Origin of the sequence: Kitasatospora sp. NPDC002040 (assembly GCF_040296785.1) — a bacterium.
Classification (GTDB): domain Bacteria; phylum Actinomycetota; class Actinomycetes; order Streptomycetales; family Streptomycetaceae; genus Kitasatospora.
On sequence record NZ_JBEOXV010000010.1, the window covers coordinates 165,516 to 221,267 of the forward strand.

51 protein-coding genes (1 of these 51 cut by a window edge) are annotated in these 55,752 nt (G+C 74.1%); 27 read left to right on the forward strand and 24 right to left on the reverse strand.

From position 1 onward, the window contains the following. A protein-coding gene (paaE, locus tag ABT118_RS22240) for a 1,2-phenylacetyl-CoA epoxidase subunit PaaE (RefSeq protein WP_350671607.1) crosses the window boundary here: on the forward strand, positions 1 to 733 show its 3' portion. It extends 341 nt beyond the left edge of the window; the window shows 733 of its 1,074 coding nt (coding positions 342-1,074); its start codon lies beyond the left edge, outside the window; the stop codon is at positions 731 to 733. A gap of 18 nt (positions 734 to 751) precedes the next feature. On the opposite strand, the gene ABT118_RS22245 is transcribed toward paaE, so the two are convergent. After that, on the reverse strand, positions 752 to 1,801 hold the full coding sequence (locus ABT118_RS22245; RefSeq protein WP_350671609.1) for an NAD(P)-binding domain-containing protein: 1,050 nt from the start codon (positions 1,799 to 1,801) through the stop codon (positions 752 to 754). A 70-nt stretch (positions 1,802 to 1,871) separates the two neighbouring features. Next, positions 1,872 to 2,243 (reverse strand): YbjQ family protein, encoded by a 372-nt coding sequence (locus ABT118_RS22250; RefSeq protein WP_350671611.1) that lies wholly within the window; start codon positions 2,241 to 2,243, stop codon positions 1,872 to 1,874. Positions 2,244 to 2,315: 72 nt separating this feature from the next. Between ABT118_RS22250 and ABT118_RS22255 the strand changes: the two genes are divergently transcribed. Beyond that, on the forward strand, positions 2,316 to 3,257 hold the full coding sequence (locus tag ABT118_RS22255) for a hypothetical protein (RefSeq protein ID WP_350671612.1): 942 nt from the start codon (positions 2,316 to 2,318) through the stop codon (positions 3,255 to 3,257). 157 nt (positions 3,258 to 3,414) lie between these two features. Then, positions 3,415 to 4,128, forward strand: coding sequence for an aminoacyl-tRNA hydrolase (locus tag ABT118_RS22260; protein ID WP_350671615.1), 714 nt, complete (start codon positions 3,415 to 3,417; stop codon positions 4,126 to 4,128). Between the two features lie 5 nt (positions 4,129 to 4,133). Here the strand turns inward: ABT118_RS22260 and ABT118_RS22265 are convergent, their stop codons facing one another. Both ABT118_RS22265 and ABT118_RS22270 read right to left on the reverse strand, forming a co-directional pair. Next, on the reverse strand, positions 4,134 to 5,252 hold the full coding sequence (locus ABT118_RS22265) for a fatty acid desaturase family protein (protein WP_350671616.1): 1,119 nt from the start codon (positions 5,250 to 5,252) through the stop codon (positions 4,134 to 4,136). A 7-nt stretch (positions 5,253 to 5,259) separates the two neighbouring features. Then, a complete protein-coding gene (locus tag ABT118_RS22270) occupies positions 5,260 to 6,315 on the reverse strand; it encodes a ferredoxin reductase (RefSeq protein WP_350671618.1) in 1,056 nt (351 codons plus the stop codon). An 86-nt stretch (positions 6,316 to 6,401) separates the two neighbouring features. On the opposite strand from ABT118_RS22270, the gene ABT118_RS22275 reads away from it, so the two are divergent. Beyond that, the gene (locus tag ABT118_RS22275) at positions 6,402 to 7,562 is read left to right on the forward strand and encodes a PucR family transcriptional regulator (RefSeq protein WP_350671620.1); all 1,161 of its coding nucleotides are present in this window, start codon (positions 6,402 to 6,404) and stop codon (positions 7,560 to 7,562) included. 6 nt (positions 7,563 to 7,568) lie between these two features. On the opposite strand, the gene ABT118_RS22280 is transcribed toward ABT118_RS22275, so the two are convergent. After that, on the reverse strand, positions 7,569 to 8,312 hold the full coding sequence (locus tag ABT118_RS22280; RefSeq protein ID WP_350671622.1) for a hypothetical protein: 744 nt from the start codon (positions 8,310 to 8,312) through the stop codon (positions 7,569 to 7,571). Then, on the reverse strand, positions 8,309 to 9,217 hold the full coding sequence (locus ABT118_RS22285) for an ABC transporter ATP-binding protein (RefSeq protein WP_350671625.1): 909 nt from the start codon (positions 9,215 to 9,217) through the stop codon (positions 8,309 to 8,311). Before ABT118_RS22285 ends, ABT118_RS22280 begins: the two co-directional genes overlap by 4 nt. A gap of 143 nt (positions 9,218 to 9,360) precedes the next feature. On the opposite strand from ABT118_RS22285, the gene ABT118_RS22290 reads away from it, so the two are divergent. Genes ABT118_RS22290 through ABT118_RS22300 form a run of 3 tightly spaced genes read left to right on the forward strand, consistent with a single transcriptional unit; the run spans position 9,361 to position 12,305 of the window. Continuing rightward, entirely contained in the window at positions 9,361 to 10,569 is a 1,209-nt protein-coding gene (locus ABT118_RS22290; protein ID WP_350671627.1) for a sensor histidine kinase, read from the forward strand. Beyond that, on the forward strand, positions 10,566 to 11,210 hold the full coding sequence (locus ABT118_RS22295) for a response regulator (RefSeq protein WP_350671630.1): 645 nt from the start codon (positions 10,566 to 10,568) through the stop codon (positions 11,208 to 11,210). Before ABT118_RS22290 ends, ABT118_RS22295 begins: the two co-directional genes overlap by 4 nt. Positions 11,211 to 11,261: 51 nt before the next feature. Next, positions 11,262 to 12,305 (forward strand): hypothetical protein, encoded by a 1,044-nt coding sequence (locus ABT118_RS22300; RefSeq protein WP_350671633.1) that lies wholly within the window; start codon positions 11,262 to 11,264, stop codon positions 12,303 to 12,305. A 7-nt stretch (positions 12,306 to 12,312) separates the two neighbouring features. On the opposite strand, the gene ABT118_RS22305 is transcribed toward ABT118_RS22300, so the two are convergent. The 3 genes from ABT118_RS22305 to modA all read right to left on the reverse strand — a co-directional run bounded on the left by ABT118_RS22305 (position 12,313) and on the right by modA (position 15,057). Further along, positions 12,313 to 13,392: an ABC transporter ATP-binding protein gene (locus tag ABT118_RS22305; protein ID WP_350671635.1), complete on the reverse strand. Its 1,080-nt coding sequence runs from the start codon at positions 13,390 to 13,392 to the stop codon at positions 12,313 to 12,315. A 67-nt stretch (positions 13,393 to 13,459) separates the two neighbouring features. Continuing rightward, positions 13,460 to 14,260, reverse strand: a complete 801-nt coding sequence (locus ABT118_RS22310; protein WP_350671638.1) for an ABC transporter permease — start codon at positions 14,258 to 14,260, stop codon at positions 13,460 to 13,462. Beyond that, positions 14,257 to 15,057 (reverse strand): molybdate ABC transporter substrate-binding protein, encoded by an 801-nt coding sequence (modA, locus tag ABT118_RS22315; protein WP_350671641.1) that lies wholly within the window; start codon positions 15,055 to 15,057, stop codon positions 14,257 to 14,259. The genes ABT118_RS22310 and modA overlap by 4 nt, the downstream gene beginning before the upstream one ends. A gap of 195 nt (positions 15,058 to 15,252) precedes the next feature. On the opposite strand from modA, the gene ABT118_RS22320 reads away from it, so the two are divergent. The 8 genes from ABT118_RS22320 (at position 15,253) to ABT118_RS22355 (ending at position 23,534) form a co-directional block, all read left to right on the forward strand. Next, a complete protein-coding gene (locus ABT118_RS22320) occupies positions 15,253 to 16,626 on the forward strand; it encodes a cytochrome P450 (RefSeq protein ID WP_350671643.1) in 1,374 nt (457 codons plus the stop codon). A gap of 287 nt (positions 16,627 to 16,913) precedes the next feature. Next, positions 16,914 to 17,696 (forward strand): MHYT domain-containing protein, encoded by a 783-nt coding sequence (locus ABT118_RS22325; protein WP_350671645.1) that lies wholly within the window; start codon positions 16,914 to 16,916, stop codon positions 17,694 to 17,696. Positions 17,697 to 17,747: 51 nt separating this feature from the next. After that, a complete protein-coding gene (locus tag ABT118_RS22330; protein ID WP_350671647.1) occupies positions 17,748 to 20,111 on the forward strand; it encodes a sensor histidine kinase in 2,364 nt (787 codons plus the stop codon). Further along, complete coding sequence (locus ABT118_RS22335; RefSeq protein ID WP_350671649.1) at positions 20,108 to 20,518, forward strand: roadblock/LC7 domain-containing protein; 411 nt, start codon at positions 20,108 to 20,110, stop codon at positions 20,516 to 20,518. Before ABT118_RS22330 ends, ABT118_RS22335 begins: the two co-directional genes overlap by 4 nt. 29 nt (positions 20,519 to 20,547) lie before the next feature. Beyond that, complete coding sequence (locus tag ABT118_RS22340; RefSeq protein ID WP_502884636.1) at positions 20,548 to 20,952, forward strand: DUF742 domain-containing protein; 405 nt, start codon at positions 20,548 to 20,550, stop codon at positions 20,950 to 20,952. After that, positions 20,933 to 21,556, forward strand: coding sequence for a GTP-binding protein (locus ABT118_RS22345; RefSeq protein WP_350671651.1), 624 nt, complete (start codon positions 20,933 to 20,935; stop codon positions 21,554 to 21,556). Before ABT118_RS22340 ends, ABT118_RS22345 begins: the two co-directional genes overlap by 20 nt. 60 nt (positions 21,557 to 21,616) lie before the next feature. After that, the gene (locus tag ABT118_RS22350; RefSeq protein ID WP_350671652.1) at positions 21,617 to 22,576 is read left to right on the forward strand and encodes a hypothetical protein; all 960 of its coding nucleotides are present in this window, start codon (positions 21,617 to 21,619) and stop codon (positions 22,574 to 22,576) included. A 37-nt stretch (positions 22,577 to 22,613) separates the two neighbouring features. Further along, a complete protein-coding gene (locus ABT118_RS22355; protein ID WP_350671656.1) occupies positions 22,614 to 23,534 on the forward strand; it encodes a DUF3592 domain-containing protein in 921 nt (306 codons plus the stop codon). A 61-nt stretch (positions 23,535 to 23,595) separates the two neighbouring features. Here ABT118_RS22355 and ABT118_RS22360 read toward each other — a convergent pair whose 3' ends face one another. Beyond that, positions 23,596 to 24,960 (reverse strand): cation:dicarboxylate symporter family transporter, encoded by a 1,365-nt coding sequence (locus tag ABT118_RS22360; RefSeq protein WP_350671658.1) that lies wholly within the window; start codon positions 24,958 to 24,960, stop codon positions 23,596 to 23,598. A gap of 152 nt (positions 24,961 to 25,112) precedes the next feature. Here ABT118_RS22360 and ABT118_RS22365 point away from each other — a divergent pair, with 152 nt between their 5' ends. After that, positions 25,113 to 26,726: a sensor histidine kinase gene (locus ABT118_RS22365; protein ID WP_350671661.1), complete on the forward strand. Its 1,614-nt coding sequence runs from the start codon at positions 25,113 to 25,115 to the stop codon at positions 26,724 to 26,726. Continuing rightward, positions 26,723 to 27,439, forward strand: coding sequence for a response regulator (locus ABT118_RS22370; RefSeq protein ID WP_350671663.1), 717 nt, complete (start codon positions 26,723 to 26,725; stop codon positions 27,437 to 27,439). The genes ABT118_RS22365 and ABT118_RS22370 overlap by 4 nt, the downstream gene beginning before the upstream one ends. Positions 27,440 to 27,566: 127 nt before the next feature. Here ABT118_RS22370 and ABT118_RS22375 read toward each other — a convergent pair whose 3' ends face one another. Next, positions 27,567 to 28,166, reverse strand: coding sequence for a class I SAM-dependent methyltransferase (locus ABT118_RS22375; protein ID WP_350671665.1), 600 nt, complete (start codon positions 28,164 to 28,166; stop codon positions 27,567 to 27,569). A gap of 291 nt (positions 28,167 to 28,457) precedes the next feature. On the opposite strand from ABT118_RS22375, the gene ABT118_RS22380 reads away from it, so the two are divergent. From ABT118_RS22380 to ABT118_RS22405, 6 genes are all read left to right on the forward strand, one after another. Then, a complete protein-coding gene (locus tag ABT118_RS22380) occupies positions 28,458 to 29,585 on the forward strand; it encodes a glycosyltransferase (RefSeq protein WP_350671667.1) in 1,128 nt (375 codons plus the stop codon). 169 nt (positions 29,586 to 29,754) lie between these two features. Then, on the forward strand, positions 29,755 to 31,113 hold the full coding sequence (locus tag ABT118_RS22385) for a diaminobutyrate--2-oxoglutarate transaminase family protein (RefSeq protein ID WP_350671669.1): 1,359 nt from the start codon (positions 29,755 to 29,757) through the stop codon (positions 31,111 to 31,113). Beyond that, complete coding sequence (locus ABT118_RS22390) at positions 31,110 to 32,564, forward strand: pyridoxal phosphate-dependent decarboxylase family protein (RefSeq protein ID WP_350671670.1); 1,455 nt, start codon at positions 31,110 to 31,112, stop codon at positions 32,562 to 32,564. The genes ABT118_RS22385 and ABT118_RS22390 overlap by 4 nt, the downstream gene beginning before the upstream one ends. A gap of 50 nt (positions 32,565 to 32,614) precedes the next feature. Further along, complete coding sequence (locus ABT118_RS22395; RefSeq protein ID WP_350671672.1) at positions 32,615 to 33,073, forward strand: peptidylprolyl isomerase; 459 nt, start codon at positions 32,615 to 32,617, stop codon at positions 33,071 to 33,073. Between the two features lie 403 nt (positions 33,074 to 33,476). Next, a complete protein-coding gene (locus ABT118_RS22400; protein ID WP_350671674.1) occupies positions 33,477 to 34,199 on the forward strand; it encodes a tRNA-dependent cyclodipeptide synthase in 723 nt (240 codons plus the stop codon). 31 nt (positions 34,200 to 34,230) lie between these two features. Beyond that, positions 34,231 to 35,433, forward strand: a complete 1,203-nt coding sequence (locus ABT118_RS22405) for a cytochrome P450 (RefSeq protein WP_350671677.1) — start codon at positions 34,231 to 34,233, stop codon at positions 35,431 to 35,433. A 44-nt stretch (positions 35,434 to 35,477) separates the two neighbouring features. Here ABT118_RS22405 and ABT118_RS22410 read toward each other — a convergent pair whose 3' ends face one another. The 10 genes from ABT118_RS22410 to ABT118_RS22455 form a co-directional block, all read right to left on the reverse strand. Continuing rightward, positions 35,478 to 36,275 carry an inositol monophosphatase family protein gene (locus ABT118_RS22410; protein ID WP_350671728.1) on the reverse strand — a complete coding sequence of 266 codons (798 nt, stop codon included), beginning with the start codon at positions 36,273 to 36,275 and terminating at the stop codon, positions 35,478 to 35,480. A gap of 81 nt (positions 36,276 to 36,356) precedes the next feature. Next, the gene (locus ABT118_RS22415) at positions 36,357 to 37,529 is read right to left on the reverse strand and encodes a type III PLP-dependent enzyme (RefSeq protein ID WP_350671680.1); all 1,173 of its coding nucleotides are present in this window, start codon (positions 37,527 to 37,529) and stop codon (positions 36,357 to 36,359) included. Next, on the reverse strand, positions 37,529 to 39,241 hold the full coding sequence (locus ABT118_RS22420; RefSeq protein WP_350671682.1) for an IucA/IucC family protein: 1,713 nt from the start codon (positions 39,239 to 39,241) through the stop codon (positions 37,529 to 37,531). Before ABT118_RS22420 ends, ABT118_RS22415 begins: the two co-directional genes overlap by 1 nt. Beyond that, complete coding sequence (locus ABT118_RS22425) at positions 39,241 to 40,446, reverse strand: MFS transporter (protein ID WP_350671683.1); 1,206 nt, start codon at positions 40,444 to 40,446, stop codon at positions 39,241 to 39,243. The genes ABT118_RS22420 and ABT118_RS22425 overlap by 1 nt, the downstream gene beginning before the upstream one ends. Further along, positions 40,446 to 42,134, reverse strand: a complete 1,689-nt coding sequence (locus ABT118_RS22430) for an IucA/IucC family protein (RefSeq protein ID WP_350671688.1) — start codon at positions 42,132 to 42,134, stop codon at positions 40,446 to 40,448. Before ABT118_RS22430 ends, ABT118_RS22425 begins: the two co-directional genes overlap by 1 nt. Next, positions 42,131 to 43,327, reverse strand: coding sequence for an ATP-grasp domain-containing protein (locus ABT118_RS22435; RefSeq protein WP_350671690.1), 1,197 nt, complete (start codon positions 43,325 to 43,327; stop codon positions 42,131 to 42,133). Before ABT118_RS22435 ends, ABT118_RS22430 begins: the two co-directional genes overlap by 4 nt. Positions 43,328 to 43,400: 73 nt before the next feature. After that, positions 43,401 to 44,402, reverse strand: a complete 1,002-nt coding sequence (locus ABT118_RS22440) for an ABC transporter substrate-binding protein (RefSeq protein ID WP_350671692.1) — start codon at positions 44,400 to 44,402, stop codon at positions 43,401 to 43,403. 88 nt (positions 44,403 to 44,490) lie between these two features. Then, positions 44,491 to 45,342: an ABC transporter ATP-binding protein gene (locus ABT118_RS22445; protein WP_502884637.1), complete on the reverse strand. Its 852-nt coding sequence runs from the start codon at positions 45,340 to 45,342 to the stop codon at positions 44,491 to 44,493. Positions 45,343 to 45,353: 11 nt separating this feature from the next. Further along, complete coding sequence (locus ABT118_RS22450; protein ID WP_350671694.1) at positions 45,354 to 46,409, reverse strand: FecCD family ABC transporter permease; 1,056 nt, start codon at positions 46,407 to 46,409, stop codon at positions 45,354 to 45,356. Beyond that, complete coding sequence (locus ABT118_RS22455; RefSeq protein ID WP_350671735.1) at positions 46,406 to 47,371, reverse strand: FecCD family ABC transporter permease; 966 nt, start codon at positions 47,369 to 47,371, stop codon at positions 46,406 to 46,408. The genes ABT118_RS22450 and ABT118_RS22455 overlap by 4 nt, the downstream gene beginning before the upstream one ends. 192 nt (positions 47,372 to 47,563) lie before the next feature. Here ABT118_RS22455 and ABT118_RS22460 point away from each other — a divergent pair, with 192 nt between their 5' ends. After that, positions 47,564 to 48,322, forward strand: a complete 759-nt coding sequence (locus ABT118_RS22460) for a (2Fe-2S)-binding protein (RefSeq protein WP_350671696.1) — start codon at positions 47,564 to 47,566, stop codon at positions 48,320 to 48,322. A gap of 53 nt (positions 48,323 to 48,375) precedes the next feature. Here ABT118_RS22460 and gad read toward each other — a convergent pair whose 3' ends face one another. The 3 genes from gad to ABT118_RS22475 all read right to left on the reverse strand — a co-directional run bounded on the left by gad (position 48,376) and on the right by ABT118_RS22475 (position 52,190). Beyond that, positions 48,376 to 49,803 carry a glutamate decarboxylase gene (gad, locus tag ABT118_RS22465; protein ID WP_350671698.1) on the reverse strand — a complete coding sequence of 476 codons (1,428 nt, stop codon included), beginning with the start codon at positions 49,801 to 49,803 and terminating at the stop codon, positions 48,376 to 48,378. A 134-nt stretch (positions 49,804 to 49,937) separates the two neighbouring features. Next, entirely contained in the window at positions 49,938 to 51,143 is a 1,206-nt protein-coding gene (locus tag ABT118_RS22470; RefSeq protein ID WP_350671701.1) for an MFS transporter, read from the reverse strand. Between the two features lie 300 nt (positions 51,144 to 51,443). After that, positions 51,444 to 52,190 (reverse strand): MerR family transcriptional regulator, encoded by a 747-nt coding sequence (locus ABT118_RS22475; protein WP_350671704.1) that lies wholly within the window; start codon positions 52,188 to 52,190, stop codon positions 51,444 to 51,446. Between the two features lie 157 nt (positions 52,191 to 52,347). Here ABT118_RS22475 and ABT118_RS22480 point away from each other — a divergent pair, with 157 nt between their 5' ends. Genes ABT118_RS22480 through ABT118_RS22490 form a run of 3 tightly spaced genes read left to right on the forward strand, consistent with a single transcriptional unit; the run spans position 52,348 to position 55,687 of the window. After that, positions 52,348 to 53,883 carry a flavin-containing monooxygenase gene (locus ABT118_RS22480; protein WP_350671707.1) on the forward strand — a complete coding sequence of 512 codons (1,536 nt, stop codon included), beginning with the start codon at positions 52,348 to 52,350 and terminating at the stop codon, positions 53,881 to 53,883. After that, complete coding sequence (locus tag ABT118_RS22485; RefSeq protein WP_350671710.1) at positions 53,880 to 54,806, forward strand: alpha/beta fold hydrolase; 927 nt, start codon at positions 53,880 to 53,882, stop codon at positions 54,804 to 54,806. Before ABT118_RS22480 ends, ABT118_RS22485 begins: the two co-directional genes overlap by 4 nt. Further along, the gene (locus ABT118_RS22490) at positions 54,803 to 55,687 is read left to right on the forward strand and encodes an SDR family oxidoreductase (RefSeq protein WP_350671712.1); all 885 of its coding nucleotides are present in this window, start codon (positions 54,803 to 54,805) and stop codon (positions 55,685 to 55,687) included. The genes ABT118_RS22485 and ABT118_RS22490 overlap by 4 nt, the downstream gene beginning before the upstream one ends. Positions 55,688 to 55,752 lie beyond the last annotated feature (65 nt).

Consider the following 55,752-nt stretch of genomic DNA (forward strand, 5'->3'; position numbering starts at 1 on the left):
GGCGGTGCCCGGCACGCATGTGCTGCTGGCGGCCGGGTCCGGGGTGACGCCGATGCTGTCGATCGCCGCCTCGGTGCTGGCCGACGGGCAGTCGGAGGTGGTGCTGGTGTACGGGAACCGGCGCAGCGACACGGTGATGTTCGCCGACGAGCTGGCGGACCTGAAGGACACCCACCTGGAGCGGTTCCAACTGCTGCACGTGCTCTCCCGGGAGACCAGGGACGCCGAGCTGCTGAGCGGCCGGCTGGACGCGGACCGGGTCCGGGCGCTGTTCGGCGCCCTGGTGGACGCGGCCGAGGTGGACCACTGGTGGCTCTGCGGCCCGTACGGGATGGTGCTCGGCGCCAAGGAGCTGCTGACCGAGCTGGGGGTGCCGGCCGAGCGGGTGCACCAGGAGCTGTTCCACGCCGACGACGAGCCGGTGGCCGACCGGGCCCCCGAGCAGCCGGACGGCGACCGCTCGGAGGTGACGGTGGTGCTGGACGGCCGCTCCGGCACCCTGGCGCTGCCGCGCGACCGGTCGATCCTGGACGGCGCCCAGCGCTCCCGGCCCGACCTGCCGTTCGCCTGCAAGGGCGGCGTCTGCGGCACCTGCCGGGCGCTGGTCACCGAGGGCGAGGTGGAGATGCGGCGCAACTTCGCGCTGGAGGAGAAGGAGCTCGCGGCGGGCTACGTACTGACCTGCCAGGCCCGCCCGGTCTCGGACACGGTCACCGTCGACTACGACCGCTGACCCGCCGTCCGCCTGCCGTCAGCCCGTCAGGGCGGGCGCCGGGGTGGCGCGCCCGAGCAGCCTGACGATCTCGTTGGCGGCGGCCCGGCCGGCCCGGTTGGCGCCGATGGTGGAGGCGGACGGGCCGTAGCCGACCAGGTGGATGCGCGGGTCGTCGACGGCCCGGGTGCCGTCGATCCGGATTCCGCCGCCGGCGCTGCGCAGGTTAAGCGGGGCCAGATGGCCGACCTCGGGGCGGAAGCCGGTGGCCCAGACGATCGCGTCGACCGCCAACTCCTGGTCGCCCCAGGCGACTCCGTGCTCGGTCAGCCGGTCGAACATCGGGCGGCGGTGCAGCGCGCCGAGCTGCTCGGCGCGGCGGTAGGCGACCGAGGGGCCGAGGCCGGTGACGCTCACCACGCTGCGCACCGGCAGCCCCTGCCGGACCCGCTCCTCGACCAGCGCGACCGCCGCCCGCCCGGACTCCTCGGTGAACGGGCCGTCCCGGTAGACGGGTTCACGCCGGGTCACCCAGACCGTCTCGGCCACCGCCGCGACCTCGGAGAGCACCTGGACCGCCGAGGCGCCGCCGCCGACCACCAGCACCCGCTGCCCGGCGAACTCCTCCGGGCCCCGGTAGTCGGCGTAGTGCAGCTGACGGCCGGTGAAGTGCCCGGGGTAGTACGGCAGGAACGGCCTGGTCCAGGTGCCGGTGGCGTTGACCAGCGCCCGGGCGGTCCAGTCGCCCGCGTCGGTGGCGATCAGCAGCCGCCGGTCGGGAAGGGAACTGACGGACCGTACCCGGACCGGGCGGATCACCGGCAGCGCGTGCTTGGCCTCGTACGCGGCGAAGTAGCCGGGCACCACCTCGCGGGCCGGGGCGGCCGGGTCCGGCGGCGGGAGCTCGAAGTCGGGCAGGTCGTGGAAGCCGTGCACGGTCGCCATCCGGAGCGAGGGCGAGCGGTGCGCCCAGGCCCCGCCGGGGGCGTCGTCGGCGTCCAGCACCACGAAGTCCGCGTACGGCGCCAGACCGCGCCGCCGCAGGTGGTAGGCGGCGGACAGACCCGCCTGCCCGGCGCCTATCACCACGACATCGACGTCAGTCGTTGCATCGTAAACAGTCACGCCCGTGAAACATCGACGGGCACGGCCGTGTTCCCTACGGCGTGGGCGAGATCACCACGGCCGTGCCGTACGCGCAGATCTCGGTGCCCAGGTCCGCCGCCTCGGTCACGTCGAAGCGCATCATCAGCACCGCGTTGCCGCCGCGCGCCTTGGTCTGCTCGACCAGCCGCTCCATCGCCTGGTTGCGGCTCTCGACCAGTGTCTTGGTCAGACCCTTCAGCTCGCCGCCCAGCATGGACTTGAAGGAGGCGCCGATCTGGGAGCCGATGTGCCGGCTGCGCACGGTGAGGCCGAACACCTCACCGATCACCCGGTCCACCCGGTACCCGGGCACGTCGTTGGTCGTGACCACCAGCACATCGGCACCCGGGCCCTGCCCGCCGCCGTACTCGTCAAGGTTGCTCATGGGGTCATCCTGCCGCCGGAAGCCGTGCCAAGCCGGTGGACTCGCTCGCGAACAGTCTGTAAACCTTGTCCCATGGGCGAGCGAAGCGATCATCCACAGGGGCCGGGCGCGGCGGCGGAATCCGGTGAACCCGGCGCGCAGGAGATCGAGGCGACGGTGGTGCTCGGCATCCGGATCACGGACTGGCCCGCGCTGCGGGCGGCCGCGCGGGCCGCGGTCGAGGAGCTGGACTTCGCCGGGCCCGACGCGGCCGGGCAGCGCGAGGCACTGCTGCACGAGGTCTCCGAGGACCCGAACGCGGCCCTCGGCGCCCTGCTGCACCCCGACCGGCTGGTGAACGCGATCCCGGGGGTGGAGGCCCTCGGCGGCACCCTGGAGATCGCGCTGACCGACGACTTCGCACCGGACTTCGCCGAGCTGTTCCCGCTCGACCTGGACGACGAGGAGGGCGGCGGCACCGGCGACTGGACCCTGACCCCCCGCACCGCCTGCCTCCTGCACACCCAGCTGATCACGCTGGCCGACGCCGCGTACGACGACCTGGACGAGCACGAGGGCGACCCGGTCACCGACGAGGAGGAGGCGGACTGGGCCGTGCTGGCCCGGCTGCCCCGCCGGACCTGGAACCTGCACCGGGGCTGGCGCCGCTCGATGGCCCGCACCTTCGACGACCTGGCCGACGACCTGGCGCTCGGCGAGTGGCCGCTGCCGCGCTGCCTGGCCGAGGAACTGGCGCTCCGGCTGGCCCTGGTGGACGCCCGCGAGCTGCTCGGCGCCCAGCCCCAGGCGGTCGCCGACATGATGGGCGACCTGCCGGTCGACCTGTACGACTACGACTGGGACGGCTGCGCCGACGAGCTGTTCGGCGTCTACGGCCCGGAGGAGCAGGCGGACCCCGACCTGGACGTGGCCGACCGGACCGACCAACTGCTGGCCGCCACCCACCCGGAGGGCTGGTTCCTCAGCTACGAGGACGCCGAGGAGCGCGAGTCGGGCCGGGGCTACCGGCGCTGACCGGCCCCGGCGGGGCGGTCGCTACAGCCGGCCGCTCCATGATCGAGGACATGTGCCGGCTGACGGTCCGTGAGGAGAAGCCCAGCCGCCGGCCGCCGGCCGGCGGCCACTCCGCCCGGAGCTGATCCGGGCTCGCCGGTCGGTCTAAGCTCGACGGGTGACCAGCTCTCCTTTCACCGCACCCAGCACCCCGGCCGCCTCCGACCCGCGCGACGAGAACCCGCAGTACGTGCTGCCGCTGGTGGTCCGGCTGGAGAAGGCCGAGCCGCCGGTCAGGACCGACGCGCTGGAGACCTCGGCCCGGGCGGTGCTGACCCTGCTCGCCGATCCCCGGGTGACCGACCCCGAGGGGGAGTGGGCGGAGCTGGTGGCCGCCTGGGAGGACGCCCGGATCCGCAAGGTGGTCCGGCGGGCCAGGGGCGGCGAGTGGCGCAAGGCCGGTGAGCTGCCCGGCATCACGGTGCAGGGGGAGTCCGCCGAGGTCCGGGTCTTCCCGCCGATCCCGCTGGACGGGTGGCCGAAGGAGCTGGCCAAGCTCCAGGTCTCCGGCACCGACCTGGACGACCCGGCCGAGCCGGGCCCGGTCGAGGACGGGGTGCCGGTGCTCTGGCTGAACCCCGAGCTGGAGATGAGCGCGGGCAAGACCATGGCGCAGACCGGCCACGCCGCCCAGCTCGCCTGGTGGCGGCTGGACGACGCGCAGCGCAAGGAGTGGGCCGAGGCGGGCTTCCCGTTGGCCGTCCGCACGGCGTCGAAGCAGGACTGGGCCGGACTGACGGACGGTCACCTGCCGGTGGTCCGCGACGCGGGCTTCACCGAGATCGCCCCCGGCTCCTGCACCGTCGTCGCGGACCACCCCGGGCTGCACTGAGCGGATCAGGCCGGGACGAGCTCGCGCTCGCGGTCCGGCGTCCTGGACTTGGGCTTCCGGTTCGGCAGCGAGAGCCGGAAGACCTTGTGCCAGGCGGAGAACACCTGCTTGGGCAGCGGCCCGGTGACGTACTCCAGCTCGTACTTCTCGAACAGCGCGCGCACCTTCACCGCGACCTCGGCGTAGCGGTTGCTCGGCAGGTCCGGGAACAGGTGGTGCTCGATCTGGTGCGACAGGTTGCCGGTCATGAAGTGCATGGCCCTGCTGCCGCTGATGTTCGCCGAGCCCATCATCTGGCGCAGGTACCACTGGCCGCGCGTCTCGCCCTCGATCGACCGGCGCTCGAACACCTGGACGCCCTCGGGGAAGTGCCCGCACATGATCACCGAGTGGGTCCAGACGTTGCGGACCAGGTTCGCGGTGAAGGTGGCGGCGAGCGTGGTGAGGAAGGACGGGCCCGACAGCAGCGGGTGGATCACGTAGTCCTTCAGCACCTGCTTGCGGATCTTGCGGCCGACGGCCCTGGCCCGGGCGCGGAACTCCGGGCTCCGGCGGCGCTTCTTCTGCAGGTTCTTGCCGAGCTCCAGGTCGTACGCCGCGATGCCGTACTCGAAGAAGCAGGCGTTGAGGAAGTTCCACAGCGGCTGGCCGAGGTGGAACGGGTGCCACCGCTGGTCCTCGTCGACCCGCATGATGCCGTAGCCGAGGTCGTTGTCCTTGCCGATCACGTTGGTGTAGGTGTGGTGCAGCTCGTTGTGCGAGTGCTTCCACTGCTCGGACGGCGAGACGTGGTCCCACTCCCAGGTGGTGGAGTGGATCTTCGGGTCCCGCATCCAGTCCCACTGGCCGTGCAGGATGTTGTGGCCGATCTCCATGTTGTCCATGATCTTCGCCACGGACAGGCCGGCCGTGCCGAGCAGCCACGCGGGCGGGAAGAACGAGAACAGCAGCACGCCCCGGCTGGCCAGTTCGAGCCTGCGCTGGACCGAGATGACCTTGCGGATGTAGGCGGCGTCCCGCTCGCCGCGATCGGCGAGCACCTCGTCGCGGATCGCGTCCAGCTCGCGGCCGAGCTCCTCGATCTGCTCCGGGGTCAGATGGGCGGTGGGGTCGATGGCGGTCAAGGTGCGCCTACCGTTCGATGTCGCAGGGGCCCGCCGCGGCGGACACGCAGGTCTGGATGAGGACGCCCGGCTCGGCCTCGGTGATCTCGCCGGTGCGCAGGTCGCGGACGGCGCCCGCCTTGAGCGGTGTGACGCAGCCGAAGCAGATGCCCATGCGGCACCCGGAGGGCATCAGCACGCCGGCCTCCTCGCCGACGTCCAGCAGCGGCGTGGCGCCGTCCGCCTCGACGGTCCGGCCGGTGGTGCTGAAGGTGACCTCGCCGCCGTCGCCGGCGACGACGATGCGGGGGCGGAAGCGTTCGATGTGCAGGCGCTCCCGGACGCCGTGCCCGGCCCAGTGCGCCTCGACGGCGTCGAGCAGGCCGGTGGGCCCGCAGGCCCAGGTCTCGCGCTCGGCCCAGTCGGGCACGAGTTCGCCGAGCCGGGCGGGGTCGAGCCGGCCGTCGGTGTCGGTGTGCACCTCGGTGAGGCGCAGCTTCCCGTCCGCGACCAGGCCGTGCAGCTCGTCGCGGAAGATCACGTCCTGCGGCCGGGGCGCGCAGTGGACCAGGACGACGTCGGCGAACGCGGTGTCGCGCAGCATGCCCATCACCGGCGTGATGCCGCTGCCGGCCGTCAGGTAGAGCACCTTGGCGGGCCCGGTCTGCGGCAGGACGAAGTCACCGGTCGGCTGGTCGAGCTGGACCAGGGTGCCCGGTTCGGCCCTGCGCACCAGGTGGTTGCTGACCTTGCCGTCCGGGATCGCCTTCACGGTGATCGTGATCCGGCCGTCCCGGCGGTCCGTCGGCGAGGTGAGCGAGTAGGCCCGCCACAGGCGCACCCCGTCGACGTCGACCCCGATCCGCACGTACTGACCGGCCCGGTGGCCGCGCCAGGCCCGTCCCGGCCTGATCACCACGGTCGCGGCGTCACCCGTCTCGGGCCGCACCTCCTCGATCCGCCCACGGAGGTCGGCGCCCGCCCGCAGCGGGCTGACCAGGTCGAGGTAGTCCGACGGCAGCAGCGGCGTCGTGACCAGCTCCAGCAGTTTCCACGCCCTGCTGCGAAGGGCTGCACTCGTCATGGCTCCAGCGTGCTGCGTCCCAGGCGTAAAGTCCTGACCGTAGGACGTGAATCTGATCGGCCGAATTGTTCGCAGGGAACAGAACCATGAGCCAGGCAATCCGGAGGGCCAGCGAACTGGTCCTGGACGAGACGACGGTCACCGCGCTCCGGGCAGCGCTGACGGCCACCGCCGACGAGGTGGTCGGGGCGATCATCGACGAGGTCCCGCCCTACGCCAACGCCCTGTCGGGCCGGATGGGCGGCACCATCCGCCGGTCCGTCCGCACCGCGCTGGGGCACTACCTGGACCTCGCGAGCGGGCACGCCATGGGCGGCGACGCCGGTGACGCGGCCTACGAGCTGGGCCGGGGCGAGGTGCGCGACGGCCGTTCGATGGACGCCCTGCTCAGCGCCTACCGGGTCGGCGCCCGGGTGGCCTGGCGCTGCCTGGCCGCGGGTGCGGTACCCGCAGGTCTGCCCGCCGCCGAGGTGGCCAAGTTCGCCGAGCTGACCTTCGCCTACATCGACGAGCTCTCCGCCGCGAGCGCCGCGGGCCACGCCGACGAACTGGCCGCCCGGGGCCGGGCCCACGAGCGCCACCTGGAACAGCTGGCCCGCGACCTGCTCGCCGGCGCGGGCCCGGACGTGCTGCTGGCCTCCGCCCAACGGGCCGGGTGGCAGCCGTCCGTCTCGCTGACCGCGGTCCTGCTGCCCGCCGCCCAGGCCCGGCCGGCCTACCGCGTGCTCGACCCGGGCACGCTCGTCCTGGACGACCTGCCGGACTCCACCGCCGTGCTGCTCGTCCCCGACGCCGACCGGTCGCACCTGCTGCGGCAGCTGACCGACCGCACCGCCGTGGTCGGCCCGGCCCGGCCGTGGACCCGTGCCTCCGCCTCGTACGCCCGGGCCGTCCGCGCGCGCTCCCTCTCCCCGGACATCCGCGACACCGAGGACCACCTGCCCGAGCTGGTGCTGAGCGCCGACCCGGACGCGTTCGCCGACCTGCGGGCCCGGGCCCTCGCACCCCTGCGGACCCTGCCCGTCACGACCGCACGGCGGCTGGAGGAGACCCTGCGGGCGTGGCTGCTGCACCAGGGCCGACGGGACGAGGTGGCGGCGGCGCTGTTCGTCCATCCCCAGACGGTCCGGTACCGGATGTCGCAGCTGCGGGAGCTGTTCCCGGATCTCGCTTCGCCGCACCGGGTGCTCGAACTGACCCTGGCGGTGGGCCTCCGGGGCGGCCCACGCCCCGGAGGAGACCGCTAGAGCTCGCTAGACGTCCTTGCGGCTGAGGGAGCGCCAGCCGCCCCAGACCGCCAGGGCGGCCCAGGCCGCCATGATCAGCAGGCCGGCCCAGTGCCCGAACCAGACGTCCGGGTCGGTCTCCAGCCGGAAGGCGTACTGGCCGGCCCGGTCCGGCAGGAACTGGGCGACCGTGCGCACCCCCGGGATGGCGGCCAGCATCACCGTGCCCAGGAAGACCATCGGGGCGAGCAGGCCCATCGCGGCGGTCAGGTTGCGCAGCATCGCGGTGACGCCCAGGCAGAACAGCACCAGCAGCGGGCAGTACAGCACCCCGGCGACCGCACTGCGCACCATCCCGGGTGCGCCGAAGTCGACGCCGATCACCCCGTCCACCGCGAGCAGGCTGCCCGCCGTGCCGACCAGTCCGGCCAGCAGGCCGACCCCGGTGCCCAGCAGGAGCTTGCCGCCGTACAGCAGGCCGCGCCGGGGGACGGCGGTGAGCGAGCCGCGGATGGTGCCGGAGTTGTACTCCTGTCCGAGCAGCAGGACGCCGAAGCAGGCCAGCGGCACCTGGCCGAAGTTGAAGCCGTAGTAGATCCCGATCGACGGGTCCTCGGTCAGCGAGGGGTCGATGTCCCCGTAGGCGAGGTGGACGGCGAGGGTGATGCCGACGGTGAGCAGCACCCCCAGCAGCGGGGTGGTCCACTGCGAGCGCAGGGTGGTGAGCTTGGTCCACTCGGAGCGGAACACGGTGGCGGTCGTGGTGCTCATGCCGCCACCGCCCGGTACTCGACGCTGTCCGCCGTCATCCGCATGAAAGCCTCCTCCAAGGAGTCCTGTCGGTCCGTGATCTCGTACAGCACCACCCGGTGGTCGGCCGCGAGCCGGGCGAACTCCTCGGCGGTCACGCCGGTCACCTCCCACCCGCCGTCCGCCGCCGGTTCGGCCGCGAGGCCGGAGTCGGCCAGCAGCCGGGCCAGCTTCGTCGGGTCCACCGCCCTGACCCGCAGGCGCGGGCGGCCGTGCTCGGCGATGAAGTCCGCGGTGCCCGCGTCCGCCAGCAGCCGGCCCCGGCCGATCACCACCAGGTGATCCGCCGTCAGGGCCATCTCGGACATCAGGTGGGAGGAGACCAGCACCGCCCGACCCTCGGCGGCCAGGCCGCGCAGCAGGGTCCGGATCCACCGGATGCCCTCCGGGTCGAGGCCGTTCACCGGCTCGTCCAGCAGCAGCACCGGCGGGTCGCCGAGCAGGGCGGCGGCCACCCCGAGCCGCTGGCGCATGCCGAGCGAGAAGCCCTTGATCCGCTTGCGGGCCACCTCGGCCAGGCCGACCTGGGCCAGCACCTCCGCCACCCGGCGGTCCGGGATGCCGTTGCTGCGGGCCAGGCAGAGCAGGTGGCCCCGGGCGGTCCGGCCGCCGTGCACGGCGTGGGCGTCCAGCAGGGCACCCACCCGCCGCAGCGGGTCGGGCAGTTCGGCGTACGGGGTGCCGTCGATCAGGGCCTCTCCGGCGGTCGGCCGGTCCAGCCCGAGGATCATCCGCATGGTGGTGGTCTTGCCCGCGCCGTTGGGGCCGAGGAAGCCGGTGACGGTGCCGGGGCGCACCTCGAAGCAGAGCCCGTCCACCGCCCGGGTCTCCCCGTAGCTCTTGCTCAAGTCCTGTACTCGGATCACGGCTTCCTCCCTGGTCGTTCCCGGTCGTTGCTGACGTGATCCATTCCAGCGGAGCGGGGCGCCGGGGGTATCCCGCCGGGGAGGGGACCGACTCCCTCCTGAGAGGGAGCCGGTGCGCTGCGGTGAGCTGGCACGATGTCGGGATGCCGAGGATCTTCGCGCCCCTGTTCGCCGCCGCCACCTACGCCAGGTGGCTGCACCTGCTGATCGGCGTGGTCTTCGTCGGGGTGGTGCTGCTGGTCTACCCCGGGACGGAAGGCGTGAGCCTGCAGCGGATCCTGACGGCGGGTGTGCTGCTGGACGGCACACTGCTCACCCTGGCCGCACTGGTGCCCGCGACCCGGCGGGCCGAAGGGGTGCAGGCCAGGCTGCTGCTGATGCCCGAGCGGGAGGAGCAGATCGGGGTCACCCGCTCCCGGGGGTGGCAGGACCGGCGGCGGACCGCCGGGTGGCTGATCGGCCGGGTCGCGCTCGGCACGGTGGCGGGATTCGCCTCGGTGCACTCGCTGTCGGCGGTCTGGTCGCTGTCCACCCAGCCGTTCCAGGGGCGGGCGCCCGAGCTGTACGGCTGGCAACTGCCGTCGGACGGACCGCTGTTGCCGTACGCGCTGCTCGCTCCGGTGCTGCTGTTCGCGGTGGGCTGGTTCGTGGTGCTCGCCGGTCGTCTTCAACTCGGGATGGCGGTAAGGCTGTTGGGTGCCTCGCCGAGTGAGCGGCTGGCCGAGGCGGAGCTGCGGGCCGAACGGCTGCTGGAGCGCAACCGCCTCGCCCGGGAACTGCACGACTCGATCGGGCACGCGCTCACGGTGACCGTGCTGCAGGCGGGTGCGGCCCGGGAGGTGTCCGATCCGGCCTTTGTGGCCAAGGCGTTGGAGGTGATCGAGGAGACCGGGCGGCGGGCGATGGACGATCTGGAGCGGACCCTGGTGCTGCTCCGCGACACCCCCGAGGGCACCGCGGTGGAGCGGCCCGGGGTCGAGCAGCTGCCCGGTCTCCTCGAGACCGCCAGGACGGCGGGCCACCCGGTCGAGGCCGCGGTGGAGATCCCGGCCGGCGTACTCCCGGGAGTGCTCTCCCGGGAGGCCTACCGGATCGTCCAGGAGGCGGTCACCAATGTGCTCAAGCACGCGCCCGGTGCGTCGATCGTGGTCCGGATCGCGGTCCGGGACGGGCAGTTGGAGCTGCGCTGCGCCAATGGCCCCGGCGCGCAGGGTGGTTCGCGCCGGGGCGGCGGCAAGGGTATCCGGGGCATTCGGGAACGGGCCGCGCTGCTGGGCGGTGCGGCCGCTGCTGGGTGGGAGGGGGAGGAGTGGGTGCTGGCCGTCCGGCTGCCGCTACGGTTGGGTTCATGATCGACATCCTGCTGGTGGACGACGAGGAGCTGGTCCGGGCCGGCCTGCGGGCCGTGCTGGAGGCGCAGGGTGACCTGCGGGTGGTGGGCGAGGCGGCCGACGGCGCGGAGGCGATGACGCTGGCGCGCAGCCTGAAGCCCGACGTGGTGCTGATGGACGTCCGGATGCCCGAGGTGGACGGCCTCGCCGCGACCAGGGCGATCCTGGCGGCCGACGACCACCCGCCGAAGATCCTGGTGGTCACCACCTTCGAGAACGACGACTACGTCTACGAGGCGCTGCGCGCCGGGGCCGACGGCTTCCTGCTCAAGCGCGCCCGCCCGGCCGAGATCGCGCACGCCGTCCGGCTGGTGGCGGCGGGCGAGTCGCTGCTCTTCCCGGCGGCCATCCGCCGCCTCGCCGCCGAGCGGGCCAACCGCCCCGCCGAGCAGGCGATGGCCCGGGCGGGTCTGACGGAGCGTGAGGCCGAGGTGCTGCGGCTGGTGGCCCAGGGCCTCTCCAACGGCGAGATCGCCGAGCAACTGTTCCTCGGCGTGCAGACGGTGAAGACCCACGTCAGCAGCGTGCTGGGAAAGCTGGGTGCCCGGGACCGGACCCAGGCGGTGATCGCCGCCTACGAGTCCGGGTTCGTACCCCGTTGACGGGCGCGGGCTACCGGGTTTTCGGTTGATCAGCTGTTAGTTCTTGTTCGTATGAGACGTCATACCCTCGCGCTGAGCTGCGCGGCCGTCCTGTCCGCCGGTCTCGGTTCGCTGGCGCTGACCGGGCCGCCGGCCGCGGTCGCGCCGGACGCGCTGGCCAGCTCCCAGCTGGTGCAGCTGCGGAACCGGTCGGTGCCCGCGATCGGTCTCGACGCCTTCACCGGGACGTACGGCGAGGCCGACAGCACCGCGGTCGGCGACACCGACAACGGCGACTTCAGCGACCCGGACGGCGTGCTGGCCAAGGTCACCATCGCGACCCAGGTGGCGCGGACCGACGCGGCGGACTCCAAGTACTTCGGACAGGCCCAGCTCACCGCCCTGGTGGTGCACTTCCGGACCAAGGACCTGGTTGCGATCAGGTCCACCAGCGGCAGCGGGGTGGCCGTGCTCGACTCGTACGCGGAGTGCGTGCCGCCGCCGATCGGGCCGTTCGCGCTGGCGTACAACCGGACCAGCGGCGGCCAGATCACCGTGCTCGGGCAGGTGGTGCCGGTCGGCACCACGACGCTGAACATCACCGGTGCCGACCTGGACGTGCCGACCATCGGCGCCAGCACGCTCACCGTGGTGGTGACGTCACATCAGGACCCGGTGGCCCAGACCCGGCAGGCGACGGCGGAGGCGTGGCTGGACATCCAGGTCTCCGGCACGCTCAACGACACCGGTGGCACCCAGGTGTACCAGGGCGAGATCTCCTCGATGCGGCTGGGCGAGGTGCACGCGCGCTGCAACGCCGCTCCGCCCACCCCGACGCCGACACCCACGCCCACGCCCACGCCGACCCCGACGCCCACCCCCACGCCGAGCCCCAGCCCGAGTGCGAGCCCGACGCCCACGCCCACACCGACGCGCTCGCCGAGCCCGTCCCCGAGCCGGACCTCGCCCGGCCCCGTCCCGCCGCCCGACGGCGGTGACGGCGACGGCGTCCTGCCCGACACCGGTGGCGGGAGCTCGGGTCCGCTGCTCGCGAGCGTGCTGCTGGCCGGTGCGGGTGCGCTGCTGGTGGCGGCCGGTCGTCGGCTGCGGCGCTGACGGCGGGTCAGGCCGGGTAGGCGTGGGTCTGGGTCGCCTTGACGGCGGCCCAGACCAGGCCGCCCGGTGCGAGGTCGAGCTCGGCGGCGGCGGCCGGGGTGAGGTCGGCGGCCATCGGCAGCGGGCCGGTCAGGTCGACCCGGACCTGGTCGCCGTGCAGGTCGAGCCCGGCCACCTCCAGCTGCCAGACGTTGCGCGCGCTGGAGTCGGGCCGGGTGCGGTGCAGGGTGACGGCGGCGGGCGGGAAGGCCACGAAGGCGGGGCCGGTGAGCTCCTCGGTGGTGGTCAGCACCGGGCCGCCGTCGGGCAGGGTGACGGTGTGTCCGGCGGCGGTGCCCTGGTAGAGGTTGAGGCCGACCAGCCGGGCGATGTAGTCGGTGCGCGGGTGCCGGGCGATCTCGGCCGGGGTGCCGGACTGGACCTCGCGGCCGTCCTCGATCACCACCAGCCGGTCGGCCAGGACCATCGCGTCCAGCGGGTCGTGCGTGACCAGGACCGCGACCGCCTCGAACTCGCGCAGGTGGCGCCGGAGCTGGGAGCGGACGTCCAACCGGGTGCGGGCGTCCAGGGCGGCGAGGGGTTCGTCGAGCAGCAGCAGCCGGGGGTGCACGGCCAGCGCGCGGGCGAGCGCGACCCGCTGGGCCTGGCCGCCGGAGAGCGCGCCGGGCCGGGCCTGGGCGTGCTCGGTCAGGCCCATCCGCTCCAGCCAGGGGCGGGCGGCCTCCCGGGAGGCCCGCTTGCCCAGGCCCCGGCAGCGCGGTCCGAAGGCGACGTTGTCCAGTGCGGACAGGTGCGGGAAGAGCAGGTAGTCCTGGAACACCACGCCGACCGGCCGGGCCTCGGCCGGGGTGTGGACCCCGGTGCCGGGGTCCTCCAGGGTGGTGCCGTCGAGCCGGAGGTGACCGGCCGTCAGGGGCAGCAGTCCGGCCAGCGCCCGGAGCGCGGTGGACTTGCCGGCGCCGTTCGGGCCGAGCAGGGCGATCACCTCGCCGGGGGCGGCGTGCAGGGCGAGGTCGAGCCGGAAGCCCGCGCGGGTCGTCTGGCCGGGGCGTTCGACCACCAGGCGGGCGTCGAGCGAGCTGCTCATCGGGTTCTCCGGAGTGGGACGGGTGGTGGGCAGGAGTTCCCCCCTCGTGAACTCCTGCCCACCGGGTTCACGAGCCGGACATCCAGCGTCCGCGCAGCCCGGCCAGCACCGCGATCGAGACCGTCAGCAGCACCAGGCTGAGCGCGATCGCCGCTTCCGGCTCGGACTCCATCGCCAGGTAGACCGCCAGCGGCATGGTCTGGGTGGTGCCCGGGAAGTTGCCCGCGAAGGTGATGGTGGCGCCGAACTCGCCCAGCGCGCGGGCCCAGGCGAGCACCGACCCGGCCGCGATGCCGGGAGCGATCAGCGGCAGGGTGACCCGGCGAAAGGCGGTCAGCCGGGAGGCGCCGAGGGTGGCGGCGGCCTCCTCGTACCGGGGGTCGGCGGCCCGGAGCGCGCCTTCGACGCTGATCACCAGGAACGGCATCGCGACGAACGCCTCCGCCAGCACCACCCCGGAGGTGTGGAACGGCAGGGTGATCCCGAAGGCCGAGTCCAGCCAGCGTCCGAAGATGCCGTTGCGGCCGAGCACCAGCAGCAGCGCCACGCCGCCGACCACCGGCGGCAGCACCAGTGGCAGGGTGACCAGCGCCCGGACGAACCGCCGCCCGGGGAACTCGGTCCTGGCGAGCAGCCAGGCCAGCGGCACCCCGAGCAGCAGCGACAGGCCGGTGGCCGCCGTCGCGCAGACCAGCGAGAGCCGCAGCGCCTCCCAGACCTCGGGGGTGGTGAGCTGCCTGGGCAGGTCACTCCACGGGGCCCGGATCAGCAGCCCGACCAGCGGCAGCACCAGGAAGGCGAGGCCGAGCAGTGCGGGCAGCAGGAGCGCGAACGGCGCCCGCCGGTGTACGGGTCGAGCAGGGGTCACGGCGCCTGGAAGCCCGCCGCGGTGAGCACCCGTCGGGCGTCGGCGGACTGGATGTAGGCGGTGAAGGCGGCGGCGCCGTCGGCGTTGGGGGCCTTGGCCAGCGCGGCGATCGGGTAGTCGTTGACGGCCTTGGCGGCCTCGGGGAAGTCCACACCGTCGATCTTCGCAGCATCGGCGATCACATCGGTCTTGTACACGAGCGAGGCGTCCACCTCACCGAGTTCGACCTTGGTCAGCGCGCCCTTGACGTCCTGCTCCAGGGTGACCGGGGTGAGGTTGACCTCGGCGGCCTTGAGCGCGGTCACGGCGGCGGCGCCGCACGGCACCTCCTTCGCGCAGAGGGCGACCTTGTAGCCGGCGCCCGCCAGGTCCTTGAGCGCGGCGATGTGCTTGGGGTTGCCCTTGGGGACCGCGATGGTGAGGGTGTTGCGGACGAAGACCTTGGGGTCGGTCGCCGCCTTGGCGTCGGTGACGGTCTTCATGGTGGCCGGGCTGGCGGCCGCGAAGACGTCGGCGGGGGCGCCGGAGACGATGCTCTGGGCCAGCGCGGAGCTGCCGCCGAAGTTGAACTTCACGGTGACGCCCGGGTAGGCGGTCTCGAACTTCTTGCCCAGCTCGGTGAAGCTCTCCTTCAGCGAGGCGGCGGCGAAGACGGTGACCGTGCCGGAGAGCTTGGGGCCGCTCGCCGAGGAGGACGCGGCGGAGGGGGAGTCGGAGCTGCTGCTGCACGCGGTGAGCCCGGCAGCCAGCGCGAGTGCGGTGACGGCCAGGGCGGTGCGGCGGACGGTGATGGACATACGGGGGGTCCCCTCCTGCTTTCGGTGAGGCGATCATAGTCCCGCAGATACGGTCGGAAAATCCCCTGTCTCATTGCACGGGCCAGGGGGAAGACGAGTACCGGCCAGCATGTGCGAAGCGACGAGTGGGACATTCCCGGCACTACTGTGCTGACGGGTGGTCAGCTAGTTTGGTCGGGACACGTACGGGTGTCCATGACACTGGGGGTTCTCTTGTCGACCACTCGGATACCGGGTCCGCCCGGGCTGCCGCTGCTGGGATCGATGTTCGACCTGAAGCGCGACCCGCTCGGCACCTACCTGAGCGGCCACCGCGAGCACGGTGACGTGGTGCGGTTCACCGCCGGGCCGCCCGGCCTGCGGGTCGAGCTGTTCGGGATCTACTCGCCGGAGGGGGTGCAGCAGGTGCTGGCCACCCAGGCCGCGAACTTCCGGAAGGAGAACGTCTTCTACGAGGAGATCCGGCAGAGCTTCGGCAACGGCCTGCTCACCTCGCAGGACGAGGACTACCAGCGCCAGCGCCGGCTGATCCAGCCGCTCTTCACCCGCCGCCGGGTGGACGGCTACGCCGACGCGATCGGGCTGGAGACGGAGCACCTGGTCGAGCGCTGGTCCGCCGCGCCGGGCGGTGCGGTGGACGCGGTGGACGAGATGTCCCGGTTCGCGCTCCGGGCGGTGGCCCGGATCCTGTTCGGTGCCGACCTGGAGGCCGCGCTCGACGCGGTCCGCGTCAACTTCCCGGTGGTGGCCCACTACGTCACCGCCCGGGGCTTCTCGCCCAAGAGCATCCCGCGCAGCTGGCCCACCCCGGGCAACCGGAAGGCGATGGCCGCCGAGCGCTCCCTGTACGAGGTCTGCGACACGATCATCGCCCAGCGCGCCGCGGCGGGCGGGGAGTCCGAGGACCTGCTCGGCCTGCTGGCCGCGGCCCGGGGCGAGGACGGCGAGCGGCTGGACCCGACCGAGCTGCGCGAGCAGGTGCTGATCTTCCTGCTGGCCGGGCACGAGACCACCGCCACCTCGCTCACCTTCGCCCTGCACCTGCTCGGCCACCACCCCGAGGTGCAGCGCCGGGCCCGTGAGGAGGTGGACGCGCTGCTCGGTGACGGCCGCCGCCCGACCGCCGCCGACTACAACGGGCTCCCGTACCTGACCATGGTGCTGAAGGAGGCGATGCGGCTCTACCCGGCCGCCCCGGCGGTCGGCCGGCTGGCGGTGCAGGAGTGCGTGATCGGCGACACCGTGATCCCGGCCGGGGCCAACGTGATGGCCGCCGCGTACGTGGTGCACCGGCACGAGAAGCACTGGCCGGACCCGGAGCGCTTCGACCCCGAGCGGTTCACGCCCGAGGCGGAGGCGGGGCGGCACCGCTACGCCTGGTTCCCGTTCGGCGGTGGTCCGCGCGCCTGCATCGGGCAGCACTTCTCGATGCTGGAGTCGGTGCTCGGACTGGCCGGCCTGCTCCGGGCGTTCGAGGTCGAGGCACTGGACCCCCGGGACGTGCCGCTGACCCACGGCATCACGCTGGAGGCGACCGGCCCGGTCCGGATCGGGCTGACCCGGCGTTAGTCCGCGGCTCGGGGGTGGGTGTGTCCGGTCCGCCCACCCCCGGCCGGTCCGCCCACTCCCGGCCGGTCCGCCCACTCCCGGCCGGTCCGTCACGGACTCCGGTCCTGACGGTCCGTCGGAGTGCGCCGGGCGCACAACGCACGCTTCAGTGCAGCACATGCGAGCCCCCGGGCGGGCTGTTTTTCACATCTTCGAGTGACCGTTCATGAGCGCTGGGTAGCGTCCAGCGCATTCGAACCCCGCACTCGCACAGGCGACCGGCCCCGCCCGGGTCGTCCGGAGGCCCGATGGGACACCTGGACCACTTCAGCTTCGGCTGGCCGACCCCGGCCATCTCCTACGTGATGGCCTGCGTCGGTGCCGCCCTCGGCCTGCGCTGCACCCTGCGCGCACTGGCCGCCACCGGCGCGTCCAAGCGGAACTGGCTGATCACCGCCGCCGCCGCGATCGGCTCCGGCATCTGGACCATGCACTTCGTGGCCATGTTCGGCTTCACCGTGGACGGTTCGGAGCTGCGCTACAACGTGCCGCTGACCATCCTCAGCCTGCTGGTCGCCGTGCTGGTGGTCGGCCTCGGCGTGTTCGCGGTCGGGTACGGCCGGCACCGGGGCCGCGCGCTGCTGCTCGGCGGCCTGATCACCGGCGTCGGGGTGGCCGCGATGCACTACCTGGGCATGGCCGCCGTCCGGCTGCACGGGGTGATCGGCTACGACGTCGGCACGGTGGCGCTCTCGGTGCTGATCGCGGTCGGCGCCGCGACCGCCGCGCTCTGGGCCGCCGTCACCATCCGCAACCTGGTCGCCGCGGCCGGCGCCTCGATGGTGATGGGCATCGCGGTGAGCTGCATGCACTACACCGGGATGGCCGCCGTGCACGTCGAACTGCACCCGTCCAGGGTCGAGTTGGGCGGGGCGACGCCGATGCAGTTCATCTTCCCGCTGGCCGTCGGGCTCGGCTCCTTCCTGTTCCTGACCTCCGCCTTCGTCGCGCTCTCCCCGACCGCGCAGGAGCGGGCCGCCTACCGCGAGGCGGGCCGGCTGGCGACCCAGGAGCTCGACCGGGCCGCCTGACCGGACCCGGACCCACCGTCGACCCACCCCCACCGAAAGGGCCCTGACCCCATGGGAACCCACGCGGGTCCGCCCGCCCGGGAGGCCACCGCCGCCACCCGCCCGCCCGCCGCGCACACCCTGCTGCGGCGGCTGCGCCCCCGCACCGTACGCGCCAGGATCGTCGCCCTGCTGATGGTCCCGGTGGTGTCCGTGATGGCCCTCTGGTCCTTCGCCACCGTCACCACCGCGCAGCAGATCTGGGACCTGCTGCGGCTCCAGGAGGTGCACGCCGAGCTGCTCGACCCGGTGGCCGGTACCGTGACCGCCCTGCAGGCCGAACGGGTGGCCGCCGGACAGCAGTTGGCCGCCCCCGGCGCGGGCCGGGAGGCGGTGCTGCGGGAGGCCGCCGACACCACCGACCGGGCGATCGCCCCGCTCGGCATCGGCTCCGGCTGGAACCGGGCCGACGCCCGCGGCCTGGGCGCCGAGGCCGCGTCCCGGGTGGACGCGCTGGGCACCGCCGTGGGCGGGCTGGCCGAGCTGCGCCGCCGGCTGGCGGAGCGCTCGGTCAGCTGGGCCGACACCTACGCCGCCTACACCGCCGCGATCGACCGGGCGCTGGACGTGACCGGAGCGACCACCGGGCTGCAGGACCACCGGGTCGCCTCCGACGCCCGGGTGCTGCTGGAGTTCGCCCGCTCCCGCGAACTGCTGGCCCGGGAGGACGCGTTGCTGCGCACCGGCCAGCGGGCCGGGGCGGTGTCCGACCCCCAGCGGGCCGAGTTCGCCGCCGTCGTCTACGCCCGCCGCCTGCTCGAGCAGACGGCCGGCCGGGACCTGCGCCCGGCCGATCGCAGCGCGCTGCTCGCGGTGGTGAACGGGCCGGACCACCGTGAGCTGATCCGGCAGGAGGACGCCGTCCGCGCGGCTGCCGACGGGCGCGGCGCGGCGGAGGCGGTGAGCGCCGAGCAGTGGTCGCTGACCGCCGACGGCGTGGCCCGGGCGCTGCGCGCGGTGGAGACCGACGCCGGCGCCGCCGCGGCCGCCCGGACCCGCCCGTACGCGCTCGGCCTGTTCAGCAGCTCGGGCGCCGCGGTGCTGCTGGGCCTGGTCGCGGTGGTGGCCTCGCTGCTGATCTCGGTCCAGATCGGCCGGAGCCTGGTCACCGAGCTGATCGCGCTGCGGAACTCCGCGCTGGAGCTGGCCGGGCGCAAACTCCCGGGCACCATGCGGCGGTTGCGCGCGGGCGAGGAGATCGACGTGGAGACCGAGGCGCCGCTGCGCCCGCACGGCGAGGACGAGATCGGGCAGGTGCACGGCGCGCTCGGCTCGGTCCAGCGGGCCGCCGTCACGGCGGCGGTCGAGCGGGCCGAGGTGCTCTCCGGGGTCTCCGGCGTCTTCGTCAACCTGGCCCGGCGCAGCCAGGTGCTGGTGCACCGTCAGCTCACCCTGCTGGACACGATGGAGCGGCGCACCGAGGACCCGGAGGAGCTGGAGGACCTGTTCCGGCTCGACCACCTGACCACCCGGATGCGCCGGCACGCCGAGGGCCTGATCATCCTCTCCGGTGCCGCCCCCGGCCGGGGCTGGCGCAACCCGGTGCCGCTGATGGACGTGGTCCGGGCCGCCGTCTCCGAGGTGGAGGAGTACGCCCGGGTCGAGGTGCACCGGCTGCCGTACGCCGCCGTGGCCGGCCAGGCCGTCGCCGACCTGACCCACCTGGTGGCCGAACTGGTGGAGAACGCCACCGGGTTCTCGCCCCCGCACACCAAGGTGCACGTGCGGGGCGAGCAGGTCGGCAACGGGTACGCGCTGGAGATCGAGGACCGCGGCCTGGGCATGGGCCCGGAGGCGCTGGCCGACGCCAACCGGCGGATCGGGGCGGCGCAGCAGGTCGACCTGTTCGACAGCGACCGGCTGGGCCTGTTCGTGGTCAGCCGGCTGGCCCGGCGGCAGGACGTCCGGGTCTCGCTCCGCACCTCCGCGTACGGCGGCACCACGGCGGTCGTGCTGCTGCCCAACGCGCTGCTGGAGAGCCCGCGTTCGGAGCGTCCCGGTGCGGCCGGGCCGGAGGCCCCGGAGCTGGAGCTGACCGAGCTGGCCCCGCCGCCGCCTCCGCCGTCGCAGCAGCCGGTGTTCCGGACGCCGCCCCGGCTGGCGGCCGTACCGCCCGTTCCGGTGGCCCCGCCGGCCGCCGTGCCGCCGTCGATTCCTCCGGACGACGACCTGCCGCGCCGGGTCCGGCAGGCCAGCCTGGCGCCGCAGCTGCGGGAGGCCCCCGAACGGCCGAGGATCAGGGCCCGCCCGGACACCCCGCCCCTGATCGGTCGCAACCCGGAGGAGGCCAGGGCCGCGATGTCCGCCTACCAGCGCGGCTGGGCCCGGGGCAAGAACCACCGCACCGTCCACACCACCGAGGGAGAGAACCGATGACCAGCCCCAACCACCGTGCGGGAGAGCTCAACTGGCTGCTGGACGAGCTGGTCTCCCGGGTGGCCCGGATCAGATTCGCGGTGATGCTCTCCGCCGACGGCCTGGCCATCGGCAGCTCCGAGGGGATCGGCCGGGAGGACGGCGAGCACCTGGCCGCCGTCGCCTCCGGCTTCCACAGCCTGGCCAAGGGGGCCGGGCGGCACTTCGACGCGGGCGAAGTCCGGCAGACCATGGTCGAGTTGGAGCGCGGCTTCCTGTTCGTCGCGGCGGCCGGCGAGGGCACCTGCCTGGCGGTCTTCGCCGACGCCGACGCCGACCTCGGCCTGATCGCCTACGAGATGGCCCGGCTGGTCCGGCGGGTCGGCGAGCACCTCTACACCCCACCGCGCAGCGCGGTCGGGGGGTGACCGGGGTGCCCTATCCGCAGCGCCGCCACCTGCCGGACTCGCCGTTCGGCTTCCCGGCCCCCGCCGAACAGCACACCCGCTGGTACGACGGCGCGGCCGGGCCGATGGTCCGCCCGTACGCGCTCACCAAGGGCCGGACCAGGCCCACCGGCCGGGAGTTCGACCTGATCGCCCTGGTGGTCAGCGACGTCCCCGACAGCCCCGAGCTGCCGATCGGCCCCGAGCACGGCGCGATCCTCGACCTGTGCCGCGACAACGCCCTGTCGGTGGCCGAGATCGCCGCCGAGACCGACCTGCCGCTCGGGGTGGTCCGAGTGCTGCTCGGCGACCTGCTGGACGCCGAGTTCATCCGGGTCAGCCGCCCCGTACCGCCCGCCATGCTCCCCGACGAGCACATCCTCCGTGAGGTCATCAATGGACTCCGCGCGCTCTGACCGGCCCCACCGGTCCGACCGTTTCGACGACGCCCCGGTGCTGAGCCTGAAGATCCTGGTCGCGGGGGGCTTCGGGGTCGGCAAGACCACCATGGTCGGCTCGGTCAGCGAGATCCGCCCGCTGCGCACCGAGGAGCAGCTCACCCTGGCCGGCGCCGGGGTGGACGACACCGGCGGGGTGGAGCAGAAGACCACCACCACGGTGGCGATGGACTTCGGCCGGATCACCATCAGGGACGGGCTCTCGGTCTACCTGTTCGGCACCCCCGGGCAGGACCGGTTCTGGTTCCTCTGGGACGAGCTGGCCACCGGCGCGCTGGGCGCCGTGGTGCTGGCGGACACCCGGCGGCTGACCGACTGCTTCCCGGCCGTCGACTTCTTCGAGCACCGGGGCATCCCCTTCGTGGTCGCGGTCAACCGTTTCGCGGGCACCCGTGACTTCCGCCCCGAGGAGGTCTCCCGGGCGCTCGACCTGGACACCGACACACCCGTGGTGATCTGCGACGCGCGGCGCCGGGAGTCAGGCAAGGAGGTGCTGATCAACCTGGTCGAGCACGCGGGCCGGGTGCACGCGGCCCGGTTGCTGGCGGAGGTCGGCGGCTGAGGTGGGAGCCGAGTTCGTGGCGTTCCGCTGACGGAGCGTCACGGGTCGTACGCTGAAAATGTGATCACCTACGAGTGCCGCACGCTGCGCACCCTGGCCGACGAGGAACGCTGGCCCGAGCTGCTCGGGCTCTACCGGGAGTCCCGGGCGATCGGTGCCGCCCTGCGCGGCGAGGCCCAGGGCGCCGCCGAGACCGCGCCGCTCGGCCATCTGATCGCGTACGGGGCCCCGCCCGAGCTGGCCGCCCGGCTGTTCGACCAGGACGGCGAACCCGGCAGTGCCGCGACGGTGGGTGACCACGACGCCGGGCCGCTCTGGGAGGTGCTGGCGACCCGTCACTCCTGGCTGCGGTTGGCCCCGTTGCTGGGCCCGGCCCGGGTGCGGCGGCTGGTCCGGCACACCCGGGTGCTGCTCGGCGAGCGGCTCGACCCGGGCGACGAACCGGACCGGGACGGCGTCCCGCTCGCGCTGGAGCCGTGGGAGCAGGCGGGCTGGGAGCCGGGCGGCCGGGTCCGCGAGTACCTGCGCACCGGCGGCGCCCGGCGTTCGCTGCTCACCCTCCCGGCCGGCCGGGAGGGGCTCGGCCCGGTGGAGCTGCCCGAACCGGGCACCCAGGTCCGCGAGCTGGCGGCGACCCGGCTGCTCGCGGCGGCGGTGCCCTGGGCGACGGCCCGCTGCGTGCGCGGCTCCGGGCCGGCCGCCGCCGCCCGGCTGGCCACGGTGCCCCGGGTCACCGGCGGCTACCTCCCGTTCGGCGCGGTCTACCCGGCCCTGCTGCAGGCCGCCTCCGAGGGCCCGGGACGCGGCAGCGCCCAGGGCCGGATCGCGATCTGGCAGCTGCTCGCGGCGATGACCGGTGAGCCCGGCCTGTCCGAGGTGAACACCCTGGTGGCCCGGCTGCGCTGCTTCACCTGGCACGAGCCGGCCGACGAACTCCGCTTCGTCCACCTCGCCCTGGAGGACCCGGCCACCGGCCTGGCCTGGGCGGTCAGCGGCGCCGCCTACGAGACCCCGGGCTGATCGCCGGCCGGTCGGGCGGTGGTGCAAGAATCCGGGCATGTCCGAGAGAGAGTCCTCCGCCGACGTCGCGGGCGGGTTGCCGGCGGAGATCGTGCTGCCCGGAAGCCGGGGGCGCAGCGCCCGGTTCGCGGACGGGTGGGTGGTGATCGAGCAGCGGCACGTCGTGCACCGGATACCCGTCGCGGCGATCGACCGGGTGGTGGCGTCCTCCGGCCGGGTGGACGTGCTGCTACGGGTGCGGAGCGGCCCGGCCGAGGTGCACCGGATCCGGCACCTGGGGTCGGGTGCCGCGTTCGTCCGGGCGGTGACCGGGGCCCTGCCGGTCCGGGACGAGGCCGAACGGGCCGGTGACGGCCGGGCGTTGGTGCAGTCGGCGTTCGTCGACCGCGGCTCGCCCGGGCCCGCCCGGCTGGTGCGGCTGGTGAACAGTCCGCTGAAGCTGTTCTGCTGGCTCTACCTGGCCGGCTTCGTGCTCCTGGCCGTCTCCGCGCCCGCCGGGTTCCGGACGGTCGAAGCGCTGCTGCTCTGGCTCTTCGGCCCGCCCGTCCTCGGTATCGGCGCGGGTCTGGCCACGGCGGCGGTGCGCTCCGTCCCCGCGCCGTGGGCGCTGCACCGGCGCGGCATCACCGTGGCCGCCACCGTCACCGACCACGAGCACGAGGTGGTGCCGAACGGTGACGATCGGCCGTACGACCGGTGGTACCCCGTCTACGCGTTCACCGATGCGGAGGGGGTGGCGCGCACCCACACGGACCGGCGGCGGGAGGGGCGGCGGGAGGGCCGGGCCGAGCTCTGCTACGACCCGGAGAACCCGGCCCTGGTCCGCCGGTCGGAGAACTTCCGGGCCGGGGTCGTGTGGACCCTGGTGGGCACCCTGCTGGTCCTGGTGCCGATCGCCGCGGTCGGTCTCGGCCTGGCCGTCGGGGCGGTGGGCGCCGCCTTCGGCTCCGACGGGTGAACGGAGCAGGGCCCGCTCGACCGGGGGTTGGTACCGAGCGGGCCCTGCGGCTGAGGGGGTGTCAGTGCGCCTTCTCCAGCGCGGGGGCGTCCGACTGGGCGGGGACGGCCGGGGCGTGGCTGTCCACCAGGGTGGTCTCGTCGAACGGGAGCCGGCCGGCCAGCACCTCGGTCAGGCGGTCGCGGTCCAGCTCCTTGGTCCAGTGGCCGATCAGGACGGTGGCGACCGCGTTCCCGGCGAAGTTGGTCAGGGCGCGGGCCTCGGACATGAAGCGGTCGATGCCGACGATCAGGCCGACGCCGTCGACCAGTTCGGGGCGGTGGGACTGGAGGCCGCCGGCCAGGGTGGCCAGGCCCGCGCCGGTGACTCCGGCCGCGCCCTTGCTGGCGATCACCATGAAGACCAGCAGGCCGAGCTGCTGGCCCAGGGACATCGGCTTGTCCAGCGCCTCGGAGATGAAGATCGAGGCCATGGTCAGGTAGATCGCGGTGCCGTCGAGGTTGAAGCTGTAGCCGGTCGGGACGGTGATGCCCACCACCGGGCGGCTCACCCCGAGGTGCTCCATCTTGGCGATCAGCCGGGGCAGGGCGCTCTCGGAGGAGGAGGTGGAGAGGATCAGCAGGAACTCCCGGCCGAGGTAGCGCAGCAGGGCGAAGATGTTCACCCCGGCGGCCAGCCGGAGCAGCAGGCCGAGCACCACGACCACGAACAGCACGCAGGTCAGGTAGAACCCGATCATGATCACGGCCAGGCTCTTCAGCGCCGCCGTCCCGGTCGCGCCGACCACGCCCGCGATCGCGCCGAAGGCGCCGACCGGTGCCGCCCACATGATCATCGACATCACCCGGAAGACCAGCCGCTGGAGGTGCTCGACGCCGCGCAGCACCGGGGCCCCGGTCGGGCCCATCGCCTGCAGCGCGAAGCCCGCGAGCAGTGCGACCAGCAGGGTCTGCAGCACCTTGCCCTCGGTCAGGGCGGAGAACACGGTGGTCGGGATGACCCCGAGCAGGAAGTCGGTGGTGCCCTGGGCGTGGCCCGCGGTGGCCTGGGCGTGGCCGGACTTGGCCAGCGCCTGGGTGAGGTGCAGGCCGGCGCCGGGCTCCAGCAGGTTGCCGACCAGCAGGCCGATGCCGAGCGCGGCGGTGGACATCAACAGGAAGTAGCCGAGGGCCAGGCCGCCGACCCGGCCGACCTTGGCGGCCTTGGTGACCGAGCCGATGCCCAGCACGATGGTGCAGAAGATCACCGGGCTGATCATCATCTTGATCAGGTTCACGAAGCCGGTGCCGATCGGCTTCAGCTCCACCGCGAAGTCCGGTGCGACCAGGCCGACCGCGATGCCCGCCAGCACCGCGACGATCACCGCGAGATAGAGGTAGTGCGTCCGGTCTCTGCTCCGGCCCACTGCTGCCGTGGTGGTGGTCATGGTGCGGCTCCTTCGCCAGCTGGTCCCTCGGCCCGGGGTGGACGGGCTGCTCCGACTATGGGCGGCGGAGTGACCGGGGTCACGTTTGAGTTCATAGAGTTCACGCTCCCCGGGCGGTCCGGCCCGCCCGGCGGCAGGGCACACTGGCTCGCATGGACGCGAACCCCGACCACCGGCCGCGCCGCCGCGCACGCAGCCTGGCGGGCCAGCTCTTCCTGCTCCAGGTGGTCATCGTGGCCGCCGTGGTGGCCGGGGGTGCGGTGCTCGCGTACCTGTTCACCACCGGCCGGGCCGAGGACGCCGCCCGGCGCCAGGTGACCGCCGTGGCCCGCTCGGTCGCCGACGCGCCCACCGTCCGCGAGGCCGCCCTGCTGCCGGACCCGTCCGCCCGGCTCCAGCCCTACGCCGAGCAGGTCCGGCAGGACACCGGGGTCGACTTCGTCACCGTGATGGCCCCCGACGGCATCCGCTGGACCCATCGCGACCCGGCCCAGATCGGCCGCCCCTTCCTCGGCCACACCGAACAGGCGCTCGCGGGCCGGGTGTTCACCGAGACGTACACCGGCACGCTCGGCCCGTCCGTCCGGGTGGTCGCCCCGGTGCTGGACGGCGGCCGGGTGGTCGGCCTGGTCAGTGCGGGCATCACGGTGCAGTCGATCAGCACCCAGCTGCGCGGCCCGCTGGCGGCCCTGGGCGGGGTCGCGCTCGGCGCGCTGCTGCTCGGCGGTGCGGCCACCTATCTGGCCAACGCCCGGCTGCGGCGGCACACCCACGGCATGGGCGCGGCCGAACTGAGCCACCTGTACGACTACCACCAGGCCACCCTGCACTCGGTCCGGGAGGGCCTGGTGCTGCTGGACCGCACCGGACGGGTGGTGCTCTGCAACGACGCGGCGCGCGAACTGCTGGGCCTGACCGGTCAGTTGGACGGCGTACCGGTGCGCTCGCTCGGGCTGCCGCCGTCCCTGGTCCGGGCGCTGGGCTCGGCCGAGCCGGTCCGGGACGAGCTGCACCTGACCACGGAGCGGGTGGTGGTGCTGAACACCTCCACCGTCGGGCCCGGCCTCGGCACCGTGGTCACCCTCCGGGACCACACCGAACTCCAGGGACTGGCCGGTGAGTTGGACTCGGTACGGGGCTTCGCCGAAGCGCTCGGCGCCCAGGCGCACGAGGCCGCCAACCGACTGCACGCGGTGGTCTCGCTGATCGAACTCGGCCGCCACCGCGAGGCGGTGGAGTTCGCCACCGCCGAACTCGAACTGGCCCAGCAGCTCACCGACCGGGTGGTCGCCGCCGTCGCCGAGCCGGTGCTGGCCGCGCTGCTGCTCGGCAAGGCCGCCCAGGCCGCCGAGCGCGGCGTCGAGCTGACCCTGACCGAGGACAGCCGGATCGACGACGGCGTCCTGCCACCCGGCCTCACCCCGCGCGACCTGGTCACCGTGCTCGGCAACCTGGTCGACAACGCGGTGGACGCCGCGATCGAGAACGCCGCCGCCCGGGCCCCCGAAGTCACCGTCACCGCCCGGGTGGACGGGCCCGAACTGGTGCTCCGGGTCGCCGATTCGGGCCCCGGCATCGACCCGGACGCCGCCGCCGCGGTGTTCGGCCGGGGCTGGACCACCAAGGCCGCCGACGGCGGCCGGGGCCTCGGCCTCGCGCTGGTCCAGCAGACCGCGCGGCGCAACGGCGGCACCGTGCAGGTCGGCCGCTCCGACGGGGCCGTGCTCACCGTCCGGCTGCCGCTCCAGCGGGAGGCGTCCCGGTGAGCCCCGTCCCGCCGGTCTCCGTCCCGGCGATCTCCGTGCTGGTGGTGGAGGACGACCCGGTGGCCGCCGCCGCCCACACCCTCTACGTCGGCCGCACCCCCGGCTTCGCCGCCGCCGGCACCGCGCACAGCTGCGCCGAGGCGCTCCGGCTGCTGGACCGCACCCGGGCGGCCGGTACCCCGGTCGACCTGGTGCTGCTCGACCTCCACCTCCCCGACGGCCACGGCCTCCAGCTCTGCCGCACCCTGCGCGCCGCCGGGCACACCGCCGACATCATCGCCGTCACCTCGGCCCGCGACCTGGCGATGGTCCGCCAGGCCGTCTCGGCGGGGGTGGTGCAGTACCTGCTCAAGCCCTTCGGCGCCGCCGCCCTGCACGAGCGCCTGGACCGCTACGCCCGCTACCGCTCCACCCTCGGCCGCCCCGGCGACGCCACCGGCCAGGACGAGGTGGACCAGGCCTTCGCCGCCCTCCGCACCCCCGACCGCACCGCCCTCCCCAAGGGCATCGGCGCCGCCACCCTGGACACCCTCGCGGCAGTCCTGCGCACCACCCCCGACGGCGTCTCCGCCACCGCGGCCGCCACCGCCGCCGGCGTCTCCCGGATCACCGCCCGCCGCTACCTCGAACACCTCGTCAGCACCGGCCTGGCCGACCGCGAACCCCGCTACGGCCAAGTCGGCCGCCCGGAGCTCTACTACCGCTGGCGCTAAGCCACGCGTTCGGCCACCGGCCAGGAGGCGGTTGCCCAGGCCTTCGCCGCCCACCGCACGCCCGGCCGCACCGCCCTCCCGACGGGGACCGGAGCCGTCACCTCGAACACCGCGTCAGCCCCGACCCCTAGGCGATGCGTTCGGCCACGGCCAGGAAGCGGTCGTCGGTGTCGGTGTAGCCGACCAGGTGCCAGCCGTTGGCGGCGAGCAGGGGGCGGAGGTTGGGCTCGGCGCGGCGGTCGTCGGCGGTGAGCTCGCGGCCGTGCCGGGCGGCCAGGACGGCGCGGCCGATCGGGTGGAACAGGGCGAGCCGGCCGGTCGGACGGCTGACCCGGGCGAGCTCGCGCAGTCCGAGGGCGGGGTCGGGGAGGTGGTTGACCAGCCCGGCCGCGAACACCAGGTCGACGGTCCCGTCGGCCAGCGGCAGGTGGGCGCAGTCGGCCAGCACCACCCGGGCCAGCTCGGAGTGGGCCTGCGCGCGGGCCACCATCTCGGGCGTCACGTCCACCCCGAGCACCGTCCCCGCCGGGCCGACCGCCGCCCGGAGCAGCGGCAGCGCACGCCCCGTCCCGCAGCCGGCGTCCAGCACGAACGCCCCCTCGGCCACGCCGAGGTCCGCGATCGCGGCGGCGTAGCGCGGGCTGTCGTCCGGGTACTTGGAGTCCCAGGTGGCGGCGCGGGCGGCGAAGAACTCACGGGTGCTGGCCAGTTCGGCTTCGTACGACATGGGTGCAGCTTAGGAGGCGTCGGGTCCTTCGCGCTGTCGGCGCCGGCGGCGGCGGGCACCTGTTCTCGGACAGTTCGCCGACGTCCTGTCTGTCGGATTCCGCCCCATTGCCGACCCGGCGGACGCTCGGTTTCCCGGCTCCGGCCAGGCGGCGCCCGGCCGGGCGGCCGATTGCAGAACGTCCGGTTATCGACCGTGCGGGGAACGCGGCATGACGGTCCGTCGGTTGAGGCGGGAGTCGGGTCCGCGGGGGCCCGGTGCCGAGCAGTCGAACACGACCAGGAGACCATCGTGCGCATCCTCTTCACCGGCCCGGCCGCCCCCAGCCACCTGTTCCCGATGGTGCCGACCGCGCAGGCGCTGCGGGCGGCCGGGCACGAGATCCTGTTCGCCAGTCCGAGGCCGTGGGACCAGCTCCGGGAGGCCGGCTTCCCGATCGTCGAGATCGGCGACGGCCGGACGCTGCGGGAGTCGTTCGAGGCCCTGAACGACGGTGAGATCCACTACGCCAGGCCGGATCTGACCCAGGACCAGCTGTTCGACCAGGCCGCCGCCGCCTTCGCGTACGCCTCCCGCCCCACCGTCGACGACCTGCTGGCCGCCGCCGGTGACTGGGGCGCGGACCTGCTGGTCCACGACTCCTGCCTGGCCTCGGCCCAGCTGGTCGCGGCCAAGCTCAAGATCCCCGCCGCGCTGCAGAACTTCGGCTTCACCTCCGGGCTGGAGATGGCCGCCCGGCTGGCCGGGCACTTCACCGACGTGTACGAGGCGTACGGCGTGGCCGCCCCGGCCGAGTCCACCGCGCTGAACAGCGGCCCGGCCGTGCTCGACGGCGGCCTTGCCGGCCTGCGGACGCGCCACCGCCCCTACAACGGCGGCGGGCTGGTCCCGGCCGGGCTGCTGCGCCGGGGCGACCGGCCGCGGGTCGCCGTCACCCTGGGCACCGTGGTCACCCAGGTGGACGGGGTGCAGGCGATCGCGCCCCTGATCGAGGCCGCCGCCTCGGTCGACGCCGAGTTCCTGCTCGCCGTCGGCGGCGCCGACCTGTCCCAGCTGCCCCCGCTCCCGGCCAACGTCCGGACGCTCCCGTGGGTCCCGCTGGCCGAGCTGCTGCGGGTCTGCGACGCGGTGGTGCACCACGGCGGCGCCGGCAGCACGCTGACCGGACTGCAGGCGGGGGTGCCCCAGCTGCTGCTGCCGCAGGGGGCCGACAACTTCATCATCGCCGCCACCATGACCGCCACCGGCGCGGCCCTGAGCTCCGCCTCGGCCGAGGTCGACACGCCACTGCTCACCCGGCTGGTCTCCGACCCGGCGCTGCGCTCCGCCGCGGCCGCCCTGCAGGCGGAGAACGACGCCCTGCCCAGCCACGCCGCCGTGGTCCCCGAGATCGAGGCCCTCGCCGCAGGCGGCCGCTGACCCCGGCCGGGGCCGGTCGGCGGGCGGACCGGCCGGCCCCGTATCCCTTGCGGGCGTCGCTCGTTGATGGGGTGTCGGGTTCACTCGGTCGAGTGGAAAGCGGGCCCGATGCGGAGCGGTGGATTCCAGGAGAGTAAAGTTAGGCTTACCTAACTAAAGGGAGTCTGCCTTGGCCCACACCGCCGCCCCCACGGCCGGCGACGCGATCCTGCGGCGCCAGCGCATCCGCGAGTCGGCCGCGCGCACCTACGCCCGTTCCTTCCCGATCGTGCCGGTCCGGGCGCACGGGATGACGGTGGAGGGCGCGGACGGCCGCCGCTACCTGGACTGCCTCTCCGGCGCCGGGACGCTGGCGCTCGGCCACAACCACCCGACGGTGCTCACCGCGATCCGCCGCACCCTGGACAGCGGCGCCCCGCTGCACCTGCTCGACCTGGCCACGGCCGAGAAGGACGACTTCACCACCGCACTGTTCGAGAGCCTGCCGCCCGGCTTCGGCGACCGCTCCCGGGTGCACTTCTGCGGCCCGGCCGGCACCGACGCGGTGGAGGCGGCGCTCAAGCTGATGCAGACCGCCACCGGCCGCCGGGGCGCGCTCGCCTTCACCGGCGCCTACCACGGCATGACCGCCGGGGCGCTGGCCGTCACCGGCTCGGTCGAGGTCAAGTCCCCGCTGCCCAGCGGGGGAGAGGTGACCCGGCTGCCCTACCCGTACGCCTACCGCTGCCCGTTCGGCGAGGGCGCGCGCGGCGCCGAGCTCTCCGCGACCTACGTGGAGCGGCTGCTCGACGACCCGTCAGGGGGTGTGCTGCCCCCGGCCGCGATGATCCTGGAGGCGGTCCAGGGCGAGGGCGGGGTGGTCCCCGCGCCGGACGGCTGGCTGCGCGAGATGCGCCGGATCACCGCCGAACGCGGCATCCCGCTGATCGTCGACGAGGTGCAGACCGGCGTCGGCCGGACCGGCGCGATGTGGGCGGTCGAGCACAGCGGGATCGTCCCGGACGCAATGGTGCTGTCCAAGGCGATCGGCGGCTCGCTGCCGCTCGCCGTGGTGGTCTACCGGGAGGAGTACGACGGCTGGCTGCCCGGCGCGCACACCGGCACCTTCCGCGGCAACACCCTGGCGATGGCGGCCGGGGCCGCCACCCTGCGGTACGTCGCCGAGCACGGCCTGGTCGGGCGGGCCGAGCTGCTCGGGGCCCGGATGACGGGCCGGCTGGACGCGCTCAAGGGACGGCTGCCGGTGATCGGCGACGTCCGCGGCCGGGGCCTGATGATCGGCATCGAACTGGTCGACCCCAGCGGCGAACCCGACCGCTGCGGCGCCCACCCGGCCGACCCCGAGCTGGCCCGCCGGGTCCGGGCGGCCTGCCTGCAGCGCGGGCTGATCGTCGAACTCGGCGGCCGGCACGACGCGGTGCTGCGCCTGCTGCCCCCGCTCACCATCTCCGACGAGCAGGTCGAGGCCGTGCTCGACCGCCTGGCCGAGGCGATCGCGGCGGCGGCCGGCGGGGCAGCGGCCGGATGAACGCGCTGGCCCGGCCCGAGGCGCTGCGCCCGCTGGTCGAGCTGGTGCTCACCGCCTTGGACGCGGGCGCCGCCCACCGGGGCGGCCCGCTGCCGCCCGGCGGCCCCGGGCTGATCGCCGGTCAGGCCCGGCTCGCGCTCTCGATCCAGCACGACCAGGACGCCCTGCTCCGGCTGACCGAGTTCCTCGCCTACGGCAGCGCCGACCCCGCCGATCCGGCCTGCGCCGCCCACCTGCACTGCCCGCCGCTCGCCGTCGCGGTCGCCGCCGACCTCGCCGTCAGCGCGCTCAACCCCTCGCTCGACTCCTGGGACCAGGCCCCGGCCGCCGTCACCCTGGAGACCGAGCTGATCGGCGAGCTGGCCGGGCTGGTCGGCTTCGACCCGGCGCACGCCGCCGGGGTGCTCACGACGGGCGGCACCGAGTCCAACCTGATGGGCCTGATGCTGGCCCGGGACCAGGTGCTGGGCGGCGCGGTCGAGTTGGACGGCCTGCCGCCCGGCGTCCGCCCGGTCGTGCTGGCCTCCGCCGCGGCGCACTTCTCGGTCCAGCGCGCCGCCGCCCTGCTCGGCCTGGGCGAACGGGCGGTCCGCACCGTCCCGGTCGACCGCGGGTTGCGGATGGACCCGGACGCGCTGGCCGACGAACTGCGCGCCGCCGTCCGGGCCGGGCAGCGGCCGATCGCCGTGGTGGCCACCGCGGGCACCACCGACACCGGCGCCGTCGACCCGCTGCACCGGGCGGCCGACCTGGCCGCCGAGCACGGCGCCTGGCTGCACGTCGACGCCGCGTACGGCGGCGGGGCGCTGCTCTCCGACCGGCTCGCCCCGCTGCTGGACGGCATCGCCCGGGCCGACTCGGTCTCGCTGGACTGGCACAAGTTCGGCTGGCAGCCCGCCGCCGCCGGGGTGTTCCTGGTCCACCGGGCCGAGACGTACGCCTCGCTGAGCCGCCGGGCGGTGTACCTCAACCCGGCCGACGACGAGCAGGCCGGCTACCCGAGCCTGCTCGGCCGCTCGCTCCGCACCACCCGGCGGGCCGACGCGTTCAAACTGCTGGTCACCCTGCGCACCTTGGGCCGCAAGGGCCTGGGGGCGCTGGTCGACGCCTGCCACGAGCTGGCGCTGGCCACCGCCGGCGCGGTGGAGGCGGCCGAGCAGCTGGAGCTGCACTGTGCGCCGGTGCTCAGCACCGTGGTCTTCCGCTACCACCCGCCCGGGGTCGGGCCGGCCGGGCTGGACCGGCTCAACGGCGAGCTGCGACGGGAGCTGCTCCGGTCCGGCCGGGCCGTGGTCGGCCGGACCGAGCTGCCGGGCCAGGGCCCGGGCCGGGTCCGGCTCAAGCTCACCCTGCTCAATCCGCACGCCACCCCGGCCGATACCGACGCCCTGCTGGCCGCGGTGCTCGCCGCCGGTCAGCGCGTCCGGGACGGGCTCGGCGAGCAGGGGTGACGTAGGGTGAAAAACCAGGACAAACCCCCCGGCATGACAGGTGGTCAACAGTGGCAAACCGAACCGTGGTGATCGAAACCACCAAGGGCACGATCACGGTGGAGCTCTACGAGGACAAGGCGCCGGTCACGGCCGGGAACTTCGCCGACCTGGTGGAGCGCGGCTTCTACGACGGGCTGACGTTCCACCGCCACGAGCCGGGTTTCGTCATCCAGGGCGGCGACCCGAAGGGAAACGGCACCGGGGGATTCATCGACCCGGACACCGGCCGGGAGCGGACCATCGAACTGGAGGTCACGCCGGAGCTCAAGCACGGCGAGGCGGGTGCGCTGTCGATGGCCCGCAGTCAGAATCCGAACAGCGCCTCCAGCCAGTTCTACATCACCCTCGGCCCGGCGGCTTTCCTGGACCTGAACTACGCCGTCTTCGGCCGGGTGGTCCAGGGCCTGGACGTGGTGCAGGAGCTGCGGGTCGGTGACAAGGTGACCAGCGCCAAGTTCGGCGCCTGAAAAGGATAGTGGCGAATCTGACAGCCGGATTCCCGATCCGGCTGTCAGAATTCGTAGGAAAGCGCGACCGCAGGGCGCCCCGTGGGAATGTCCGGGGTTTTCCGTCGAAGCCTCCGTGGACATACCTTCCGATCCCTGTCCAGTGGTTTTCGGCCGCTGTGCGCCGGGTTTTCGCCAACCACCCGGCCTTGGTTGCGGATTCGCCGAAGCTCGGCGGTAACTTCTAGTAGCCGCCGCCACACCGGGAGCACACGGCTCCTTGGGACTCGCGGCGCAAGGGAGCAGTGACCCGCCGTCATCCGGCGCGGCCCCTCCCGGCCCCCCAATCAGGTTCCGGGGCATCAACTCCCTTGGTATCGGCACCACTTCCCTGTACTCAGTCCTGCGACGCGGAGGCCGCGGCATGACCGAAACGCTCCTGAGCACCACTTTCAGCACCTTCCAGGCCCTGCCGTTCTCCGACCGCTGCCATCGGCTCTGGCAGCGCGGCGACCATCTGCTGATCGGAGTCAGTCCCGGCAACAGCTACTTCAGCCACCTCCGGATAGCCCAACTGGTGCGCTGGGGGCGCCAGTTCTTCGATTCGGTGGATGTGGTCCACGCCGACCTGCACGTGGACACCCAGTTCGCCGCCTTCGGCTACCCGGCCGACCAGGCCAGTCGCCGGGCGGCCAAGGAGATCAAGACCACCCGGCGGCGGATCGAGCGCGGCGTCGAGCTGGCCGGCCGCCCCGGGGTCGGGGTGCACGCGCTGTCCGAGTTCGCGGACACCCCCGCCTACCGGCGGCTCTCCGCCGAGGTCGCGACCGCCCTGGTCGAGGACCAGGACTTCCGGCAGGCCGCCGAGGGGATGGCGGCCGGCTTCCTGGCGGCCCGGCTGCCCGAGGGCGAGGCCCCCTCGCCGGACCAGCTGGCCGCCGGCGTCGCCTACATCGCGGCCGAGCTGCCCTTCTTCCTGGACACCCCGAGCCTGCTCGGCGTGCCCTCCTCGGTCTCCTGCTACCACGTCGAACTCCCGCTCACCCCGGTCCTGTTCGGTCGCGGCCACGGCCTGCGTGCAGCACCCGAACAGGCCTACGCGGTGGTCCGGCCCAGGGCCGTGCCCCAGGTCGCCACCGCCGCCTGACCCGTACCGAACCCCAAGAGGAGCAACCCCGATGACCACGAGTGCACAGCGCGAGTTCACCTTCCCGCTCTCCCGGCGCGGCGACGTGCTGCCCGCCGAGGCCGCCCTGCTCCGGGAGCAGCACCCGGTCGCCAAGGTCACCACATTGACCGGCGACCCGGCCTGGCTGGTGAGCAGCCATCAGCTGGCCAAGCAGGTGCTGGAGGACGAGCGGTTCAGCCTCAAGGACACCGCCAACCCGGGCGTGCCGCGCCAGTACGCGCTGACCATCCCGCCCGAGGTGGTCAACAACATGGGCAACATCAACAGCGCCGGGCTCCGGGACGCGGTGATGAAGACGCTCTCCCCGCGCGCCGACAAGGAGCTGGGCGGCTGGCTGGAGGCGGAGGCGCACCGGCTGCTGGACGTGCTGGTGCAGCAGGGCCCGCCGGCCGACCTCCGGGACGGCTTCACCGAGCCGTACTCGGCCGCGCTGCACTGCCGGCTGCTGGGCATCCCGGCCGACGACTGGCGGCGGCTGATGGGCGGCATCGACATCGCCTTCCAGACCAGCCCGGTGCCGTTCGAGGGCTCGACGCCGAACTGGTACAAGGACCTCGGCTACATGCTGGAGCGGCTGAACGCCGACCCGGAGCCGACCGAGGGACTGCTCGGCCGGTTCGCCGCCCTGCGCCGCTCGCCGGAGGTCTCGGACCGGGTGGACGAGGAGCTGCTGGCCACCGTCGCGCTCTCGCTGTTCGGCGCCGGGGCGGTCTCCACCTCGTCCTTCCTGCTGCACGCGATCATCGCGCTGGCGCAGCGCCCCGAGCTGGCCGACCGGCTGCGCGCGGAGCCCGCGCTGATCGGCCGGGCGGTGGACGAGCTGCTCCGGTACAACCTGTCGATCGGTGACGCGCTGCCCCGGATCGCGCTGGCGGACGTGCAGGTCGGTGAGGTGCTGGTCCGTCAGGGGGAGCTGGTGCTGGTGCTGATCGAGGGGGCCAACTACGACCCGGCGGTCTTCCCGGACCCGGAGCGGATCGACTTCGACCGCCCGGAGAACCCGCACCTGGCCTTCGGCGCGGGCCGGCACTTCTGCCCGGCCTCCGCGCTCGGCCGCACCCACGCCGAGATCGCGCTCCAGGTCCTGGTCGAGCGGCTGCCGGGGCTGCGGCTGGCCTTCCCGGCCGAGCAGCTGGCCTGGCGGCCCGGCTTCATCAAGCGCCTGCCGGAGCGGCTGCCCGTGGTCTGGTGACCCCTCGGCGACCGGCTCCGCAGGCAGAGCAGCCCGGGAGCGGCTCAGGGGCCGAGCAGGGCGGTCCTGACCTGCTCCCAGACGGCCGGGTCGGCCGCCACCAGCAGGCCGTCGGGACCGCCGGGCGGCTCGGGCCGGTAGCTGCTGCCGTCCAGGCGGGCGGAGACCCCGCCCGCCTCGGTGACCAGCAGCGAGCCGGGGGAGTGGTCCCACGGCAGCGTCCGCCAGTAGAGGATGAACTCGCTCTCGCCGTCGGCGATCTGCGGGTACTCGATGCCGGCCGAGCGCAGCCCGGGGCCTGTCTTCCCGAAGACCCGGACGGCGGACTGCATCCGGTCGTGCTCGGCCGGGTCGAGGAAGCGGCTCTTCACCGAGCCGCGCCACTTCTCGGGCGCGTCGGTGACGGCGGGGCGGAGCAGCCGGTGGCCGTCCCGCCAGGCGCCGGAACCCAGCTCGGCCGCGTACGCCGTCCCGGTGACGGGCTGCCAGATCCAGGCGGCGACCGTCTGCCCGGCCCGGACCAGGGAGGCCATCACGGCGAAATCGGGGCGGCCCGCGACGAAGTTGGAGGTGCCGTCCACCGGGTCGACCAGCCAGACGGCCGGCTCGGAGCGGAGCGCCTCGGCCAGCCCGGGGTCGGCGGCGACTGCCTCCTCGCCCACCACCGGGATCGGCAGCAGCTCGCGCAGCCGCCGGGAGATGATCTCCTCGGCCTCCCGGTCGGCGACCGTGACGATCTCCCCCGGGGCCTTCTCGATCACCTCGCCCGCGGCCAGTGCCCGGAATCGCGGCTCGACCGCCGCTGCCGAAGCCTCGGCGAGGATCTCGGCCACCTTCTCCATCAGCACGTGCGCGCTCCCTTCGCTGGGTACCACTCTCGCACGTGCGGCGGCGCCCGACCTGCGCCGCCCTGCCGGTGGGCCTCAGCCGACGAAGTGGAACCCCGGCCGAGGGTGCATCAGGAACTCGTGGTGCGAGATGTTCCACGCGTACGCGCCCGCCATCCCGAACACCACTCGGTCCCCGGCCCGCAGCTGCCGCACCGGCACCCCCGCCGCCAGCACGTCCTTGGGCGTGCACAGCTGCCCCGCCACCGTCACCCGCCCGGTGGTCACGGCCGGCCGCTCCCAGGGGTACGGCCACTCCGCCACCGGGCTGACGGTGAAGGGCTGGTCGTGGCCCCGGGTGGCCGGGGTGCGCAGGTGGTGGGTGCCGCCCCGGACGATCGCGAAGTCCTCGCCGTGGCTCTGCTTCACGTCCAGCACCTCGGTCGCGTAGAACCCGCAGTAGGAGGTGAGGGCCCGGCCGGGCTCGATCCGCAGGGTCAGCCCGGGGTGCCGCTCCAGCAGCTTGGCCAGCCCGGTGCCGAAGGCGGTCCAGTCGAACCGGGCGTCCGGGTCGGCGTAGTCGACCGCCATCCCGCCGCCGACGTTGACCTCCTCGAAGGTGACACCGTGCCGCGCGGCCAGCGCCAGCGACCACTCGACCACCTGCTCGGCCACCGCGAGCTGGGCGTCCGCCGCCAGGCCGCTGGCCAGGTGGGCGTGCACGCCGCGCAGCCGCAGCCGTTCGAAGCCGGGCTCCGCCAGCAGCCGCACGCAGCGCTCGACCAGCGCCGGGTCGAGGCCGAACGAGGTCGGGCGGCCGCCCATCGCCAGCTTCACCGAGTCGAGCGAGCCGTCCGCCACCGGCAGGTTGGCCCGCAGCAGCACGTCCACCGGGCCGTCGGCGAGCGCGGCCAGCAGCCGCAGCTCGTGCTCGCTCTCCACGTGCCAGCGCCGGACCCCGAGCCGGAGCGCCCCGGCCACCTCGGCCGGGGTCTTGCCCGGGCCGCCGAAGGCCAGCGGATGCTCCGGGACGGCGGCCCTGACATGGGCCAACTCCCCGCCGGAGGAGACCTCGTAGCCGTCCACGGCGGAGCCCAGCGCGGCCAGGATCTCCGGCTCGGGGTTGGCCTTGGCGGCGTAGTACAGCTCGACCCGCCCGGGCAGGGCGGCCCGGACGGCGGCGGCGTGCGCCCGCAGGGCGGCCAGGTCGTAGACGTAGACCGGGAGCTGGTCGGACGTCAGCGAGGCGATCAGGGTGTCGACGGACATCAGGCGCTCCAGCTCAGGGCGAGGACGGACTCGCCCAGCGGCGAGGGCAGCGGGACGTACCCCGCCTCACGGTCGGCCTTGCGCTCCCAGCGGGTGAGCAGGTTGGCCTTGGCCGGCAGCGGGACGCCGGCCAGCAGCGCGGCGAGCCGCGGCGGGCAGCCGTGCGCGTTGGCGAACTCGCCCAGTACGGTGCGGAGTTCGGCCCAGAAGGCGGACTCCAGGGCGGGGTGCAGGTCGGCCAGTGCGGAGACCAGCTCGGACAGGTGGTTGACCACCAGGCAGTACATCACCCGGTCCCAGCCTCGCTGGGCGTCGTAGGCCATCGGCCCGGCCACCTCGGGCGGCAGCCGGTCCAGCAGGGCGGCGTTCCGCTCGGGCAGTAGCTTGGTGCCCTCCAGGTCGCGGAAGAGCACCTGGACCGGGCGGCCCCCGGCGTCGACGCCGAGCACCACGTTCTGCAGGTGCGGCTCCAGCACCACGCCGTGCTCGAAGTAGGCGGCCAGCACCGGCGGCACCACCAGGCGCAGGTACGCGCCCCACCAGTCGAGCGCCCCGGCCGGTCCCGAGTCGCCCAGCAGCCCGCCGAGCTGGGCCGAGCTGGTCGGGTACTCGTCGGCCACCGCGGCCGCCAGCAGCGCGGTGACGCCGGGGCGCAGGTAGCGCTCCAGGCCCTCGCGGACGATCAGGCCGAAGCCCTCGAACAGCGAGTTGTCCAGCTCGCCGTCCGGGCCCGGCAGGGCGAGGGTGCGGAAGGCCGGCTCGCGCAGCATCGCGGCGTCCGGGTACTCCCGGGCCAGCTCGGCGAACGGCTCGGCCAGCACCCGGGTCAGCGCGACCGCGCCGGTCAGCTCGTACGCGGCGTTCTTGCGCAGGCAGTTGGTGATCCGGACGTTCAGGCTGAACTTCAGGAAGGCGCCCGCGCCGTGCAGGGTGCGGACCGAGGCGGTGGCGCTGAACGGCTCCCCGCGCTCGCCCAGGTCGATCACGTCGCCGCGCTCGATCGCGGCCGTCAACCCCGGGTGGTCGCAGAGGAGTTCGTACTGCCAGGGGTGGGCGGGCAGCAGGGTGTAGCCGGCCGGCACCTCGCCCAGCGAGTCCAGCAGCGCCAGCGCGGCCGGATCGGCGGTGTCCTGGGCGACGTACTCGGACCGCACCGCGAGGTGCCGCAGCCGGAACGCGGCCCGGGCCTCCGGGGCGTAGTCGTCCCAGGAACCGCGTTCGGCGTAGCGGGACTTGGGGGCCGGGTGGAAGCGGTGGCCGAACAGCAGGGCCTGCTCGGACTCCAGGTAGCGGTCCGGGCCCGGTGCGGTGCGTCGGTCCAGCCCGTGGGCCACCCCGGCGCGGCTGGAGGCGAGCTGGGTGAGGAACTCCTCGTTGCGCACCCCGGTGCGCAGCGTCAGCTCGGCCTGGACGTGCTCGGCCAGCTCCTGCCAGCCCAGCTCCCGGACGCCGTCCGGGCCCTCCTCGAAGGCCGGGCCGGTGAAGCGGTGGGCGCCGGTGAGCGAGGTTCGGCGGAGCGCGATCCGCAGGGTGACGCCCCGGCGGGGCAGCCGCAGGTGCAGTCGGCCGTCCACGATCGCGGTCTGGTGCTCGGGCCCGGAGACCTCGCGGAGCAGGCAGTTGAGCAGGGTGTGGGCCACGGCCTGGTCGGCGGTGGGGAGTTCGGGGGCCGCGACGTCGGTGCGCGGTGCGGTGTCGAGCGGTGCGGGCATCAGTTGCTCCTGCGGGAGAGGAGGACGAGGGCGGCGGCGGCCAGCGCGGTGACGGTGCCCGTCAGCACGGGGGCGGTCGGACCGAAGGTGCTGTTGACCAGCGCGGCGACCACTCCGGCGGCGACCGCGCCGCCCTTGGAGACGAATTCGAGTGAGCCGAACATCCGGCCCGGGGCCCGCCCGCGGCATGCCTCGGCGGCGAGCACCGAGAGGCAGACCAGGCCGAGCGTCAGGCCGATGCCCAGCAGCAGCCGGGCGAGGGCGAAGGTGAGCAGGGAGGCGGCCGGACCGTGCGCGGCCAGGCCGAGGGCGACGAAGCCGAAGCCGATCGCCAGCCCGGCGCGCGGGCGCTCCAGGAACCGGGTGTGCACCCGTCCGGCGGTGGCCAGGTAGCACAGGTGCGGCAGCGCGAAGAGCAGGCCGGTCACCGTGCCGGAGACGCCGGGCAGCTTCTGCTGCACCAGCGCGACCAGGTACGGGAAGGAGATGATGGTGGAGAAGACGAAGGCGAACTCGACCGTGTAGAGCAGCTTGAGCGAGCCGGGCACGGCCGGTGCGGCCGGGCCTTCGGCGCCCTCGGCCCGGACCGGCTTGGACGGCTCGGGCAGCAGCGCGAGCAGCCCGGCGGCGACGAGCGGGAGAACGGCCATCACCAGATACTGCCGGTGCGGGGATATCCAGGGCGAGAGGGCGCCGACCAGGATCGGCGCGGCCACCAGCGAGGCGCGGGCACTGCCCTGCATCAGGGTGAGCGCCTTGGAGAGCCGGGGGCCCTCCAGCGCGGCGGCCAGGTAGCCGTTGGTGGCGGCGAAGGTTCCGCCGAGGAAGCCCTGGAGCACCAGGGCGACGGTGAAGGCGGGCAGGCTGTCGGCCCAGCCGGCGACCAGGAACGAGACGGTGAGCCCGAGTTGGGCCCGCAGCAGCAGCCGCTTCCGGCCGAACCGGTCGGCCAGCCGGCCCCAGAGCGGGGCGCCGAGGCCGCTGAAGACGGTCGGGACGATGTAGAGCACCCCGGCCCAGTCGCCGTTCCGGTCGCCGAGGCCGGGCAGGATCTGGGTCAGGAACGGTGGCAGGCCGAGCGCCGCGAAGGACGCGACGAAGTAGCAGGCGGCGATCGCGTGCACCTGGCGGCGGTCCAGCCCGGCCGGGGCCGGGGCCGGGGCGGTCTGGCCGGCGGCCGCGCGTTCGGCGGCTGCGGTGCTCATCAGGCCTCCAGCCGGAGGTAGTTCGGCCCGCTGGTGTAGTGCTTGTTGATGTCGGCGGCGCCGGAGCGCTCCTTGCTGAGCAGCGATCCGGCGGTGACCATCGCCTTCACCGGCAGTCGCTCGGCGTCCAGCAGGGCGGCCCGCAGCGGGTCGCCGACCGGGCCGAGCCGCCCGATCGAGCGCTCCAGCTCTGCCCGCAGCAGGCCGAGCAGTTCGGCCAGCGGGGCCCGGCCGTGGGCGGCCAGGCCGAACGCGAGCGAGGCGGTGCACAGGTGGCCGGTGATGGTGGTGAACAGGTCGGTGAGCGCCAGGTCGCTCTCGGAGAAGACCCGGGCGTCGTCGAACTCGCCGACGAAGGACCGGAGTTCGCCGAGCCGTGCGGTGTTCACCCGGGGCCCGTCGTTGTCCTTGTAGAGCAGCCGCAGCCGGGTGGCGCCGTCCACCCGGTCCAGCACCAGCGAGGTGTTCTGCTGGTGCGACTCCAGCGCGATGCCGTACCCGAACAGGGTGGTCTGCCAGTCCAGCAGCAGCGTCAGCAGCTCCCGGTAGAGCGCGGTCACCGAGCCGCCGTGGTACCGCTCGGCCAGCAGGTCGATCACCAGCCCGCCGGGCGCGGGGGCGAGCAGCGCGGCCAGCGGTACGGTCACCGCGTCCTCCAGGCCGGCCGGGTAGCGCCGGGTCAGGACGGCCAGCAGCTCGTGCCCGGTGTGCGCGTAGCCCTGCTCGTCGGCGTGCAGGATGCGCTCGGCCAGCCGCGGTTCGCGGGCCAGCACGGCCTCGAACAGCCGCTGGCCGGCCGCGCCGTCCTCCAGGGTGCCCGGCTTGATGGTGCGCCGGTTGCGCAGCCCCAGGGTGGCGGTGGCCAGTGGCAGCTTGAGGTGCCACTCGGGGTGCTCGGCCAGGGCGACGGTGCGCATCGACAGGGTCGGCACCACCTCCAGGTACGCCACCTCGGCGAGCACCGAGCCCGGGGCGGCGGCGAGTGCGTCCGCCGTGCTCAACGGGTGCACCGGGAACGCCAGGTGAGTGGTGCTCAGGTGCCCGAGGCCCAGCTGCTCCAGGGTCGGCCACCAGTGGGGGCGCGGCGAGGCGGTGTCGACCGCGAGCGCCCCGACCGGGACGGCGAGCCAGTTCAGCGCGAAGCTCGGGTGGAACTCCGGTGCGTAGCGGCGCAGTTCGTCCTCGCTCAGGCCGGAGCGGCCGCGCGCGGTGGGGTAGACCGGGTGGTCCAGGAAGGCGGCCAGGGTGTCGAAGGCGAGCGAGGCGGCCGGACCGGTCCAGTCGGCGGGGTGGTTGCCGTGGCGCAGCGCGAGCAGGTCGTGCACCTGGCCCCGGACGTCCGCGTGCAGCTCCATGGTGGCCAGCGTCTGGCGGCACTCCTCGGCGAAGCCGCGGTAGCCGTCCCGGTCCTGCGGGTCGGCCAGTTCGGCCAGCTCGGCCAGGATCGCCGGGAGTCCGGTGACCGGCAGGTCCCGCACCGTCAGCAGCGGCAGCCGGGCGGTGAGCTCGCTCTGGAAGCCGTCCGCCCGCACCGGCAGCGCGAGCGGGCCGAGCCGCAGCCAGCGGCCGTCGGGCCGCTCCTCCGCGGTGCTCCGGGTGCGCAGGCCCAGGACGTCCTCACGGAGCAGGGCGCCGAGCACCCGGAGCGTCAACTGGTCTGCCGCGGTCGACTGCTGGGCGGTGCTCACGCGGTGATCTCCCAGCGGTTGGCCGCGATGAACTCGGCCACCGCGCGGTCCACGGCGGCCTGGTCGGTACCGACCGCCCAGATCACCCCGAGGTAGTCGCGGTTGGTGCCGTAGTGGTCGTGCCGCTCGCCGACCGGGCGGAACGGACGGTAGGTCAGCTTCACCCCGTCCCGGTCCTGGTCGTGCGCCCCGGGGGCGGCGGTGAGTACCCCGGCCCGGTCGGCGCAGACCGCCTCGTTGCGGGCCCGCCCGTCGGTCCTGGCGCCCAGGTCGGCGGGCAGCGGCACGCCGAGGTGGGCCCGGAGCACGTGCTCGAAGAACGGGATCTCCAGCAGCTGGGCCAGCATCAGGTCGCACTGGTCACCGATGGCACGGTAGTTGATCTCGATGATCCGGGCCCGGCCGTCGGCCTGCAGCACGAACTCGGTGTGGCAGGCGCCGAGGCCGACGCCGACGGCGTCCAGCTGGGCCAGCACCTGCTCGGTCACCGCCTGCGGGTGGGCCGGGACGAACTCCAGCACCTCCTCGATGAAGTTCGGCGGCGGCGAGAGCCGGGTGCGGAAGCCGCCGAGCACGTGCCGGACGGTGCCGTCGCCGAGCGTCTCCAGCGTGTACAGCTCGCCGGCCAGGAACTCCTCGACCACCAGCGCCGCACCGGAGCGGCGGGACCGGATCGCGGCCACCCGCTCGGCCAGTTCGGCGGCGTCGGCCACCAGCGCGACGTCCTCGCTGGCCACGCCCTCGCGCGGCTTGACCACGCACGGGAACGGCGGGTCCAGCTCGGCCGGGTCCTGCCCCGGTGCCAGCTCGCCGGACCAGACCGCGTCCAGCCCGGCGGCGGCCAGGTGGCGGCGGAACTGGGCCTTGTTCTTGGCCCGCAGGGTCGCCTTCCAGTCCTTGCCGGGCAGCCCGAAGTACTCGGCGGCCAGGGCGGTCTGGGTCTGCAGATGGTCGCTGTTGCTGAACACCGCGTCCGGGGCCTGGAGTTGCGAGATCAGGCCGATCACCTCGCGGTGGTCGTGCACCGGGCACTCCACCACCTCGGGGGCGGACTCCATGCCGGCGTACGCCTTCCGGTGCGCCTCGGGGGAGTCGGTGAGCACGGTCACCGACAGCCCGAGCCGCGCGGCGGCGGGCAGGAAGCCGTCGGTGACGGAGTCGGTGGGGTTGAGCGCGAGCAGGTACATCCGCATGGCGAGGGTCCTCTTCGGGAGGCAGGAACGGACGGCCGGGGGCGAGGTGTGGACCCGCCCCCGGCCGGGAGGACTACTTGGGCGCGTCGACGCCGGCGGCCTTGGCGATGTCGCCGAGCATCTGCTCCGCCGCCTGCACACCGATGCCCGACATCCAGGTCTCGTCCGGCACGTTGAAGACCTTGGCGTTCTTGACCGCGGTCAGGCCCTGCCAGACCGGGGTGGCCTGGACCTCGGCCTGCTTGGTCTTGCTCGGGTCGGTGGCGACGGTGACGAAGACCAGGTCGGCGTCGGCCTGGTTGATCAGCTCGGGGCCGACCTCCAGCATCGCCTGGTCGACGTCCTGCGGGGTCGGGCGGGCCAGGCCGGTGTCCTTGAGCACCACGCCGCTGAACGAGGCCTTGGCGTACAGGCGGGTCGGGCCGGCCACGAAGCGGACCACCGAGGCGGTCGGCACCTTGCCGCCGTTCTTCTCGGCCACGGTCTTGCCGAGCGCGGCGGCCTTGGCCTCGTACGCCTTGAGCGCCTTGGCGGCCTCGGCCTCCTTGCCGAGCGCCTGGGCGTGCACCGCCAGGTTCTCCTTCCACGGGAAGCCCGTGGTCTCCGTCATCACGGTCGGCGCGATCGCGTTGAGCTTGGCGTAGACCTTCTCGTGCCGGACCTTCGAGGTGAGGATCAGGTCGGGCTTGAGCGAGGCGATCAGCTCCAGGTTGGGCTCGGCACTGGGGCCGACGTCCTTGGTGCCGTCGACCTTGCCCTTGAGGTACGCGGGGAAGCCGCCCTCGGTCTTCAGGTGCGGGGCGACCGCGCCGACCGGGGTGATGCCGAGCAGGGTGACGTCGTCCAGCTCGCCGCTGTCCAGCACCACGACCTTCTTGGGCTGGGCCTTGATCTCGGCGGTGCCCATCGCGTGCTTGACGCTGCGCGGGAAGGCGCCGGCCTCGGCGGCCTTCGAGCCCTCGGCCGGCTTGGCGTCGGAGGAGCCGGCGCTGCTGCCGCAGGCGGCGAGCGAGACGGTGAGCGCGGCGGCCAGCAGGAGGGCGGGGATTCTGCGCAGGGCGGCGGGCTGAGACATGGTCAGGTCCTTGCTGTGGGTACGGGGGCGGGGCAGGGTGGGGCGGCCGGCGCCGACGGGTACGGGCCGGAAGTCTGTTGAGCGGGTGTCAGGTGCTCGCCGGGCGGCGGGTCCTGGCCCGGGGGACGACCAGCGGGGTGCCGGTCTCCGGGTCGGGGACGACCTGGCAGGGGACCTGGAAGACGGCCTCCACCAGCTCGGCGGTGAGCACCTCGGCGGGCGGCCCGGCGGCGGCCAGCCTCCCGGCGTCCAGCACCACCAGGTGGTCCGCGTACCGGGCCGCCTGGCCCAGGTCGTGCAGCACCATCACCACGGTGCGGCCGGCCTGGTCGTGCAGGTCGGCGACCAGGTCGAGCACCTCCAGCTGGTGCCGCAGGTCGAGGAAGGTGGTCGGCTCGTCCAGCAGCAGCAACTCGGTGTCCTGGGCCAGTGCCAGGGCGATCCAGGCGCGCTGGCGCTGGCCGCCGGAGAGCTGGTCCACCGGGCGGTCGCGCAGTTCGGCGGTGCCGGTGCGGGCCAGCGCGTCCTCGACCGCGGCCTGGTCGGCGGCGGACCAGGGGCTGAGCAGCCGCTGGTGCGGGTAGCGGCCGAGCCGGACCAGCGACTCGACCGTGATCGCCTCGGGGGTGACCGGCTGCTGCGGCAGCAGGCCGAGCCGCTTGGCCAGCGCCCGGGCGCCCATCCGGTGGATGTCGGAGCCGTCCAGGGTGACGGTGCCGGCGGCCGGGGCGAGCAGCCGGGTCAGGCCGCGCAGCAGGGTGGACTTGCCGCAGGCGTTCGGGCCGACGATCGCGGTGACCGAACCGCCCGGCAGGGTGAGGTCGAGCGCCTCGACGATGGCCCGGTCGCCGTAGCGCAGGTGCAGGCCGGTGGCGGTGAGCTGATTGGACGTCGGCGACGCGGTGGCCGGCGGTGCGGTGGCCGGCGTCGTGCCGGTCAGCGGCGTGGTGGTCACGACTCACTCCTCTGGGGCGGCCGCCCCTGGCGGATCATCAGGACGAGCAGCCAGGGCGCGCCGAGGGTGGCGGTGACGGCACCCACCGGCAGGCCGTGGATCGGCAGCAGGTTCAGCACCAGGTAGTCCGAGCCGAGCAGCAGCAGGGCGCCGGTGAGCGCGTTCAGCAGCAGCGTGCCCGGGGTCGGCGGCCCGGCCACCAGCCGGACCAGGTGCGGGACGGCGAGGGCGACGAAGGCCACCGGGCCGCAGAGTGCGGCGGCCATCGAGGCCAGCACCACGGCGAGCAGCAGCAGGCCGACCCTGGCCCGGTTCGGGTCGAGGCCGAGCCCGCCGGCCGAGTCGTCGCCGAGGTCCAGCACCGCGACCCGGCGGTGCAGCAGGAAGACCAGCGCGGTGGTCAGCAGGATGGCCAGGCCGGCGATCTGCAGCTCGGCCCAGTTCCGGCCGTACAGCGAGCCGGTGATCCACTGCAGCGCGGAGGAGGCGAGTTCGGCCGGGAACCGGACCAGCATCAGGTTGACCGCGGCGGCCAGCCCGGACTGGACCGCCAGGCCGACCAGCACCAGCCGGTTGACCGCCATCCGGGAGCGCCAGGCGAACGAGCCGAGCAGGACCGCGGCCAGCACCCCGCCGCCGAGCGCGGCGACCGGGATCAGCGCCTGGCTCGCGCCGAGCGCCAGCATCAGCACCGCGCCGAACGAGGCGCCGCCGGTCACCCCGACCACGTCGGGGGAGGCGAGCGGGTTGCGGAAGAGCCGCTGGAGCAGCGAGCCGGAGACGGCCAGACCGGCCCCGGCGATCAGTGCCGAGAGCACCCGGGGGGCGCGGAACTCCTGCACCACCAGGACGCTGCCCGGGTCGCCCAGGCCGACCAGTGCGCGCAGCGACTCCAGCAGCGGCAGCTGCACCTGACCGGTGCTCAGGGCGAGTGCGGTGAGCAGGACCAGAGCGAGCGTCAGGCCGAGGCCGATCAGCACCGTGCGGCGGCGCTGCCGGGCGATCGCGCCGGCCCGGGGACGGAGGCCGGTGACCGGCAGGGCGGCGGTCACCGGGCGGCCTTCCGGGCCAGCAGGGCGAGCATCGGGGCGCCGAGGAAGGCGGTCACGATGCCGACCTCGATCTCGGCGGGGCGGACCACCAGCCGGCCGAGCACGTCGGCGCCGAGCAGCAGCACCGCGCCGCCGATCAGGCAGCCGGGGATCAGCCAGCGGTGGTCGTTGCCGAGCAGCGGCCGGACCAGGTGCGGTGCGGCCAGCCCGACGAAGGCGATCGGCCCGGCCACCGCGACCGCGCCGGCCGCCAGCAGGACCACCGCGATGCCGCCGACGATCCGGATCCGGGCCACCGGCACGCCGAGCGACCGGGCCGCCTCGTCGCCGAGCGCCAGCGCGTTCAGTGCGGGGGAGACCAGCAGCGCGACCAGCAGGCCGACCAGGATCAACGGGAGGACGGGGGTGAGCACGTCGAGGCTGCGGGTGCCGATCGAGCCGGCCAGCCAGAACCGGGCCTCGTCCAGCGTGCGGTGGCTGGCCAGCATCACCGCGGAGGTCCAGGAGGTGAGCACGGCGGTCAGGACGGTGCCGCCGAGCGCGAGCCGGACCGGGTCGAGGTCGCCCGAGCGCCGGGCCATCGCGTACGCCACCACGGCGGCGGCCGCGGCGCCGAGGACGGCGAACCAGACGTACTGGAGCGGGTGGGAGAGCCCGAGGGTGAAGATCGCCACCACCACGGCGAGGCTCGCACCCGCGTTGATGCCGAGCGTGGTCGGTGCGGCGAGCGGGTTGCGGGTGACGCCCTGGGCGACCGCTCCGGCCACCCCGAGGGCGGCGCCGACGGTCAGGCCGATGACGGTCCGCGGGACCCGGAGGCCGGTCACGACATCGGCGTCGCCGCCGGTCACCCGGCCCGACAGGGCATCAAGAACGGTTCCCAGCGGGATCGGTCGCGATCCCAGCGCCAGGCTGAGCGCCGCGCACAGCAGGAGCGCGGCGAGTCCGGCGAGCAGCAGCAGGGGCTGTCTGACGGTCGCCTGGGGTCGCCGCGCCGGGGCTGTGGACTCCGGCTGGTCGGTGGTAAGCACGGAGCGAGATCTTAGGTTAGCTTTCCCTAAGTTCTCAACTCGCACTCAGGTTGTGCGGTGGACGCACGGCTGGCTATAAGGTGAGCCTCACCTTAATCGATCTAGAGAGTCGGGGTGTCCCGGATGGCAGCCGTGCTGCTCCCGCCGGACGAGCACTTGGCCGAAACCCTTCGGTCGGTGATCACGACCTGCGGCACGCTCCGGGTCACGCTGGCCTCGGAGCCGACACCGGGTCAGGGCTGGCTGAGAGCCTCCGGGCTGACGGCGGGTGCGGAGCGGCTGATCGCCGCCGAGGCGGCCCGGATCGAGGCCGGGCACGGCCGGGCGCCCCGGACCGACGTGGCCGCCTCCCGCCTGCTGCACCACTACCTCTGGTCGGCCGGGCTGCTCTTCAGCGGCCCCTGGTACCTGACCGGGCAGCTGCCCGCGATCCGGCCCGAGGACGTCTGGATCGAGGTCGCCACCGGCGACCTGATGGTCCGTCCGACCGGTTCGGCGCCCGGTGGCGAGGCCGAGCTGCGGGCCGCCGTGGCGGCCCACTTCGCGCCGGTCCTCGACGCTTTCAAGCCATTCGTGAAGCGTGGACCCCGGGCGCTCTGGGGCATGGCGACGGACGATCTGGTCTCCGGGATCTGGTACCTGGGCAAGATGCGGGGCGAGGAGGAGTACGCCGTCCGGGTGGCGGAGGCCGTCCTTCCGGGGGACACCGCCCCCTTCCCCGGCGCCGCCGACTTCCGCCGCCTGGCCGGCACCGGGGGGCGCAGCCACCTGACCCGGACCAGGCTCGGCTGCTGCCTCTACTACGCGGTCGAGCCGCCGGACGCCTGCGTCACCTGCCCGCGCACCTGCGACGCCGACCGGGTCCGCCGGCTGGAGGCCTGACGGCGCCTGACGGCCCGTCGGGCCCGGCCGGTCGGCGGCCGGTCAGCGGCCGGTCAGTGGTGGAAGCCGGCCGTCCTGGTGCGGTCGCCGTCCAGCGGCCCGGACTGCCGGCGCAGCTGCGGCAGCAACTGCCCCAGCTGGTCCAGCAGCAGGCCGGCCAGGTCGGCGGTGAAGCCGTTGCGGCAGACCACCCGCAGCACCGAGAGGTCCTCCCGGTTCGGCGGGTAGGTGTACGCGGGGACCAGCCAGCCGTACTCGCGCAGCCGCCGGGAGACGTCGAAGACGTCGTAGGCGGTGACGTCCTCGGCGGTGGTGAAGGCGAACACCGGCAGGTCGTCGCCCCGGGTGAGCAGCCGGAAGTCGCCGAGCGCCTCGATCCGGTCGGCCAGGCTCCTGGCCACGTCCCGGGAGGCCTGCTGGACGGCGCGGTAGCCCTCGAACCCCAGCCGCAGGAAGGTGTAGTACTGGGCCACCACCTGGGCGCCGGGCCGGGAGAAGTTCAGCGCGAAGGTGGGCATCTCGCCGCCCAGGTAGTTGACCCGGAACACCAGCTCCTCGGGCAGGTGCTCGGCCGTGCGCCAGAGCGCCCAGCCGACGCCCGGGTAGACCAGGCCGTACTTGTGTCCCGAGGTGTTGATCGAGGCCACCCGCTCCAGCCGGAAGTCCCAGACCAGGCCCGGGTCGAGGAAGGGCGCGACCATCGCGCCGGAGGCCCCGTCCACGTGCACCGGCACGTCCAGCCCGGTGCGCTCCTGCAAGGCGTCCAGGACGGCGCAGAGTTCGGCGACCGGCTCGTAGGAGCCGTCGAAGGTGGAGCCCAGGATGCCGACCACGCCGATGGTGTTCTCGTCGCAGAGGTCCGCCGCCGCCTGCGGGTCGAGGTGGAACCGCTCGCCCTCCATCGGGACCAGCCGGGCCTCCACCTCCCAGAAGTTGCAGAACTTCTCCCAGCACACCTGCACGTTGACGCCCATGACCAGATTGGGGCGGGCCTGCGCGGAGGGGTAGCGGTCGGCGTTCCGCTTGGCCCAGCGGCGCTTGAGCGCCAGCCCGGCGAGCATGCAGGCCTCGCTGGAGCCGGTGGTGGAGCAGCCCACGGCCCGGGCCGGGTCGGGGGCGTTCCAGAGCTCGGCGAGCATCGCCACGCACCGGCGCTCCAACTCGGCGGTGCGCGGGTACTCGTCCTTGTCGATCATGTTCTTGTCGCGGCACTCCGCCATCAGCACCCCGGCCTGCGGCTCCATCCAGGTGGTGACGAAGGTGGCCAGGTTGAGCCGGGAGTTCCCGTCCAGCATCAGCTCGTCGTGGACCAGCCGGTAGGCGGTGTCCGGCGGCAGCGGTCCGTCGGCCAGCCGGTGGGTGGGCGGGGCCGAGGCCATCCCGGCGGCCGGGTCGGCCATGCCGTGGAACGGATTGACCGTCAGCCGGTCGAGTGAGCGGTCGGCGGGTCGTTGGCGATCTGCGCCGGAGTGGACGGCCACGGGCGGACTCCTCGCTGCTGGGGTGACACGGGCTCAGCGCCCAGCATTGAACGGTCCGGCCGGGGAGCCGGTGTGCGCCGTACGGATCAATGGCAGGTTCACCCGGACGGCCCTGGTCCAGGGCGTCCGCGAGGTCAGGACGCCGCGAGCTCGGGGACGCGGCGGTAGCGGCGGGTGGTCGCGGTCGCGGCGGTCAGGGCGAGCGCGCCGAGCGCGGCCGCGCAGGTGATCCAGAACGGTGCGGTCGGGCCGTGCCGCTCCGCCAGCCAGCCCGCGAGCAGGGTCCCGGCGGCCTGGGCCAGCGTGATGCTGGAGACCAGGGCGGCCATCGCCTCGCCCAGCCGGGCGGTCGGGACGGTCCGTTCGACCAGGCCGAACATCGTGATCATCTGCGGGGCGACGGCCAGGCCGAGGCAGCCGATCGCCACCGTCAGGCCGCCGACGCTGCCCACCGCGAGCAGCGGCAGCGAGACCGCGACCAGCAGGCCGGTGCCGACCCGCAGCCGCAGCGGCAGGTCCCAGCGGGCGGGCAGGGCGACGGTGGCGATCCCGGCCAGCGCACTGGTCCCGCCCATCAGGCCGTAGATCAGCCCGGCCGCGCCCGGCTGCCCGAGCGCGCCGGTGGTGGCGGTGACCCCGACCTGGACCGAGCCGAAGCAGGTGCCGAGCAGCGCCATCCCGGCCAGCAGCAGCACGTACGGGGTGGTCAGCAGCCGTCCGGCGCCGCGCCGGTGGCCCGGGTGGCCGGGGGCGGCGGTCGGGTGCAGGGCGAACAGGGTGCCGCAGACCGCGACCAGGGCGGCGCCCAGCAGCATCCCGACGGCCGGGTCGACCAGGGTGGCCAGCAGGCCGATCACGGCCGGGCCCGCGGTGAACGAGACCTCGTCCACGGTGCCGTCCAGCGAGAGCGTCGCGGCGGTCAACTCCGGGTCGCCGTCGGCCAGTCGGACCCAGCGGCTGCGGGAGAGCGGCCCGACCAGCGGGACCGAGAGGCCGATCAGCGCGGCGGCCGCCAGCTGCTCGGCGAACGGGCGGCCGGTCTCCGAGCCGAGCACCAGCGCGAGCAGCGCGAGCGTGTTGACGGCGGCGGCCACCAGGCCGACCGTCCGCTGCCCGTGCCGGTCGGCCAGCCGCCCGACCAGCGGGCCGCCGACCGCCTGGCCGACCGCCAGCAGACCGGTCGCGGCCGAACCCCGCCAGACGCTGCCGGAGTTGTGGGTGACCAGCAGCAGCGCCCCGATCGGGGCCATCGCGTTCGGCAGCCGCCCGAGCGCGGACCAGACCAGCACGCGTCCGCCGGTGAGGCGGGCGGCTGTTCCGAAGGTGGTGAACACGGCCATGGCGGCCTTCCGGTACCGGCCGGGCTCGGGTGCCCGCCTCCCGTCCGCCGACCTGACAGGTGATCGTCCTGCGGGTGAATCACGACCGTACGGTGTGCGCGGCGGGGCCCGGAACGGTCGGTTCGCCCAGCGTGGTGGCTTGGTCACGGTGGGGTACCTGTAGGAATCACCTGGAGCGCGGCCTCGGGGGAAACGGCCGAGCCCCCCTGATGGACCGTCATCAGGGGGGCTCGGCGGGTCCTGCGGCCGGCGCGAGACCCCTCACGCGTCGACTTAGGTAAGCCTAACTTGTGCTCGGGGTCAGGGCAAGGGGTGCTGTTCCAGCACCGCTCGGTACTCGGCGGCCACCCGCTGGTCCATCGCCAGCGTGAACTGCGCGTCCGCCACCGTCCGGGCCAGCGGCCGCAGCCGCTGCACCTGCTCGGTCAGCCGGGCCGCCTCGCCGGGCGTCAGCTCCTCGATCCGCTCCAGCGTGCCGAGCAGCTGATCGCGGATCAGCGAGGTGAAGACCTCGGCCACCGAGTCGGCGTACTCCTGCGCCCGGCGGCTGGCGGCCAGCACGGCGCCGAGCGGGATGCCCTCGGCCACCAGGGCGGTGGTGGCGTCCATCAGCCGGCGGCTGACGTGGGTGATGCCGTCCGGCCCGACCGTGATGTAGCCCTGCTCGATCGACTCGGCGGTGTTGCGGTCGGTGAGCTGGTCGCCGAAGGCGAGCTCCAGCTCGGCCCAGCTCAGGTGCACCGGGGTCTCGTCCGACCAGGGCGCGGTGATGGCGGCCTTCAGGCCGATCAGCCCGGCCACGTCCTGGCCGTTCTCGCCCGCACCGATCAGCTCGGCGATGCCGCCCAGGGTGTGGCCGCGCTCCAGCAGCTCCCCGATCACCCGCAGCCGGGCCAGGTGCCGCTCCCCGTACCAGGCGATCCGGCCCGCCCGGCGCGGCGGCTGGAGCAGCTTGCGCTCGCGGTAGAAGCGCAGCGTACGGGCCGTGATGCCGGCCGCCTCGGCCAGCTCCTCGACCCGGTACTCCCGCTGCTCCTCGATCTCCACGGCGCCCAGCATAGGGCTGAGCCCCGCGAAACCGGTGCGGTCGGGCTTCTTCCACTCGCTGTCAGCAAGGACTACCCTGCCAATCGCGCCAGCAATTACTGGCGCGGTTCTAATGGACAGGCGCACCCTCTCTCCGCTCCCCCCAGGAGGCCGACGCATGGCAGCCAGCACCAAGAAGCGCCCGACCCCCGCCGGGACACCGCACGTCCGGGTCGCCGTGGTCGGTTCCGGATTCGGCGGCATCGGCGCCGGGGTCCGGCTGCGCCGGGCCGGGATCACCGACTTCGTGATCCTGGAGCGGGCCGGGTCGGTCGGCGGCACCTGGCGGGACAACAGCTACCCGGGCTGCGCCTGCGACGTCCCCTCGCACCTCTACTCCTTCTCCTTCGCCCCCAACCCCGACTGGCCCCGCAGCTTCTCCGGCCAGCCGGACATCCGGGCCTACCTGGAGCGGGTCACCGACACCTTCGGGCTCCGGCCGCACCTGCGCTTCAACGCCGCGGTCACCGAGCTGCGCTGGGAGCAGGAGCACACCCGCTGGCGGATCACCACCGACGCGGGCAGCTGGACCGCCGACGCCGTGGTCTCCGCCTCCGGGGCGCTGGCCGACCCGCAGATCCCCGACCTGCCCGGGCTCGACACCTTCCCCGGCAAGGTCTTCCACTCCTCGCGCTGGGACCACGACTTCGACCTCACCGGCAAGCGGGTCGCGATGGTCGGCACCGGCGCCTCGGCCGCCCAGATCATCCCGGCGATCCAGCCGAAGGTCGGCCGGCTGACGGTCTTCCAGCGCACCCCCGCCTGGGTGCTGCCGCGCAACGACCGGGAGATCTCGGCCGCCGAGAAGTGGCTGCACGCCAAGCTGCCGCCCTCCGGCAAGCTGCGCCGGGGCGCGCTGTTCGCCCTGCGCGAGCTCCAGGTGGACGCCTTCGTCCGCCGCCCCGGCGCGCTCAAGCTGGTGCAGAAGCTCGCCGTCCGCAACATCCACCGCGGCATCGCGGACCCGAAGCTGAGGGCACAGCTGACCCCGGACTACCGGATCGGCTGCAAGCGCATCCTGCTCAGCAACACCTACTACCCGGCCCTGGCCGCCGCCAACACCGAGGTGGTGTCGGCCGGTCTGACCGAGCTGCGCGGCTCCACCCTGGTGGCCGCCGACGGCAGCGAGCACGAGGTGGACGCGGTCGTCTTCGGCACCGGTTTCCACGTCACCGACATGCCGATCGCGCAGCGGGTGTTCGGGATCGACGGGGTCAGCCTGGCGGACGAGTGGAAGGACGGCATGGAGGCACTGCGCGGCACCACCGTGCGCGGCTTCCCCAACCTGTTCTTCGTGGTCGGCCCGAACACCGGGCTCGGCAACAACTCGATGATCCTGATGATCGAGTCCCAACTGAACTACCTGATCGACGCGTTGACCAGCCTCGCGGCGAGCGGCGCGGCCGCCCTGCAGCCCACCGCCCGGGCCCAGCGGCAGTGGAACCTCGAACTCCAGCACCGGATGAGCCGCACCGTCTGGTCCACCGGCGGCTGCCAGAGCTGGTACCAGGACAGCACCGGCAAGAACACCACGCTCTGGCCCGCCTCCACCACCAGCTTCCGCCGCGCCACCCGCACGGTCGACCTGGCCGAGTACGAACTGATCCGGCAGGCCGCCCCCGCCGCAGCCGTCACCGAGGAGGCCCGCGCATGACCGCACTGCCCGCCGACTGCGTCCTGCCCGACGCCGCCGAGGAGTACCGGATCCGCTCCGCCGACGGCCACTGGATCCACGCCGCCGGGTACGGCCCCGAGGACGCGCCGCTGGTGGTGCTCGCCCACGGCTGGACCTGCTCCACCCGGTTCTGGGCCCCCGTCATCCACCAACTGGCCGCCGACCACCGGGTGGTGGCGTACGACCAGCGCGGCCACGGCCGCAGCGACATCCCCGCCACCGCCGCCGGGTACTCCACCGCCAAGCTCGCGGACGACCTGGCGGCGGTGCTCGGCCGGGTCGTCCCGGCCGGCGCCCGGGCCGTGCTGGCCGGGCACAGCATGGGCGGCATGACCATCATGGCCGCCGCCGACCGGGCCGAGGTGGCCGACCGGACCGCCGCCGTGCTGCTGGTCTCCACCGGCCCCGGCGACCTGCTGACCGAGCTCAAGGTGGTGCCGGGCGCCGTCCCCGGCCGCGGTCTGCGCCGCTTCCTGGGGCGGCAGTTGCTCCAGTCCCGGCTGCCGCTCGGCCGGGTCAGCCCGGTCAGCCGGGCCGCGCTCAAGTACGCCACCATGGGCCCGGCCACCCCCGCCGACCTGGTCGAGGCCAGCGCCCGGATCGTGCACGCCTGCCCGACCGGCGTCCGGTACCGCTGGTCCCGGGTGCTCGGCACCCTGGACCTCTACGCCGAGCTGTCCCGGCTGACCGCCCCCACCGCCGTGGTGGTCGGCACCCGCGACCTGCTCACCCCGCCGGTGCACGCCCGCCGGATGCTCGCCGCGCTGCCCGCCCCCGAGGGCCTGCTCGAACTCCCCGGCGTCGGCCACATGTCCCCGCTGGAGCGCCCGGCCGAGGTGGCCGGCGAGATCCGCCGACTCGTCAACTCCCGTCTGCTCACCGCCAGGAAGGCCGCAGAATGAGTCACCAGCTCGCCGGTCAGGTCGTCGTGGTCACCGGAGCCGCCCGGGGCGTCGGCGCCCTGATGGCCCGTAAGCTCGCCCAGCGCGGCGCCCGGGTCGCGCTGGTCGGCCTGGAGCCGGCCGAACTCAAGGCGGTGGCCGCCCAGTGCGGCCCCGAGGCCTCGCACTGGGAGGCCGACGTCACCGACCTGGAGGCACTGCGCAGCACCGCGCAGGCGATCCAGGACCGGTACGGCCGGATCGACACCGTGGTGGCCAACGCCGGGATCGCGATCGGCGGGCCGCTGATGGACAGCGACCCCGGCACCTTCGACCGGGTGATCCAGGTCAACCTGCTCGGCAGCGTGGCCACCGCCCGGGCCTTCCTGCCCGCGCTCACCGCGAGCCGGGGCTACCTGCTGCAGATCGCCTCGCTGGCCGCGATCACCCCCGCTCCGCTGATGGCGGCGTACTGCGCGAGCAAGGCCGGGGTGGAGGCGTTCGCCCACTCGCTCCGGGCCGAGGTCGCCCACCAGGGCGTCAAGGTCGGCGTCGGCTACCTGAGTTGGACCGACACCGACATGGTGCGCGGCGCCGACCAGGACGAGGTGCTGCGGCAGATGCGGGCCAAGCTGCCCTGGCCCGCGAACAAGACCTACCCGCTGCCGCCCGCCGTGGACCGCCTGGTCGACGGCATCGCCCGGCGCTCCGCCCACGTCTACGCCCAGCCCTGGCTGCGCGGCATGCAGCCGGTCCGCTGGCTGCTGCCGTCCCTGATCGCGGCCGTCGGCGCCCGCGACGTGGCCAGGCTGGCCCCGCAGTTGAAGGCCACCGCCGCCTCCCGGCTGCGCCCGGTGGGCGCGGGCGGCGAGGCCGACTCGGCGGTGCGCAGCACGCCGTAGCCGGCCCGGGCCGGTGCACAGCTACGCGGTCGCCGGCGTGGTGATCTTCGTGATCATGCGGGCGC

Coding starts and splice junctions, on each gene's coding strand:
- ABT118_RS22360 (WP_350671658.1), bottom strand. CDS start 24,960: ATGACCACCACCACGGCAGCAGTGGGCCGGAGCAGAGACCGGACGCAC.
- ABT118_RS22480 (WP_350671707.1), top strand. CDS start 52,348: ATGGCAGCCAGCACCAAGAAGCGCCCGACCCCCGCCGGGACACCGCAC.
- ABT118_RS22250 (WP_350671611.1), bottom strand. CDS start 2,243: ATGAGCAACCTTGACGAGTACGGCGGCGGGCAGGGCCCGGGTGCCGAT.
- ABT118_RS22255 (WP_350671612.1), top strand. CDS start 2,316: ATGGGCGAGCGAAGCGATCATCCACAGGGGCCGGGCGCGGCGGCGGAA.
- ABT118_RS22435 (WP_350671690.1), bottom strand. CDS start 43,327: ATGCGGATGTACCTGCTCGCGCTCAACCCCACCGACTCCGTCACCGAC.
- ABT118_RS22280 (WP_350671622.1), bottom strand. CDS start 8,312: ATGAGCACCACGACCGCCACCGTGTTCCGCTCCGAGTGGACCAAGCTC.
- ABT118_RS22390 (WP_350671670.1), top strand. CDS start 31,110: ATGAACGCGCTGGCCCGGCCCGAGGCGCTGCGCCCGCTGGTCGAGCTG.
- ABT118_RS22440 (WP_350671692.1), bottom strand. CDS start 44,402: ATGTCTCAGCCCGCCGCCCTGCGCAGAATCCCCGCCCTCCTGCTGGCC.
- ABT118_RS22355 (WP_350671656.1), top strand. CDS start 22,614: ATGTCCGAGAGAGAGTCCTCCGCCGACGTCGCGGGCGGGTTGCCGGCG.
- ABT118_RS22485 (WP_350671710.1), top strand. CDS start 53,880: ATGACCGCACTGCCCGCCGACTGCGTCCTGCCCGACGCCGCCGAGGAG.
- ABT118_RS22405 (WP_350671677.1), top strand. CDS start 34,231: ATGACCACGAGTGCACAGCGCGAGTTCACCTTCCCGCTCTCCCGGCGC.
- ABT118_RS22490 (WP_350671712.1), top strand. CDS start 54,803: ATGAGTCACCAGCTCGCCGGTCAGGTCGTCGTGGTCACCGGAGCCGCC.
- modA (WP_350671641.1), bottom strand. CDS start 15,057: ATGTCCATCACCGTCCGCCGCACCGCCCTGGCCGTCACCGCACTCGCG.
- ABT118_RS22325 (WP_350671645.1), top strand. CDS start 16,914: ATGGGACACCTGGACCACTTCAGCTTCGGCTGGCCGACCCCGGCCATC.
- ABT118_RS22320 (WP_350671643.1), top strand. CDS start 15,253: ATGACACTGGGGGTTCTCTTGTCGACCACTCGGATACCGGGTCCGCCC.
- ABT118_RS22400 (WP_350671674.1), top strand. CDS start 33,477: ATGACCGAAACGCTCCTGAGCACCACTTTCAGCACCTTCCAGGCCCTG.
- ABT118_RS22330 (WP_350671647.1), top strand. CDS start 17,748: ATGGGAACCCACGCGGGTCCGCCCGCCCGGGAGGCCACCGCCGCCACC.
- ABT118_RS22295 (WP_350671630.1), top strand. CDS start 10,566: ATGATCGACATCCTGCTGGTGGACGACGAGGAGCTGGTCCGGGCCGGC.
- ABT118_RS22275 (WP_350671620.1), top strand. CDS start 6,402: ATGAGCCAGGCAATCCGGAGGGCCAGCGAACTGGTCCTGGACGAGACG.
- ABT118_RS22290 (WP_350671627.1), top strand. CDS start 9,361: ATGCCGAGGATCTTCGCGCCCCTGTTCGCCGCCGCCACCTACGCCAGG.
- ABT118_RS22345 (WP_350671651.1), top strand. CDS start 20,933: ATGGACTCCGCGCGCTCTGACCGGCCCCACCGGTCCGACCGTTTCGAC.
- ABT118_RS22270 (WP_350671618.1), bottom strand. CDS start 6,315: ATGACGAGTGCAGCCCTTCGCAGCAGGGCGTGGAAACTGCTGGAGCTG.
- ABT118_RS22300 (WP_350671633.1), top strand. CDS start 11,262: ATGAGACGTCATACCCTCGCGCTGAGCTGCGCGGCCGTCCTGTCCGCC.
- ABT118_RS22415 (WP_350671680.1), bottom strand. CDS start 37,529: ATGTCCGTCGACACCCTGATCGCCTCGCTGACGTCCGACCAGCTCCCG.
- ABT118_RS22375 (WP_350671665.1), bottom strand. CDS start 28,166: ATGTCGTACGAAGCCGAACTGGCCAGCACCCGTGAGTTCTTCGCCGCC.
- ABT118_RS22335 (WP_350671649.1), top strand. CDS start 20,108: ATGACCAGCCCCAACCACCGTGCGGGAGAGCTCAACTGGCTGCTGGAC.
- ABT118_RS22365 (WP_350671661.1), top strand. CDS start 25,113: ATGGACGCGAACCCCGACCACCGGCCGCGCCGCCGCGCACGCAGCCTG.
- ABT118_RS22410 (WP_350671728.1), bottom strand. CDS start 36,275: ATGGAGAAGGTGGCCGAGATCCTCGCCGAGGCTTCGGCAGCGGCGGTC.
- ABT118_RS22425 (WP_350671683.1), bottom strand. CDS start 40,446: ATGAGCACCGCAGCCGCCGAACGCGCGGCCGCCGGCCAGACCGCCCCG.
- ABT118_RS22305 (WP_350671635.1), bottom strand. CDS start 13,392: ATGAGCAGCTCGCTCGACGCCCGCCTGGTGGTCGAACGCCCCGGCCAG.
- ABT118_RS22460 (WP_350671696.1), top strand. CDS start 47,564: ATGGCAGCCGTGCTGCTCCCGCCGGACGAGCACTTGGCCGAAACCCTT.
- ABT118_RS22470 (WP_350671701.1), bottom strand. CDS start 51,143: ATGGCCGTGTTCACCACCTTCGGAACAGCCGCCCGCCTCACCGGCGGA.
- ABT118_RS22420 (WP_350671682.1), bottom strand. CDS start 39,241: ATGCCCGCACCGCTCGACACCGCACCGCGCACCGACGTCGCGGCCCCC.